The sequence below is a fragment of the Frigoribacterium sp. Leaf164 genome, assembly GCF_001423665.1.
Taxonomy (GTDB): Bacteria; Actinomycetota; Actinomycetes; order Actinomycetales; family Microbacteriaceae; genus Frigoribacterium; species Frigoribacterium endophyticum.
Genome location: NZ_LMOX01000003.1, coordinates 769,783 through 813,881 on the forward strand (window position 1 = coordinate 769,783; position 44,099 = coordinate 813,881).

Consider the following 44,099-nt stretch of genomic DNA (forward strand, 5'->3'; position numbering starts at 1 on the left):
CCCCCCTGCTCATCCCGATCATCATCCGCCAGGTCCAGAAGCGCACCGGCAAGGGCGGCTCGACCGGCAAGGGCGGCAGCACGCGCCGTCGCTGACCGACGCCACGGGCGACCCGTCACCTGAGGGAGGCGCGGTGCCGGCACCGGAGCGGGGTCGCGTCGAGCGCGACCCGCCCTCGGTCCCGGCACCGCGCCTCCGTCGTGTCCGGCCGTGCGTCCGTCGTGTCCGGCACCGCTACTCCGTCGCGTACCGGCATCGCGCCTCCGTCGTCCGGGGTGGACCCGGCGTGCGTCAGTGCGGCGAGCGCCGCATCAGGACGGCGTCGGTGACGAGCACGACGACGAGCATCACCGCGGCGACGACGACGTAGAGCAGCGGGAGCACGTCGAGACCGGCTCCATCGAGCACGAGGGCGCCGATCAGGGCACCGCCGCCGATGCCGGCGTTGAAGCCGGTCGTGTAGAACGCGCTCGCGATGTCGCGGAGGCGTGACGGGGCGACCTGCAGCATCTTCGTCTGGAACAGCGGCGGCAGCGCGCCGAACGTCACGCCCCAGACGACGAACGCGACGAGCGACGGGCCGGGCTGCCCCTCCAGCGCCACCATCGCGAGCACGGCGACGACGACCACGGCCATGCCGACCGGGATGGTGATGCGCGGGCGCTTGCCGAGGAACCAGCCGACGAGCAGCAGGCCGACGCCGCCCGCGATGCCGAACGCGAAGAGCGCGAGGCTGAGCTGCGACTCCTCGATGCCGGTCGAGCGCACCAGGTACGGCGCGATGTAGGTGAAGAACGAGTAGTGACCGACCATGAAGACGGCGGTCACGACGCAGCTGAAGACGATGCCGAGCACCGACGGCGCGGGCATGCGGCGGCGCGCCGTGGTCGTCGCCGACGGCGTGGTCGGGGAGGCGGAGGCTGCGGACGTCGAGTCGGCCGCGTCGACGGTCGGCACGGCCCCGGTGACCGTGCTCGGGTCGGGGGCGGGCACCGGCGGCAGCAGCCGCCAGACGAGCAGCGCACCGAGCGCCATGGCGCCGGCGAGCACGCCGAACGCCGCGCGCCAGCCGAGGGCCTGGCCGAGCGCGGTGCCGAGCGGCACGCCCAGCACGAAGGCGAGGGTGCCGCCGCTCATGGCGACGGCGAGCGCGCGGCCCACCTGCTCACGGGGCACGAGGTGCGCCGCGTAGGCGCCGCCGATCGCCCAGAACATGCCGTGGGCGAGGCCGCCGAGGATGCGCGACGCCACGACCAGCTCGTAGCTCGGTGCGATCGCGGTGAGCGCGGCGCTCACGGCGAGCACGGCGATCAGGCCGACGACGAGCAGGTGCCGCGGCAGGCGGCGCGTGAGGTGCGTGAGGGTCGTGCTGGTGAGCACGACCGTGAACGCGAAGACGCTGACGAGCAGGCCGATGGCCGACTCGGTCACGCCGAGCTCGCTGCTCATCTCGGGCAGCAGGCCGGTCGGCAGCATCTCGCCGGAGATGGAGAGGAAGGTCGCGACGGCGAGCGCGAGCAGGCCGGCGAGGGGGAAGCGGGTGGAGCGTCCGTCACCGGCCGGGAGGCGCGGGGGACGCGGAGGTGCGAGGGTCATGGAGGGTCTCGGTCAGTCGGCGGGCGCCGTTCTCTCGACCCGTGGTGCACGGGGAGGATGGTGATCCCGACTGCGCGCTGTCGTGCACGCCCGGGGCCGCGCGTGACGCACGACCACCGTCGAGGGTACGCGACGCGGCCGCGAGGCGCCAGGGTGTGGGGCGGGGTCGGGGGCTCGGCGCGGAGGCGCGAGTGCGGTGGCGCGGGTGCGGTAGCGCGGGTGCGTTCGCGGAGGTGGGCGGAGGAAGACGCGAGTGATCCGGCGATCGGCCCCGCGCCTCCCGCCTGTTCTCGTCATCGAGCGGCTGATCTCTCTCAAATTTGAGAGGAGAGGAGGAGCGGCGGCACGGAGGAGCGGCGGAGCGGAAGAACTGAGGCGCGGAGGGAGAGGTAGGCACGGGCGCTCGGCGCTCGGGCGGCTCACGGAGGCGGGGAGCAGCATGGAGCCATGCCCGAGCACGACGAGAAGACCTGCCGCTCGTGCGGCCGCCGCATCGAGTGGCGCAAGAAGTGGGCCGCGAACTGGGACGAGGTCGCGTACTGCAGCGACGCGTGCCGCAAGCGCAAGGTGTCGGCGCTCGACCGGGAGCTGGAGGAGCGCATCCGGTCGCTCCTCGCCAGCCGGGCCGCCGCCTCCACCATCTGCCCCTCCGACGTCGCCCGGTCGATCGCTCCCGACGACGAGGCCGCCTGGCGTGACCTGATGGAGCCGGTGCGCCGCGCCGCTCGCCGCCTGGTCGCCGCGGGCGAGGTCGACATCACCCAGGGCGGGTCGGTCGTCGACCCGTCGACGGCGAAGGGGCCGATCCGCATCCGTCGCCACCGCGGCTGACCCGCGCGCGGCCCGGCGAGCCGGCCGCCGCGAGCCGGTCGCCGCGTCGGGCACCACGTCCTCGCACGCGAACCACGCCGCGGCGTGGTTCTGGAGCGAGGAAGTGGTTCGTCGCCCTGCGCGGCCGCCCGCAGTAGCGTGAGGGGGTGACCGCGCGCCGCTTCCCCTCGTCCGTCTACGGCGTGGGCAGCGAGCCCGACGCCCGCTTCACGCTGGCGAACGAACGCACCTTCCTCGCGTGGATCCGCACCGCCCTCGCCCTGCTCGCCGGCGGCGTCGCCCTCGAGGCGCTCGGGCTGGGCCTCGAACCGCACCTCCGGCTGGCCGCCTCGCTCGTGCTCATCGTCGCCGGCGTCGCCACCCCCGTGCAGGCCTGGTTCGGCTGGGCCCAGGCGGAGCGTGCGCTACGGCTCGGCCGCCCGCTGCCCTCGGCTCGGCTGGCGCTGCCGATCGGCGTCGCCGTCGTGGTGGCCGGGGTGCTCGTGCTGCTCGCGGTGGTGCTCGCGTGACCCGGGGGCCGGCCGGGACGTGCCGGGGGGCTGGGCGGCGCACGCGCGCGGCGCCGCGCCGGTCGGCTGCGGGGCGCACGTCCGCTGCGGCTTGCACGCAAGCGGCACCGCGCAGGTCGGCGGCGGCGTGAGCGAGGGAGGCGCGGGTCGGGTCGACCGCTCCGCCCGCCCGTTCGACCCCGGGCTCCAGCCCGAGCGCACCGCGCTCGCGTGGCGGCGGACGGCGCTCGCCCTCACGGTGGGGTCGCTCGTCGGGCTCCGCGTGCTGCCCCTGCTGCTCGGCGACGGCGCCGCGACGTACGCGGTCGCCGGGCTCGGGGTCGCGGCGTCGGTCGCGGTGCTCGTGGGAGCGCACCGGCGGTACCGGCGGGTGCACCGCCTCCTCACCTCCGGGGCGGACGACCGCGCCCCGATCGGCGGCGGGCTGTTGCCGGCGGCGGTCGCGCTGCTGACGGTCGCGGCGGGCGTCGCGGCGCTCGCGCTGGCGCTGGCCGGCGCCGCGGGGGCCGGGCAGGGCTGAGCCGCGGCGGCGGCGCACCGCTGCTGCGGGTCGGCGGGTCGGCGGGTCATCGCGACCCCGGGCGGCAGCCGGGAACGAGCCGGCGGGTCGCCGTCACTGCCGGCGGGTCAGCGCCCGCCCGCCCAGGACGACGCCGACCCGCCGCACCTCAGCGACGCACGTCGTGGAGGTGGTGCACCGGGTCGTGCACGAAGTAGCGCGCGAGCGACTCCACCGTGAAGGCCGAGCCGTCCGACCGGAGGCCGGTGCGACCGAGCTGCTCGTCGGCCACGGCCTCGAAGCGGGCGGCGACGACCTCGGCCGCGGCGACCAGCTCGGCGGCGACCGCGGCCGGCTGCTGCTCGGAGTAGCGGTCGGCCACGGCGGTGGCGTCCTGGTCCCAGTTCGCGAAGGCAGGCACCTCCTCGCGGAGCATCAGCGCGAGCCGCTCGTCGAACACCCGGAAGACGTCGCGCACGTGGGCGCCGTACTCGAGGGCGGACCAGGTGCGGTCGTCGGGGCGGACGGCCGCGTCGGCGGCCGCGAGCACCCCGGGCCACGCCGCCGCGTTCTCGCGGACGAGGCGCGGCACCTCGCGGAACTCCGTCGTCGGCCCGTCGTACCCGCAGTCGCTGCAGGTCTCGTCGAGCACCCAGGTCCAGTTCTTCGTGTCGGGGACGATCGCCATGTCGCGACGCTACCGACGCCCCGGGGAGGCGCGCCACCGACATCCTGCCGACCAGCGACGAGCGCCTGCCGCGGCCATCCGGCCGAGGCTCGTTCGCCTCCTCCGGTGCCGCAATTCCCGACCATCTGCACCCGAGGGCACACCTGGTGCGGGAAAGATCACGTATTGCAGGCTCGGCGGTCGGCATTTGCAACCACCGGCACGCGAGCGGCGGCGGCGCGGGTCAGACGGGCTGGAGCGGCAGCGGCGCGGGTCAGACGGGCTGGAGCGGCAGCGGCTCGCCGGCGGGCAGCTCGACGACGACCTCGTCGCCCGCGCGCACGGTGCCGCCGACGAGCACGACCGACATGACGCCGGCGCGGCGCTCGACCTGGCCGTCGCGGCCCCGGCCGACCATCTGCTTCAGGAGCCCCGGCTCGAAGCCCTCGATCTGCGTGCAGGGGTTGCGCAGCCCGGTCACCTCGACGACGGCCTCCGCCCCGAGCCGCAGACGGGTGCCGGTCGGCAGGCCGAGCAGGTCGACGCCCCGGGTGGTGACGTTCTCGCCCATCTCGCCGGGCGAGACGTCGAGGCCGGCCGAACGCGCCTCCTCGAGGACCTCCTCGTGCATCAGGTGCACCTGCCGCAGGTTCGGCTGGCTCGGGTCGCGCCGCACGCGCGACCGGTGCTGCACCGTCGTGCCGGAGTGCGCGTCGCCCTCCACGCCGAGCCCCGCCACGAGCGTGATCTCGTCGACCACCGGCTTGCTGAAGCGGTGGGCGGAGTCGCGGCTGACGGAGACGACGGAGGCGCGGGTCATGACCACATCCTGCCCCCGGTCGACGGCGGGGTCACCCCCCTCCGCCCGATCTCAGCGCACGGCGGGGGTGACGAGGATCACGACCGACGCCGTGGGCTCCCAGCCGAGCGACCGGTAGAGCAGGGCGCCGTCGACCGAGGCCACGAGCAGCCCCCGGGTCGCACCGCGTCGCCGGGACTCGGCGACGAGGGCGTGCACGACCGCCCCGCCGAGGCCGCGGCGGCGGTGCTCGTCGTCGGTCTCGACGCGGTCGAGCACGGCGGTGCCCGCGGGGGTGAGGGCCGCCCGGCCGGTCGCGGCGTCGTCCCCCTCGCCGGGGTGGCCCTCGCCGACCCAGGCGGTCGCCCGCAGGACGGGGGCGGGGGGCGCCCCGACCTCCTGCACGTCGAGCTCGTACGGCGCCGACACCTCGCGCACGGCCTGCTGGTCGAGGGCGATGCCCATCAGCGACTCCTCGGCGCTCCGCACCTCGAAGCCGGAGCTCCGACCGGCCGCCACGACGGCCTCGGGGTCGTGGCCGACCACGGTCACCCAGACGCGGTCGCCGAGACGCCCGACCTCGGCGGCCTCGGCGAGCACGGCGGCGAGCTGCTCCGTGCGCGCGGCGCGGGACGCGGCCGAGGAGGACGAGGTGGCCGAGGCAGCCGAGGAGGACGAGGAGGACGAGCCCGCTCCGGGGCCGCCGTCGAGCGGCACCACGAACTCGGCCCAGCGGTCGGGGTGCCCGAACGGCACGCGCCACGAGCCGTCGCGCTCGACGGCGACGACGCCGCGCGAGGCCGTCCAGCCCACGACCCAGTCGGCCACGACCTCGCGGAGGGGACGGGCGGAGGCGGGGGGCGGCACGGCGGGGTCGGTCACCCCCCGAGTCTGCCGCAGCCGGGCGCGGGCCCGCGGCAGGCCCGCGCCCGCAGCAGGCCCGGGCCCGGGCGCCGGGTACGATCGGCGGACCCGTCCGCGCGCCCCGCGCGCCCTCCCCCGAGGAGCCCCCGTGTTCGAGATCGCCGACCGCCTGCTCGCCCGCCTCGACGCGGGCGAGCGCGTCGCGGTCGCGACCGCCGTCTCGGTCGTCGGCAGCGCGCCCCGCACGGTCGGCACCTCCATGGTCGTGACGGCCGACGGCACCGTGATCGGCAGCATCTCCGGCGGCTGCGTCGAGGGGGCCCTCTACGAGGCGTGCGAGCGGGTGCTCGCCGACGGCGTGCCCCTGCTCGAGTCGTTCGGCTTCAGCGACGAGGCCGGCTTCGAGGTCGGCCTCAGCTGCGGCGGCACCATCGAGGTCGTCGTGCAGCGGCTCTCCGCCGACGACGACGAGGTCGTCCGCCAGCTGCGGGAGGCGCGGGCCGGCCGCCCAGCGTCGCTCACGCGGGTCGTCGGCGCGGCCGCCACGGCCGACGGGCGCGACGCCGCCGACCGGGAAACCACGGGCGACGCCGCCGCCACGCGAGGCACGGCCGGCACGGCCGGTGGTGCCCCGCGCCTCGGCGACGTCGTCGACCCGGCCGACCTCGACGCGTGCGCGGGGCTCCGCCTGGTGACCGAGCGCTCGGTGCCGGCCCCGCGACTCCTCGTGGTCGGGGCCGTGGAGTTCGCGGTCGCCCTCTGCGCCGCCGGCTCCGCCCTCGGCTACCGCGTCACCGTCTGCGACCCGCGGCCGGTCTTCCTGACCCCCGAGCGCTTCCCCTCGGCCGAGGAGGTCGTCGTCGCCTGGCCGCCGACCTGGCTCGCGAGCACCGAGATCGACGAGCGCACCGTCGTCGCCGTGCTCTCGCACGACGACCGGTTCGACGCCGAGCTGGTCGCGGCGGCGCTCGCCTCCCCCGCCGCGTACGTCGGCGCGATGGGGTCGCGCGGCACGCACGAGCGGCGCGTCCGCCAGCTGCGCGCCCTCGACGTCGACGAGGAGTCGCTGGCCCGCCTGCACTCCCCCATCGGGCTCGACCTCGGGGCGAGCACCCCGGAGGAGACGGCGATCTCGGTGCTCGCCGAGGTGCTCGCGGTGCGCTCGGGAGCGACGGGCGTGCGGCTGCGCGACCGCTCCGACGCCATCCACCGCTGACGGGCGCCCCGTCGCCATCGCCGTCGCCGTCGCCGTCGCCGTCGAACCGACCACCGACTGATCAACGAACCACCTCGTGACGTGGTTCGTTGATCAGTCGGTGGTTCGGGGGCCCCGCTACCCTCGCAGGATGACCGAGCCGAGCCCCGCCGAGAGCACCGCCGAGGGCACCGCCGCGCAGCCCGCCTGGGACCACGTCGTCGTCGGGGCCGGCGTCGTCGGCGCCGCGACGGCCCGGGCCCTGGCCCGGTCGGGCGCCCGCGTGCTCGTGGTCGAGCGCTTCGCCCGCGGCCACGAGGCCGGCTCGTCGCACGGCGCCACCAGGATCTTCCGCCGCGGCTACACGGCCGACGACTACGTCGCGATGACCGGCGCCGCCCTCGCCGAGTGGCGCGAGCTGGAGCGCGAGACCGGCCGCGACCTGCTCGACCTCACCGGCGCCGTCGACCACGGCGACCCCGCCGTGCTCGACGCGATCCAGGCCGCGTTCGAGCGCGCCGGCGTCGCCCACGAGCGCCTGGCCCCCGCCGAGGCCGAGGCCCGCTGGCCCGGGCTCCGCATCGACACGAGCGCGCTCGTCCACGCCGAGGCCGGCCGCCTGCGCTCCGCCGACGCCATCGAGGCGATGCTCGACTCCGCGGTCGCGCACGGCGCCGAGCTCCGCTTCGAGACCCGCCTGCGCGACCTCGACCTGACCGACGAGGGGGCGGTGCTCCGCCTCGAGGGCGCAGGAGGCGCCTCCTCGGTGGTCCGCGTCGCCAGCGTCGTGCTCGCGGTCGGCTCGTGGGCCCACGACCTCGTCGCCGAGCACGCCGCCGCGGCGGGCACCCCGCTGCCCCCGGTGCGCGTGACGCAGGAGCAGCCGGCGCACTTCGCCTCCGCCCTGCCCGACGAGGCGTGGCCGAGCTTCGTGCACTACCCCTCCGACCCGGCCCTGCGCTCCGTGGTGAGCAGCGTCTACGGGCTGCTGACGCCGGGCGAGGGCGTCAAGGTCGGCACCCACGGCACCGGCCGCGAGGTGCACCCCGACGAGCGCGACTTCGCGCCGACCGCCGAGGGCACGGCGGTGCTGCGCGAGTACGTCGAGCGGTGGGTGCCCGGCGTCGACGTCGACAGCCTCGTGCCGATCAGCTGCCTGTACGACACGACCCCGACCGAGGACTTCGTGCTCGACCGGGTCGGCGCGGCGACCGTCGCGACCGGGTTCGCGGGGCACGGCTTCAAGTTCGGGCCCCTGCTCGGCACGCTGCTGGCGGGCGTCGCGACGGGCACGCCGGCGCCCGAGAGGTTCCGGCTCGGGGCGGTCGCGGCGAGCTGAGGCGCCGGGCCGCCCCGCGCGGGCAGTCGGGCGAGCGGCTCAGCTCAGCCCTGTGCCTGGCTCTCGCCGCCGCCCGGCCGCACCTTGGCGGTGTCGGCGACGTCGATGCGCGTGACGCCGTCGGGGCGCTCCTCGGTCGTGATGCGCGGAGCCGCGTCCGTCTCGTCCGACTTCGGCGCCCGGGTGAGCTGGTCGTGGCGCTTCTCGTCGGCGGTCATCCCCGTGCTGTCGGGGGCGTCGTGCTCGCTGTCGTGGCTCATGCTGCGACGCTACGCGACCCGGTCGCCGCTCGGCCGGGGTACACCCTGGGACGACGCCCGGGCGGGCCGGGCGCAGGCTGGGGTCGACCGCGGGGAACGCCGCGGCGCCACCGACGCAGAAGGAGAACACCATGGCAGGCATCGCCGACAAGGCCGGAGACTTACTGAACAGCGACAAGGGCGAGAAGGTCTCGGACGCCGGGCTCGACAAGGCCGGCGACGCGGCCGACAAGGCCACCGGCGGCGGCCACTCGGAGCAGATCGACAAGGCCACCGACGCTGCGGACGAGAAGGTCGGCGACTGATCCACGCTGTCCGTCACGAGACCCGTCGCCCCGCCTCGCGGGGCGACGGGTCTCGTCGTCTCGGCCCCCCCGCACTGCATTGCGCTCAACCGAGTTGTGCGCGATGTGGTAACGTCACGACCATGACGACGACGAGCGCGACCCCGGTGGCGGAGGCGACCACCGCCTCCCCGGCGACCGCTCCCCTGCTCGACGAGCAGATCTGCTTCGCCCTCTACGCGGCGTCGCGCGCCCTGACCGCCCGGTACCGCGAGCTGCTCGAGCCGCTCGGCCTGACCTACCCGCAGTACCTGGTCATGCTCGTGCTCTGGGAGCAGGGCCCGACCGGTGTCTCCGCCCTCGGCGAGCGCCTGCACCTCGACTCGGGCACCCTCTCGCCGCTGCTCCGCCGCCTCGACGCCCAGGGCCTCGTGACCCGGGTGCGCGGCGGCCGCGACGAGCGCGCGGTGACGGTGTCGCTGACCCCGGCGGGCGACGACCTGCGCGGCCTGGCCGCGCGCATCCCCGAGAGCATCTGCGCCGCGACGGGGCTCCGGCCCGCCGACATCGCCGACCTGACCGAGACCCTCGGCACGGTGGCCGACAGCGTGCGCGCGGCGTCCTCGTAGGCCGCGCCGCGACTCCTCGGCCCTCGGCCCCCTGACTCCTCCGACCACCCGCGACACCCGACCCACACCGACGAAAGAGAGACAACATGCCCACTCGCACCGCTCGCACCGCCTGGAACGGAAGCCTCGAGACCGGCGAGGGCCAGGTCGAGATGACCAGCTCCGGCGTCGGCACGTACGACGTGTCGTTCCCGAAGCGCGCCGCTGACGAGGCGAACGGCTCGACCAGCCCCGAGGAGCTGCTCGCCGCGGCCCACTCCGCCTGCTACGCCATGCAGTTCAGCGCCGTGCTCGGCGCGGCCGGCGGCACGGTCGAGGCGCTCGACGTCAAGGCCGACGTCACGCTCGGCCCGGACTCGGCCGGCGGGTTCCGCCTCACGGGCATCGCCCTCACCGTCCGCGGCGAGGTCTCCGGCATCGACGAGGCCGCCTTCCAGGCCGCCGCGCAGGACGCCAAGGAGACCTGCCCGGTCAGCAAGGCCCTCACCGGCGTCGAGATCACGCTCGACGCGACCTTCGAGGGCTAGGCAGCCGCACCGCCTCCCTCCCGGGCGCCCCGTCACGCACGTCGTGGCGGGGCGCCCGTGCGTGGTGGGCGCGAGCGCCGCGCCGGCACCGCCCCGGCACAGTGTCGGCACCGCGCCGGCACCGCCCCGGCACCCGGACTGGGGACGCCGCCGCACCCAACCCGGCGCGGCCGCGCCCCGAAGACTCCTCGACCGCCCGCCCCGACGACACCAGGAGGACACGATGACGCCGCGCGACTCCTCCCTCGACCGCCCCGCCCGCTGTGCCGAGTGCGGCGGCCCGGCCCGTCTCGTGCGGAACCCGTTCTTCGGCTCGGGGCTGTCGGTGCACCCCGAGCTGCTGACCTGCACCTCGTGCCGGTCGGTCACCTTCGTGCCCGCGCCGCCGCGGCGGGCCTGCACGCCGCCGGCCGGCCGACGCCGCGGCCTCCGTCGCGTCGCGCGCTGGTTCTGCCGCCGCTGACGCGCCGCCGCCGAGCCGAGCTGAGACACACCACGTCCTCGCCGGCGAACCACGCCGCGGCCTGGTTCGGGTGCGACGACGTGGTTCGTCGCCGTCCGACCGCCGCGTCGGCGCTCAGGCGCCGAGCCGCCCGATCACGCGCCGAGCCGCCCGATCACGCTGTCGTCGAGGCCGCGCAGCAGAGCGGCCACGTCGTCGACGACCTCGGCCGCGCCGGCCTCGGTGAGCTCGGCGCGCGACATGCCGCCGGTCAGCACGCCGACGCAGGCGACGCCGGCCCGACCGGCCGCCTCGACGTCCCACACCGCGTCGCCGACCATGACGGCGTGGTCGGCGTCGACCCCGGCCTCGTCGAGCGCGGCCTGGACGATGCCGGGGTCGGGTTTGGCCGTCTCGGCGTCCTCCGACGAGGTGACGGCCCAGAGGGCGCCCTCGACGTCGAGCAGGGGGCGCAGCACCTCGAGCTCCTCCTCGGGGGCGCTGGTCGCGAGCACGACGCGGTGCCCGCGGCGGCCGATCTCGGCGAGCAGCTCGGGCACCTGGTCGAAGACGTGCAGGTCGGTGTCGCCGTGGGGCAGGTAGTGCGCGGAGTGGCGCTCCTTCGCCTCCTCGCCCCGCGCCTCCGCGACGTCGTCGCCGAGGAGCGAGCTGAGCAGGAGCGAGCTGTCCTTCCCGATCGCGCGGTGGATCCGCCAGCTGTCGACGGGGTGCCCGATGTCGGCGAAGGCCTTCGACCAGGCGTCGACGTGCGCGTAGTTCGAGTCGACGAGCGTGCCGTCGATGTCGAAGAGGACGGCGGTCGTCGGGGCGTCGGACCCGGCGGAGTCGCGGGTCGGGTCGGAGGAGGGGGAGGCCTGGTCGGAAGCGCGGGTCGAGTCGGTCATGCCCCCAGCCTGCGCCTGCAGACCGTGCACCGTTCGGGGCTGGACACGCGCCTCCCGCGTCCTGTCGGGCCGGGCGACACGGCTGGGCGCCGCCTCCGAGATGGCTGGGAGCGGGAACACGCGGCCGCCCGACGGGCGTTGGCTGACGACATGACCACATACGGAATCATCGGAGCAGGCAACATCGGCAGCCAGGTCGCCCGGGCCCTCATCGCCCAGGGGCACGACGTCGTCATCAGCAACTCGCGCGGGCCCGAGACCCTCGGCGACCTCGTCGCCGACCTGGGCGAGAAGGCGCGCGCCGCGACGTCCGAGGAGGCGGCGGAGGCCGGCGAGGTCGTCGTCGTCACGGTGCCGCTGAAGAACTACGAGCAGGTGCCCGTGGCCCCGCTCGCCGGCAAGGTCGTCATCGACACGAACAACTACTACTTCGAGCGCGACGGGCAGATCCCCGCCCTCGACAACGGCCTCGACACCGTGTCGGGCATGCTGCAGCGCCACCTGCCCGAGAGCAAGGTCGCCAAGGGCTTCAACCACATCATGGCGAAGGACATCACGACCGACGGCAAGCCCGCGGGCGACCCCGACCGTCGTGCGCTCGCCACCTCGAGCGACTTCGAGGAGGCCGCCGAGCTCGTGCAGCGCCTCTACGACGAGATCGGCTTCGACACCGTCAACGTCGGCCCTCTGAGCGAGAGCTGGCGCGTCGAGCGCGACCAGCCCGCCTACGTCGTGTCGCAGACCCGCTCGGAGCTCGTCGAGAACCTCGCGAAGGCCACCCGCGCCACCGCGACCGCCGAGCCGGCGCCGCACCCCTCCGAGGCGTAGCCCCCTCCCCCGCCCGGCGTGAGCTGAGCGGTGCGGTCGGCACCACGCGTCGAGCCCCGGACCGGACGCCGCACCCTGACCACAGGGCGCGGCGACCGGTCCGGGGCTCTCTCGTTCCCGCCGGCCTAGCGCGTCACGACGACGAACCCGCCGGCCTTGACGAGCACCACGCTGCGGCCCGACACGGCCTTCTCCGACACGAGCCGGCCGCGCGAGTCGTAGCTCGACACCGTCGACCGGGTGCCGGATGCCCCGACCGTCGCCGGCAGCGGCAGCCGCGACGTCGACGACACCAGGTCGGTCGCCCGCCCGCCGGCCCCGGTCAGCGACAGCCGCTGCACGAGCGGCCGCACGATCAGCGCGTCGATCGTCACGGGCTGCGAGCCCCGGGCGGTCACGGTGACCGCGGTGGCGCCCGGGCCGACCGGCACGGGCAGGGTCTGCGGCAGCAGGGCCCCGGAGGCGCCGGTCACCCCCTGCGCGCCGACCCGCGTCGACAGCGTGCCGAGCGGCACCTTGCCGGCACGCCAGACCGAGGTCGAGACGACTCCCTCGGCACCGAGCAGCACGGGCTCGACGTGGCGGAGCCCCGACCCGGCGGGCACCGTGATGGTCGCGGTCTGCCCGGGCCGGAGCGTGAGCGCCGAGCCGCCGCTGAGCTGCGACTCCCCCGTCCACGCCGACTCGGGCGTGACGACCGTGCCCGTGGTCGCCGTGGCGGCCTCGGCCTCGACCGTCGTGAGGCCGTCTCGGGCGGCGACCGTCGTCGACGCCTGCGCGAGCGCCGACACGTCGGGCGCACCGTCGAGCGCGATCATCGAGAGCAGGCCGTGGATGGTGCTCTCGGCCCCGCTGTTGCGGTTGACGCTCCCGTCGGCCTGCACGCCGTCGTTGGTCACGCCCGTCGCCCGGTCGTAGACGGGCTGCCCGGAGCGGTTCGTGCCGAAGTACCAGCTGGCGGCCACCGCGGCCACCTTCCGGAACCCGGCGCCGCCCGAGGCGTCGGCCACGGCGAGCGCCGACTGGAGGCGCGAGTCGGCGCCGTAGGCGATCTGCGTCTGGTCGACCGGGGTCGGGTACCAGGCGTTGTCGGGGCCGCTCGCGGTCAGCAGGGTCGTGGTGAACGACGCCGTGTCGACGACGGCGGGCGCGAGCAGGTCGGCGCGACCGAGCACGGTCGAGGCCCGCGCGAGCGCGGCCGGCATCTGCGACGCCCACGAGTGCCACATCGACCGCGAGTTCGTCCAGGGCAGCACGGCCCCGTAGGGCCAGGTCTGCGGGTCGCCCGAGGCCATGCGGGCCACGCCCTCGGCGAGCTGCGTCGTGGCCGTCCGCACGACGGCGTCGTCGGGGGCCGCGGCGACGTACGCGCCCAGGCCGAGCACCGCCTCCGCCGTGGCGTCCGCGCCGTCGACGATCAGCCAGCCGGGCACCTGCACACCGTCGGCGACGTCGTACTGCCCGTACCGCGAGAGGGTGTCGCGCTGCAGCGCCGCGACGCCGAGCTGGAGGCGCTGCTGCAGGAAGGCCGCGAACTCCGGGTCGTCGTCGCGGAAGGCCGCGAAGCCCTCGCCGAACGCCCAGAGGCTGCGGGCCAGCCAGTAGCTGTTGCCGCTGTCGGACGGGTCGGGCAGCTCGACCGGCACCGGGCTGCGGTTGAACGTGCCGTCGGGCTGCATCCACAGCACGACGTTGCCCGCGGCCGGGCCGGTGGTGGTCTGGAAGTACGCGGTCGCGCGCAGCAGTTCGTACGCCTTCTCACGGCTCGCCTCGGCCCCCGTCCGCTGCCAGTCGCGCAGGTAGACGACGGCCGCCCGCGAGACGTCGTCCGAGTTGTACGCCCCCTGGCCCCAGTACCCGGTGGCCGGGTCGAGCGGCCCGCCGCCCACGCGGGCGAAGGCGCCGCCGTCGCGGGCGTCGGCGTACGTCCACGGCAGGGTCAGCGTCGGCTCGGAGTCGAGCCGGTAGGAGGTGTGGCCCTCCTCCGGCACCGGCGTCGCCTGGTCGAGGAGGAAGTCGAGGTGGGCGAGGTTCGTCAGCGGTGCCGGGGCTGCCGCGGGCGCGCCGGCCGCCGGGGCGGGAGCTGCCGGAGCCGCCGGGGCCGCCGGGGCCGCCGGGGCGGGAGCGGCCGGAGGCGCGGCGGAGGCGGGCAGCGCCCCCGTCGCCCCCAGCGCGAGTGCTGTCGTGGCGGCCAGGGCGAGCCCGGCCCATCGTGCGGTGCGTGCGGTCATCGTCGACCGCCTCCTTCTGTCTCGTCGTACGGGGTGGTGGGGGTCAGGCGCGGCGGTGGGGGTCAGGCGCGGTCGAGGCGGGCGACGCCGATCTTGGAGTCGGCCATGCCGTAGAAGACCCACGGCACCCCGTCGACCTCCTCGATCGCGGTCGGGAAGACGACGTTCGGCACGATGCCGGCGCGCTCGTCGTCGGTCTCGGCCTCGAGCAGCGGCTCGGCCGAGCGGGCGAGCACCCGGGAGGGGTCGTCGGCGTCGAGGATCATCCCGCCCGCGGCGTAGTTGACGTTCTGCTGCTGCGCGAAGGCGTCCTCGATGACGCCGGTGACGCCGTGGTGCAGCAGCAACCAGCCCTCGGGCACGCGGCGCGGGGGCGGGCCGCCGCCGATCTTGAGCTCCTCGAACGGGGCCGCGGGCCCGGCGACCGGACGGTGCTGCCCCCAGCGGGCGAGGGCGCGCAGGTCGCGCTCGACGGCCTCGACCGGCACGTAGCTGATCCAGATCGAGTGGCGGCCGTCGGTCACCCCCGCCGGCAGCGGGCTGCCCTCGCCCGGCACGGTCGCGCCGATGTGCCACATCGGCCGGTGCAGCACGGCGAAGCTGCGCACCCCGTCGGGCGCCGTCACCGCCTCGGGGAAGAACGTCGTGTCCTTGTTGTGGAAGAGGCCGAGGTCGGTGTCGAGCTCGTCGACGTAGTCGAACGTCACGGGCCCGAGCCGGCGCCACCCACGCAGGTCGTCGCTGACGGCGACGGCGGTGCGCGGGCCGAGCGGCCCGTACGCGACGTAGGTCATGACGTGCAGGCCGAGCTCGTCGACCCGGGTGACGCGCGGGTCCTCGACGCCGGAGTGCGTGGCGCCGCGCTCCCAGCCGCGGTCGGGGGCGAGCACGACGCCCTGGCGCTCGACGCCGACGGGAACGCCGTCGTCGACGAGCACGCGGGCGAGGCCGACGCGCGAGACGTTGCCCGCGGCGACGAGCCGCGGCAGGAGGTACAGCTCGCCGTCGGGCCCGCGGCCCGAGCCGGGGTTGAGCACGCCCTCGGCCTCGAGCGGGTCGCCCGGGTCGGGGGTCATGACGACCCCGGCGCGGGTCAGCCGGTAGGGGAAGGCGCCCGGCGCGACGGCGGTGGCGGAGCCGCCCGAGGGGCCGATGGAGGCGGTGGAGGCGGTGGTGGGGGATGCGGTGGTCACGGGGATCTCCTGTCAGCCCTTCACGCTCGAGCCGACGTCGGTCGAGATGAAGTAGCGCTGGAACACGATGAACAGCACGACCACGGGCGCCGCGAGCACGACGGCCCCGGCCAGGGTCGCGCCGAAGGGGTTGGCGGCGGTCGCGGCGACGTTCGAGATGTAGTTCGCCAGCGAGACCGCGAGCGGCTGCATCGACGCCTCCTTCGTGATGAGGAACGGCCAGAGGAACTCGTTCCACGGCCCGATGAAGGTGAGCAGCAGCGCCGTGACGAGGGCCGGCCGCACGAGCGGCAGCGCGATGTTCCACAGCAGCCGGAACTCGCCGGTGCCGTCGATGCGGGCCGCCTCGAACAGCTCGCGCGGCAGCTGGAGGAAGTACTGCCGGAAGATGATGACCGCCGTCGAGTTGATGGCGAACGGCAGGATCATGCCCAGGTAGCTGTCGCTGAGGCCGTAGTTGCGGGCGATCAGCACGTAGAGCGGGATGACCAGCAGCTGGAACGGCACGACCTGCACGAGCAGCGCCAGCGCGAACGTCACCCCGCGCCCCCGCCACTGCAGCACGGCCAGCGCGTAGCCGACGAGCACGCCGAAGACGACCGTGCAGACCAGCACGCCCCCGGTGAAGATGCCCGAGTTCACCAGCCCGGTCAGCAGACCGATGCGGCTGTCGATGGCGGCGTAGTTCGCGCCCGTCAGGTTCGACGGGTGCGGGAAGGCCCCGGCGACGGTGGGGTCGGGCTTCGTCTGCAGCGAGCCGATCACCATGTAGTAGAAGGGGAAGAGGAACGCGAGCGCCCCCACGGCGAGGACGACGCCCCGCAGCACGACCTGGAACCTCGACATGTCAGTCCTCCTTCCCGCCGGCGAAGCGGTTCTGGAGCAGCGCGATCACGAGCACGAGCACGACGAGCACGACGCCGATGGCGGCCGCCTGGTCGGGGTTCCCCTGCTCGATGCCCTTCTGGTACATCAGCAGGACGGGCGAGGTCGACGCGCCGTTCGGCCCGCCTCCCCCGGTCAGCAGGTAGGGCTCGGTGAACAGGTTCGCGCCCGTCACGGTCGAGACGAGCAGCACGAGCACCGTCGCGGGCCGGACGCCCGGCACCGTCACGGTGAAGAACGACCTGACCACGCCGGCGCCGTCGCTCGACGCCGCCTCGTAGAGCTCCTTCGGCACGTTCTGCAGCGCCGCGAGGTAGAGCAGGATGTAGAACCCGAGCTGCTTCCAGGTGACGAACAGCGCGATCGAGGGCATCGCCCAGGCCGAGTTGATCAGCCACGACGGCGACGGCGCCAGCGGCCCGAGCACCTGGTTGACGAGCCCGTTGCCGTTGAACAGGAAGAGCCACACCGCGACGACCGCGACGCTCGCGGTGAGGTACGGCACGTAGTAGGCCACCCGCAGGAAGCCCTTGAACCGCACGACCTTGTTGAGCGCCGTCGCGAGCACGATGCTCAGCACGACCGTGAGCGGCACGTTGATGACCAGGAACACGCCGACGTTGGCGAACGACCGCAGCACGGCCGGGTCGGTGAACGCGGTGACGAAGTTCTGCAGCCCGACGAACGGGCGCTCGACCTGGGCGCCGGGGGCCGTGAAGAAGTAGTCGTGGAAGGCGATGTACACCGCGTAGCCGAGCGGGTACGCGAAGACCGCGAGCACGAAGACCAGGTACGGCGCGCTGAAGAGCAGGCCGAGGGGGTTCTTGCCGAGCGGGCCGCCGCGACGGCGACGCACGGGGCCGCGACCACCCGACCGGGCCCCGCCGGGGCGGGGGCGACCCGAGGAGGCGCGGGGCGCCTCCTCGGAGCCGCCGCCGGCTGCCGGCGTGGCCGGCTCGGCGCTGAGGGTCGACACGGCCTAGCCCTGGGCCGCGAGCTCGTCGACCTTCGTGGCCGCGTCGCCGAGGGCCTGGTCGACGTCGCCCTCGCCGAAGATGACGCTCTTCGACCAGGCGTCGCGGAGGGCCTGCAGCTCGGCCACGGTGTTCGGGCCGGACGGGACCTCGATGGTGCGGGCCGCCTGGTCGCCGAAGAGCGCGTAGGCGGGGTTGGCCTCGAAGTAGTCGGCGTACGTCGTCGCGAGGTCGGTGCGGATCGGCATCTGGCCGGTCGTCTCGAGCAGCGCGCGGTCCTGCTCCTCGCTGGTGGAGAACTTCAGGAACTCCCACGCGGTGCCCTGGTTCTCGCACGCCGTGTACATGCCGACGTTCTTCGCGTCGCTGAAGGTGTACGTCTCGTCGGCGGGCGTGCCGTCCTCGGTCGGCACGGGCACGGCGCCCCAGTTCACGTCGGAGTAGACGTTCACGGCCCACGGCCCGACGATCGACATCGCCGCCTCGCCGTCCGCGAACGAGTCGCCGGTGTACTGCTCCTGGCCGGCGAGGCCCTGGTCGTAGAGGTCGCGCCAGAACCCGGCGACGGTCTCGCCCTCGTCGTCGGCGAAGGTGGCCTTCCCGTCCTCGACGAGGCCGGTGCCGCCGGTCGCCGCGGCGTAGAGCGGCATGAAGTCGAACTGCGTCTGGAAGAACTCGCTGGTCGGCGCCGGGTGGATCGCGTAGTCGGAGACTCCCGCGTCGACGAGCGTCTTGCTCGTGGCCAGGAAGTCGTCGTAGGTCGAGAGCGCGGGGGCCTCGGCGTCGAGGCCGGCCTGCGTGAAGAGGTCCTTGTTGTAGAAGATCATCACGGGGTTCGACTTCCAGGGCAGCTGGTAGTACTTCCCGTCGGCGTCCTGGTACTGCTCGGCGAGGTCGCCGCTGCGCTCCTCGACGTAGTCGGCGCCGTCGTCGAAGCTCGACAGGTCGACGAGCCCGCCCTGCTTCTGGAACTGGCCGACGGCGCTGGGGGCCGTGTTGTAGACGAGGCAGGGTGCGTTGCCGGCCGTGATGGCGGCGCCGATGACCTCTTCGCTCGACTTGCCGGCGGGGATCTCCTGCCCCTTCACCTGCTCGTCGGGGTGGTCGGCGTTCCAGGCCTCGACGGCGGCCTTGCCCCAGGCGACCTCCGACTCGTTGTTCGAGTACCAGATCGTGATGGGGCCCTTCGCGGTGAGGGCGTCGCCGCCTCCCCCGCCGCCGCCGGAGCAGGCGGTCAGGCCGAGGCCGGCGAGCAGGACGGTGGCGCCGATGAGTGTGGTGCGTCGTTGCACGGTGTTCTCCTTGATCGGGTGGTGCGCTGTGAGGGGGTGCCGCCACCGGCGAGCCGGCGCGGGCGGGGGTCAGGAGGCGCGGGTCGGGCCCGCGGCCTCGCGGTAGACGTAGAGCTCGCGGCGGCCGGGAGGCGCGTCCCAGCCCTGTGCGAAGGTCCAGCGGCCGTCGACCCGGCTGAGCCCGCCCCAGCTGAGCGAGCCGCCCGGCGTGAGGGCGAGCTGCTCGAACGGGCGAGCGACGTCGTAGAGGGCCTGGCTCGCGGCGAAACGTCCGTCCACGTCGTGGAAGACGTCGAGCACGAGGTGCCCGTCGCCGGTGACGATCGCCGCGGCGACCTCGTGCAGGTGGCCGCCGACGCTCGACAGGTCGAGGTAGTCGACCGGCTCGAAGGCCCAGGTGCGCATGTCGTCGGAGCGGCCGACGTGCAGCACGCCGTCGAAGCCCTCGCTGACGAACATCAGGTACTCGCCGCCGAGGCGGACGGCCTCGCCGTGCTCGTCGCGGGGCACCACGGCGCCCTTCGCCCAGAGCCGCGTCTGCTCGGGCGGGGCGATCGGGCCGAGGCGCTGCCAGGTCACGAGGTCATCGCTGACGGCGAGCATCATCTCGCAGCCGACCGCCCCGACGGGGTAGCCCGTGCTCGGGAACGCGTCCCGCGCCTCCTCGGTGATCGGGTGGACGCCGTTGTAGAACAGCCACCAGCGGCCCTCGGCGCGGTACACCTTCGGGTCCTCGGTGCCGAGCAGCTCGAGGTCGTCGGTCGGGCGGACGACCGGGTTGGCCGGGTCGTCGACCCACGAGGCGCCCGGGGCCGTGAGGTCGAGGGTCGCGTGGCCGATGCGGCTGCCGAGGCTCTCCTTGACGGGCGACGCCCGGTAGAACAGGTGCAGCGTGCCGTCGTGCTCGACCATCGAGGGGTTGTAGAGCGACGAGCTCGTCCAGCCGATGCCGTCGGGGTCGCTCCACTGGCCGTCGAGCGTGAAGGTCAGGGCGGGGTCGGGCTCGAACGGGCCGACGGCCCAGTCGGGGCGGTCGGGGCCGTAGGCGGCCGGGCCGGAGAAGGTCAGCTGCGCGAGGGCGCCGGTCTGCTCGTTCTCGTGCACCAGGGCGTCGTCGAGCACGGCGCGGAGGGCGTCGGGCGTGAGCGGCTCGAGGCGACGGGCTGCGTCGGTGCTGGTGTTGCTGCTGGCGGGGGTCATGGGGCTCCGACTTCGTCGTCGTGGCGGTCTGGCTGGCGTGGCTGATGGTTACCGAAACGTTTCGGTAGACAGGAAGCTAACACGGCCGGGCACCGAGCGGAAGGGGCTCGGCCGACGAGGCGCCGGGCTCAGCGCGCGGCGGGGGCCGTGGAGTCGCGGACGAGCAGGCGGGCCGGCGCCACCGAGGCGTCGGGCCCGGCCTGGCCCTCGACGGCCGCGAGCAGCAGCCGGGCGGCCTCGGCCCCGATCAGCCGAGGCGTCGTCGTGAGGGTCGTCAGCGCGGGGCGCACGTACGAGCCGAGCTCGATGCCGTCGAACCCGGCGACGCTGACGTCGTCGGGCACGCGCACGCCGAGCCGGTCGGCCTCGGCCATGAAGCCGATGGCGGCCAGGTCGTTCGCGCAGAAGACCGCGGTGGGCCGCTCCGGGCGCGACAGCAAGTCGGCCGCGGCCCGACGCCCGCCGTCGTAGGTGAAGTCGGCCTCGACGACGACGCCGGGGTCGTGGCCGGCGGCGACCAGCGACTCCTGCCAGGCCTCGACGCGGTGGACGGCGTGCACGAAGCGGGCGGGCCCGGCGACGTGCGCGAAGCGGCGGTGCCCGAGCCCGACGAGGTGGTCGACGAGCTCGCGCACGCCCGCCGCGACGTCCTGCCGGACCGCCGGCAGGGGGAAGCCGGGGGCGGGGTTGACGCCGACGGCGGGCAGGCCGAGCTGCTGCACGAGCGGCACGCGCGGGTCGTCGACGACGAGCTCGTTGAGGACGACCCCGTCGACGCGCCGCCCGGCGGCGAGGCGGCGGTAGCGGTCGAGGGTCTCGTCGGCCGCGGAGCCCATCTGCAGGATGAGCGCCCAGCCGCGGGGGTCGAGCACCGACTCGAGGCCGCCGATGAAGCTGCCGAAGAACGGGTCGCTCTCGAGCACGAACGGGTCGCGGTGCACGACGAGGCCGACGGTGAACGCGCGACCGGAGCTGAGCGAGCGGCCGCGCACGTTCGGCACGAAGCCGAGGTCGGCGGCGGCCTGCTTGATGCGCGCCCGGGTCTGGTCGGAGACCCCGGGCCGGTCGTTGAGGGCGCTCGACACCGAGCTGATCGCGACCCCGGCGCGGGCGGCGACCTCGACGATGGTGACCCGCTGGGTCATGTCGCGCCTCCTCGCCTCGCCCGTGACGGCTCCGCCGCGGCGAGCGCCGCGGACCGGGTCGATGCTACGGCAGGCGTCGCGGCGCCTCGCGGAGTGGCCGTTCAGCGCGCGTGCACGCGCGGGTCTGCGGACTCACAGCCGTTCCATCGGATCCCGCCAAGAGACTGCACGACATGCACCTTCCCTGGCACCGCGGGCGCGCGGACGACGACGCGGCCACCTCGACGGGCACTGCCGACCTCGACGTGTCGGTCGCGCCTCCCCGGGCTCCTGCCGCGACGGTCGTGCCGGAGGCGGCGGTCGCCTCCGCGGGCGCGGTCGTGCCGGAGGCGCGGGTCGCCTCCGCGGGCGCGGTCGCGCCGCCTGCCCCCTCGCCCCCGGCCGCCTCGGCCGTCCCGCCCGCGATGCAGCTCGCCGGTGCCTGGGGCTGGCGGCTGCTCGTCGTCGCCGGCTGCCTCGCCGTCGCGGGCTGGCTGATCGCGACCCTCGAGGAGATCGTGGTGCCGCTGCTCATCGCGATCCTCATCTGCGCCCTGCTGCAGCCGGTGGTGCGCCTGCTGACGCGCCGCCGCCTCCCCCACTGGCTCGCTATCGTCATCGCGCTGCTGGGCCTCGTCGTCGTGGTCGGCGGCCTGCTCGTGCTCGTCGTCACGCAGGTGCGGGCCGGCGCGGACGACCTGACGGCGAAGGGGGTGGCGTCGTACGACGCGCTGCGGGAGTTCCTCCGCACCTCGCCGCTGCAGCTCACCGACCGGGAGTTCGACCAGTACGTCGGCCAGGCCGGGCAGGCCCTGCAGGACGCGAGCCAGCAGATCCTCAGCGGGGTCGCGGCCCTCGGCTCGGCAGCCGGGCACGTGCTGGCCGGCGGGCTGCTGACGCTGTTCGCGACGATCTTCCTGCTGATCGACGGCCGCGGGGTCTGGCACTGGGTCGTGAGGCTCTTCCCGCGCGCGGCGCGGCCGGCCGTCGACGGCGCGGGCCTCGCCGGGTGGCAGACGCTCGCGTCGTTCGTGCGGGTGCAGGTGGTCGTGGCCGCGGCGAACGCGGTGGGCATCGGGCTGTTCGCGGCGTTCCTCGGGCTGCCGCTGGCCATCCCGATCGCGATCCTCGTCTTCCTCGCGTCGTTCATCCCCGTCATCGGCGCGATCGTGACCGGGGCCCTCGCCGTGCTGCTCGCGCTCGTCGTCGCGGGCCCGGTGCAGGCGCTCGTGATGCTCGGCGGGGTGCTGCTCGTGCACCTGCTCGAGGCGCACGTGCTGCAGCCGCTGGTCATGGGAGGCGCGGTGCGGGTGCACCCGCTCGCCGTCGTCTTCGCGGTGGCGGCGGGGTCGCTCGTCGCGGGCATCCCCGGCGCGCTGTTCGCCGTGCCGACGGCGGCGACGGTGAACGTCATGGTGAAGCACGTCGCCTCAGGCCGGTGGCGGGCGGCGGTCGAGGGGCCGGCCCTGCCCGACGGCACGCCCGCGAAGGGCGCCTAGCGGCGGGCGGGCCCGCGGGCCGGCCAGGGGTCGACGGAGCGCGAGCCCGCGTGGGCGCGCTGCTCGGAGCGGAGCAGCCAGCGGCCGAGACGGCCCCGGAGGGTCGCCTTCTGCGCGGCGTCGCGCGCCCGTCGCTCATCCACCGACGCGAGGATGGCACGAGCCATCTCGATCGTCTCCGGGTGGTCGTGACGATCCCAGGTCATGGCCTTCCTCCGTCTCCGTGGTCGCGGTCAGCGTGCTCGATCTCTGATGAGATCACGGCTGCGATGTCATCATCCTCACTCGTCGCCCAGGGCAGCGCAAGCAGCACCCGCATCATGGCGACCCCGGTCCGCCGATCGTCAGCGTCCGGCCCCAGGCACCTCTCCAGGGTCCACGACCACCTCGTCCACCACTGCTCACGCACGGTCGCGGCGTCGAGGCGGCGTCGTGACCGGCGAGCGTCGGCCACGGTCGCCCCGACGCTGACGACGGAGACGACCGCGGAGACGCAGGCCGCGAGGAACACGGCGGCGGCGCCCGGCGGCCAGGCGGCGAGGTCGAGGAACGGCATGGCTCCAGGCTGACCCACCTCCAGGGGCGGACGGAGACGACACGGCTCCGCCTGTGGACGGCGGGACCTGTGGACATGGAGGGAGCTCGAGGGCCGGGGCCGACCCGTGCGGCTCGTCGGCGTGCTTCGCTGGGCGGATGCGCATCGGAGTGTTCGTCTCGAGCTGGGAGCAGGGCTGCTGCGGCACGGCGGCCGGCATCGGCGACGAGGTGACGTGGGAGCTGACCTGGGGCCGCGAGTGGATCGAGGCGTCGTACGGCCCGGAGGAGGCGGCCGGCGTCGACTTCGCCGAGACGCACCACGGCGGGGACGATGCGCCCCGGGTCGCCGTGGCCGGGCGGATCCTCTCCGTCGACGCCGTCCGACAGCGCTTCCACCGACCGGACCCCGGGGGCCCGTGGACGAACGTCGTCGGCGAGTCGACCAGCGTCGCCGTCGAGCGCCTCCCCGGCCACGGCGAGGACGAGGACGAGGCCGGGGCAGCGGTCGCGGTCTCGGTCGCTCTCTCGGACGAGAACGACGCCTCTCGACCGTTCGGGCCAGGCTTCATCCTGCGGTCAGCGGGGCCCGACGCCCTCGACCTCGCCGGGCAGAGCGGCGTCGCCGGGTGGAGGGTCCGCCTCGACGTCGACGACGGCACCGCCCTGCCGGACGCTCGCTGACGGGCCCTGGCCGACGACGCGGACCAGGCACGGCCCGGACGACGACCGTCGGCGTACTCTCGAGCAGACGACGACACGCGTCGCGCAACTGCGGCGGTCGTCGTGACGTGCAGGACCTACATCGACGGCAAGGGAGCCACGACATGGAACGACTGACAGACAAGATCGCCCTCATCAGCGGAGGCGCGCGGGGCATGGGCGCCTCGCACGCCCGAGCGATCGTGGCGGAGGGGGGCAGGGTCGTCGTGGGCGACCTGCTCGACGACGAGGGCCGAGCCCTCGCGGAGGAGCTGGGCGACGCGGCCCGCTACGTCCACCTCGACGTCACCTCGGAGTCGGACTGGGCCGCGGCGGTGTCGACGGCCGTCGACGAGTTCGGCGGGCTGAACGTGCTCGTCAACAACGCGGGCATCGTCAACTTCGGCCGACTCGGCACGTACACGCTCGACCAGTGGAACCTCATCCTGAGCATCAACGTGACGGGGGCCTTCCTCGGCATCACGGCCGCCCGCGACGCACTCGTGGCGTCGGCACCCTCCTCGATCGTCAACATCTCGTCGACGGCGGGCCTGCAGGGCACCACGGCGCTGCACGGCTACGTCGCGTCGAAGTTCGCGATCCGTGGCCTGACGAAGTCGGTCGCGCTCGAGCTCGGTGCGGAGAACGTGCGCTCGAACTCGGTGCACCCGGGCGTCATCCGCACGCCGATGACCGACGGCCTCGAGCTCGGCGACCAGCTCGGCGCCCTGCACCGCATCGGCGAGCCGGCCGAGGTGTCGAACCTCGTCGTCTACCTCGCCAGCGACGAGTCGAGCTTCCAGACCGGAGCGGAGTTCGTCATCGACGGCGGCGAGCTCGCCGGCGAGAGCGACAGCGTCAGCGAGTGACCCACCCGGGGCCGCGTCGACACGGCGCGGCCCTGGCCCGGCCTCAGCCCCGCCCCTCCCCCACGGGCAGCCACACGCGCATCGTCGACGGCCCGCGGTTGCCCCACGAGGCGTAGGGCACGAGGTCGACGCGGCCGAGCTGCTCGACCGTCGCCGCGACGGACTGGCCGTACGGCCAGGGGGCCGGCCGGGTCCAGCTGCGGGTCAGCGCCACCCGGGCGCCGGTCGGCGTCGTGACGGGGGCGACCCGGGTGTCGACGAGGACGTCGGCGACGCTGCCCGAGGGAAGGTCGACCGACTCGAGCGCCAGCACCAGCGGCCCCCGCTGCACGGCCACCTGGCCGCGCACCGCGTCGATCCGCGGGTCGGGGTGCACCCAGGAGGCGCGGGCCGGCAGGTCGAGGACGACCACGTCGCCCGCCGCGAACGCCTGCCGCACGACCACCGTCGAGGTCGCGTGCCGACTGACCTCGCCGTCGGGCGCGACCAGCGTGACGGCCGCGCCCTCCGTCCACGAGGGCACCCGGAGCGTCAGCTCGACCTCGCGGTCGGTGGCCTCCCGCCAGGTCACCTCGACGCGGCCGTCGAACGGGTACCCGCTCGCGACCGAGAGGGCGACGGCCGTGCCGTCGGGCAGCTCGACGTCGACGTCGTAGCTGCCGTACTGGTGCAGCTGCACGCCGTCGTCGGTGCGGGTCGCGAAGTACTGCTCCACGCTCGCCAGGGTGCGGGCGACGTTCGTCGGGCAGCACGACACCTCGAACCACGGCGCTCGGAGGCTCGACAACGCGCGGGCGTTGACCTCGAGCTCGTCGGGCACGGTGCCCTCGGTGCGCTGGTGCAGCGTGTTCGTGTAGAAGAAGGCGCGCCCGTCCTCGCGGGGCGACGCCAGGACGACGTTGAGCAGCGTGCGCTCGATCAGGTCGGCGTACCGGGCGTCCCCGTCGGCCAGCAGCAGCCGCCACGACAGCATCGTGGAGGCGATGCCGGCACAGGTCTCGGAGTACGCGCGGTCGGGCGGAAGCTCGTGGTCGGCACCGAACGCCTCGTCCTGGTGGTGGGAGCCCATGCCGCCGGTCACGTACGTGCGGTGCGCGACCGTCGCCTCCCACTGTCGGCGGACGGCGTCGGCCAGCTCGTCGTCGCGCGTCTCGACGGCGACGTCGAGGGCTCCCGCCGCGAGGTACAGCGCACGCACGGCGTGGCCGCGCAGCACGTCGGCCTCGCGCACGGGCCGGTCGTCCTGGAAGTACTCGGCGCCGTACTCGATCTCGGCGAGCAGGCCCCGGCCGCGACGGTCGACGAAGAGCCGGGCGAGCTCGACCCAGCGGGGCTCGTCGAGCGCGCGACCGAGCTCGGCCAGGGCCACCTCGATCTCGGGGTGACCGCAGATCGCGACCCGCCCCTCCGGCCCGAACTCGCGCCACAGGTGCTCGGCCAGACGGCGACCGACCTCGACGAGGCGGGGGCCGGTGCCCGTCCGCTCCGCGGCGACGACGGCCTGCAGGAGGTGGCCCATGGAGTACAGCTCGTGGCCCCACTCGAGGTCGCTCCACCGGGCGCGCTGCCAGGGGCGGCCGAAGCTGGTGTGCAGGTAGCCGTCGTCGTCCTGCGCGCCCGAGACGCGCTCGACGAGGTCGTCGTAGCGGCGCTGCAGGTCGGGGTCGTGCTGACGGCCGAGCTCCCACGCCATGCCCTCGAGCAGCTTGTAGACCTCGCTGTCGACGAACTCGATGCCGGAGTGCTGCCACTCCACGTCGACCTGGTCACGGCCCGCGGCGGCGAGGTCGAAGTTGCGGATCCAGCCGATGCGCTCCATCCAGTCCTCACAGTGCCGCAGCACGACGTCGGCGTTGAGCTGCTGCTTCTCGGCCCAGAACCCGCCGGTCAGGCGCACCTGGGTCGCGTCGAGGGGGGTCAGCGTCGACGTGCGGGGGTCGACGGGCCCGGCGAACCGGCGCCGGTCGCCCGCGAGCGTGGTGGGGCGGGGGGAGGTGGTGGTCACGGTGGTGCTCCTGGTCTCGGGGGGTACGGCGACGGGCTGCGCGGCGAGGGGCCGGGTGGTCACGGTCAGTCCTTGACGGCGCCGGCGGTGACGCCGGCGGCGACGTAGCGCTGGGCGACGACCAGCAGCACCGTCGCGGGGATCGAGGCGACGACCGCGGTCGCCATGATCGAGTTCCACTCCTGGTTGTTGTTGCCGATGTAGCGGTAGATGCCGAGGGTGATGGTCTGCGCGTCGCCGCCGCTGTTGAGGGTCGACGAGAAGACGAAGTCCGACCAGGCCCAGAGGAACGCGAAGAGACCGACGGTCACGGCCGAGTTGCGGCTGACCGGCAGCACGATCGAGACGAAGGTGCGCCAGGTGCCGGCCCCGTCGAGCTTCGCGGCCGAGAGGAGCTCGTCGGGGATGCCCTGCATGAACGCCGTGAAGATCAGCACGCCGAAGGGCACCGCGAGGGTCGAGTCGGCGATGACGAGGCCCCACCACTCGTTGAGGATCCCGAGGTTGAGGTAGATGGCGTAGAAGCCCATCGCCATGATCACCTGCGGGATCATCTGCGCGACGATCATCACGAAGCTCATGGCTCCGCCGCCGACGGGCCGCAGCTTGGCGAGCGAGTAGGCCGCGGGGGCCGACAGCGCGATCGTCACCACGACGGTGCCGAGCCCGACGAGCAGGCTCGTGCCGAGGTACGGCAGCTGCTCGCTGACGACGGCGCGGTAGCCGTCGAGGGTCGGCTGCGCCGGGAACCACGACGGCGGGCTCTGACGCATCTGCGCCGTCGGCGTCAGCGACACGTTGATCATCCAGTAGATCGGGAACAGCATCACGGCGGTCAGCGCGACGCCGACGACGGTGGTGCCGAGGCTGCGCCGGCCGAGGCGCCTCGAGGAGGCGCGGCGTGCGTCGCTGGGCGGGCTCGCTGCCCCGGTGGGCCGGGTGGTGGTGACGGCGGTCACGAGTTCGCCTGCTTCCTCTGCACGCGCAGGTAGACGAGGCCACAGATGAGGGCCATGACGATGAGGAGGTTGCCCACGGCGGCCGCGGGCCCGAAGGTGGGCAGCGTCGAGCCGAAGCCGAGCTGGTACGACCAGATGGCGAACGTGGTCGAGGCGTCGCCCGGCCCGCCGCGCGACATGATCCAGATGATGTCGAAGACCTTCAGCGTGTAGACGAGGCCGAGCAGGATCGTGATCGCCGAGACCGGCCCGAGCAGCGGGAAGGTGATCCGCCAGAAGGCCTGCCACGCGTTCGCGCCGTCGAGCGAGGCGGCCTCGTAGACGTCTGCGGAGATGTTCTGCAGCCCGCTGTAGAGGATGACGAGGTTGAACGGGATGCCGATCCAGATGTTGGCGATGATCACGCTCGTCAGCGCCCACTGCGGCGAGGTCAGCCAGTTGACCTGCTCGCCGCCGACGGCACGGATGACCGAGTTGACCACGCCGCTCTCGCTGTTGAGCATCCACGACCAGGTCGAGGCGCTGACGATGAGCGGCAGCAGCCACGGCACGAGGAAGAGCGCCCGGAGCGTCGACGAGAGCGGGAACTTCTGGAAGAAGAAGACCGCGAGGGCCATGCCGATCGAGAACTGGAACGCGATCGAGATCGACGTGAAGAGGAGGGTGTTGACGAGAGCCGGGCCGAAGGTGGGGCTCTGGAAGACCTCGACGAAGTTCTGAAGGCCGATGAACGGCGCGGTGCCGTCGATGAACGACCGCACCGTGTAGTCCCGCACGGAGAGGTCGACGTTCCGCAGCAGCGGGTAGACGTAGAAGACGGCGAGGTAGGCGACCACGGGGGCGAGGAACGCCCAGGCCGCGGCCTGGCCCGGCTCGACGCGTCGACGGCGGCGCGCCGCGGAGGGGTCCGGCGGAGCGCCGGGGGCCGGCGGGGAGGCCGGCCGTGCTGCTCGGGTCGCCTCCGGGCGGGGGACGGTGTCGGTGGTCATCTGCTGCTGCTCCTCGTCGGGGGACGGTGCGGGGGTGCCGCGGGGGCCGGGGCGCCGTGCGCGCCCCGGCCGGGTGGCCAGGCCGGGGCCTCGCTACTTCGTGGCGGACTCGGCGGCCTGCTGCGCCTCCTGCAGGGCCTCCTCCGGGGTCGACGACCCGCTCAGGCTTTTCTGCACGGCCTTCCAGAGCTGCTCCGAGATCTTCGGGTAGTCCGTGCCGAGGTCGTCGCTGGTGCGGCCCTTCGCGTCGGCGACCGCGTCGACCCAGGGCTGGAGGTCGGGGTCGGCGGCGACCTGCGCCTCCTGCGCCTCCGTCGTCGGGGCGACGTACGAGAGCGTCGTGTCGGTCGCGACGAGGTTGTCGGTGCTCGTCAGGCAGGCCTGGATCTTCTCGGAGACCGCGTAGCGCGCGTCGTCGGACTGCACGGGCACCGTCAGGAACTCGCCGCCGGTCGGGGCCGGGGCGGCGCCGCCGTCCTTCGAGGGGATGGAGATGATGCCGTAGTCGATGCCCGACTCCTTGACACCGGCCAGCTGCCAGGTGCCGTTCTCGCCGAAGGCGTAGTCGCCGGTGAGGAACTCCTGCCAGCTGGTCGTCTGCGTGTTGCCGATCACCGAGTTGGGGGCGTAGCCGGCGTCGACCCAGTCGGTCCACAGGGCGAGGGCCGACTGCCCGTCGTCGGAGTCGAGCGTGGTCAGGTCGGCGCCCGAGCCCCAGAACCAGGGCAGGAACTGGAAGCTGCCCTCCTCGGTGCCGATGGCCGAGAAGGTGATGCCCTTCTTCCCCGCCGCGGTGACCGCCTCGAGGGCGGTGGTCAGGCTGTCCCAGTCGGTGATCGAGGCCGGGTCGACGCCGGCGGCGTCGAGGACGCTCTTGTTGTAGTAGAGAGCGAGCGTGTTGGCGCCGATCGGGACGCCGTAGGTCTTCCCGTCGAGCTGGCCGGCGGCGAGCAGGTTCGCCTCGACGGCGGAGGTGTCGGCGCCGGTCTCGTCGGTGTCGGTGAGCAGGCCTGCCTCGGCGAGCGTGGAGACGACGGGGTTGTCGACGAGCAGCAGGTCGGGGCTGTTGCCCTGCTGGCCGGCGAGGAGCGCCTTGCTGGTCAGGTCGGAGGTGTCGTAGCCCGTGCGCTCGATCGTGACGCCGGCGTCGGTGCCGCACGACTCGACGAGCTTCGCCCAGTCGCTGGAGTCGTCGAACTGGGGGTACGGGTCCCAGAAGGTGTAGGTGCCGGACGCGGCGTCGGACGAGCCTCCGCCCGATCCGCCGGCGCAGCCGGTGAGCGCGGCCGCGGTGGCGAGCCCGACGACGGTGACGATGGCGGCCTTGCGGCGAGTGTTCGTGTTCACGGTGATCCTCTCTGGTGCTGCAGGGATCTCGCAGAGAGGCCGCGCGGTCCGCGCATCTCACCGTCGAGAAAGTAGGGGGTGTCGGCTCCGGTGCGGGGTGGACACCGAAACTGGTTTCGGGCATGAAGCTATGCCTGCTCGGCTTGCTTGTCAACACAGACATGAACTAATTTCGGTACATGGCCACGACAGGGGACAGGGCGGGGTCGACGACGGTCACCCTCGCCGACGTGGCGCGGGTCGCGGGGGTCTCGGTGGCGACGGCGTCGAAGGCCCTGAACGGCCGGGCCCAGGTCGCGGCCGGCACGCGGCTCAAGGTCGAGGAGGCCGCGGCGGCCCTCTCGTTCACCCCGAACTTCTTCGCGAGGGCCCTCAACTCGGCTCGCACCGGCACCATCGGCATGGTGACGAGCGACCTCGACAACCGCTTCGTGCTGCCGATCCTCCTCGGGGCGGAGGACGCCTTCGGCTCCGGCTCGCTCTCCGTGCTGCTGGCCGACGCCCGCGACGACGCCCTCCGCGAGCAGCTGCAGATCGACTCCCTCCTGACCCGACGGGTCGACGGCCTCCTCATCGTCGGCCGGACGACGAACCCGCGGCCGCCCGCCGCCGTGCCCGCCGACGTGCCGGTGGTCTACGTGTACGCGCCCTCGACCGGCGACGGCGACGTGTCGTTCACGCCCGACAACGTCCAGGCCGGCACCGCCGCGGCCGAGCACCTGCTCGGCCTGGGCCGCCGGCACATCGCCCTCGTCAACGGCGAGGCGTCGTACGCCGCCGCCCGCGACCGCGCCGCCGGGGTCGCCGGGGCCCTGCGCGCGGCCGGGCTCGGCCTCGTCGGCGGCGACTCGCTCTACGGACAGTGGGGCGAGGCCTGGGGCCGCGACTGCGCGCGCCTGCTCGTGCGCGGCAGCGACCCCCTCGACGCCGTCGTCGCGGGCAGCGACCACATCGCCCGGGGCGTGCTCGACACGCTCCGCGACGAGGGCCTGCGGGTGCCCGACGACGTCGCGGTCGTCGGCTTCGACAACTGGGACCTCCTCGTGCGGGAGTCCCGCCCCCCGCTGACGAGCGTCGACATGGAGCTCGAGGTGCTCGGGCGCACCGCGGCGCAGCACCTGGTCGACATCATCGAGGGGACCGTCTCCGCCGGCGTGTTCCCGCAGCCGGTGCGCGTGCAGGCGCGGGCGTCGACGATCCCGCGCACCGACGCCGGGGCGTGACGCCCGACGTGAGGCGCTGAGCCCGCGCCTGCGCCGTGGCCCTCGTCGTCGGCCGAGGGCGAACTCCCTCGCCCTCGTCCGAGGGCGAGCTCGCCCGAGCTACGGCCGGGCGACCCTTGACCTCGCGTCCTCGAAACCACTTCAGGGCACCTTCTTGCTTAATCCGTAGGCCTCTGTCAGTCTCAGCGAAAGCGGTTTCGGACAATGCCGTCCCACGCGGCGCCGCTCGTCCACGCGAAGGAGCACAGGATGAGAAAGACCAAGAAGACCATGGGGGCCGTCCTCGCCCTCGGCCTGAGCGCAGCCGTCGTCGCGGCGCTCGTCACCCCGGGCGCGACGGCCAGCGCCGCCGGGAACACGCTCGTCGTCGACGCGTCGAGCAGCATCCGGCCGGTCACCCACGTCGGGGCCGGCGGCCTGTACGCCGTCTCGAGCACCACGGAGCCGGCGCCGGGCCTGCTGACCCCGCTGCGGCTCAAGCAGCACACCCAGCCGGCACCCGGGGTCCAGCAGCTCGGCAACGGAGCCACCGTCCCCTCCGGCGACGTCCTCGTGACGGCGCCGGCGTTCACGCGCGACGGTGCGCAGTCGTACGCCCGCATGCCCGACGTGTACCCGGACTTCCCGTACCGCTGGATCAGCTGGGCCGACTGGACCCAGAAGATCGACACGATGGTGAAGGCGCGCGTCGACGCCACCGGCACGACGAACATCAACGGCTGGGAGCTCTGGAACGAGCCCGACGGCACCTGGGACACCGCGAAGGCCGGCCCCTTCCTCGACGGCTGGACCCGCACCTACCGCCAGGTGAAGCTGCAGGACACGACGACGCCCATCGTCGGCCCGAGCTACAGCCGCTACTACCCCGACCTGATGCGCGACTTCATGGCCCGCGCCAAGGCCGACGGCACGCTGCCCGACGTCGTGGTCTGGCACGAGCTGGAGGACGAGACCTACAACACGGTCGACGAGCACGTCGCCGACTACCGGGCCATCGAGCGCTCGCTCGGCATCAGCCCGCGCCCCATCTCGATCAACGAGTACGGCTCGCCGTCGCAGGTCGACACCCCCAGCGTCGCGGCGCACTACATCGCCCAGTTCGAGCGCACGGGCATCAACGACGCCGAGCGGGCGTACTGGTACGAGTCGGGCACCGTCGGCGGGCTCGTCTGGAACGGCGCCCCCACCGGCTCGTACTGGCTCTACAAGTGGTACGGCGAGATGGCCGGGAACATGCTCGCCGTCACGCCCTCGGGCGACCTCGACGGCTTCGCGTCGTACGACTCGACCCGCAAGATCGTCAACGTCGCCCTGGGCGGCACCTTCGGCGACAACGCCGTCCAGGTCAGAGGCCTCGCGAGCTTCGGCGCACAGGCCAAGGTGACGGTCAACTACACGCCCCGATCCGGGCGCATGACCAACGTCTCGGCACCCACCCAGATCTCGAGCACGACCGTCTCGATCGTGGACGGAGCCGTCACGGTGCCGATCACGAACCAGGACTACCTGGGCGCCTACCAGGTGGTCGTCACGCCGGCCGCCGGGCCGACGACGTCGTATCAGCAGGTGTACGAGGCCGAGAACGCCACGGTCGTGAACGCGCAGCGCCTGTCGTCGACCACGGCCTCGAACGGCGGCTACGTCGGGCGCATCGACGGCCTCGGCGACGGCCGCTCGAACAGCTTCGTCGACTTCGTCGTCGAGGTGCCGACCGCGGGCGCCTACTCGCTGACCACCCGGTACGCCAACGGAGGCGCGGCCACGTCCACCCAGGGCCTCGCCTACAACGGGGGCGCGTTCTCGACGGTCTCGTACCCGACCACGGGCGGATGGGGCCGGTTCGCCGACTCCGCCGCCGCCCCCCTCACCCTGAAGGCCGGCTACAACGTCATCAGGCTCGCGAAGGGCTCGCCGAACTACGCCGGCGGCAGCGGCTTCGCGGAGATCGACTCGATCACGGTCCGGCCCCGCTGACCCGGGCCGGGCAGAGCCGACGGCCACGTCACGGGAGCCCCGTGACGTGGCCGTCGGCCTGTGCGGTCGCCACCGTCGCGGCTGGTGCCCGGAAGGGGGCGTGAGCCCCGTCGAGGTCGTCGCCCGAGGGGCGTCCCCGACGCCTCGATTGGTCCTTCTGCCTCAAAAGTCAGAGAATTGCTCCTCATGTCAGGAAACCAGCAGGCCCCCCGACCTACCGATCCGCCCGGCGACCACCGCCACGACCGCACCGCCGGAGGCGCGCGACGCCTCGTCCGCGACTTCACCGAGCCGCCGCCGAGCGGGGTGCACCCCGCCCTGATCCCGGGCCTCGGCGTCGAGCAGACCGGCCGCGTGTTCCGCACCGACCGCACCGTCTTCGGCGTCGCGATCCTCTTCGCGGTCGCCTTCCTGGCGTGGGGCGTCCTCGGCGGCGGGAGCCTCGCCTCCACCGCCTCGGCCGTCCTGGCCTGGGTGATCGAGTACACCGGCTGGTTCTTCACGTCGATCGCGACCGTGATCATGGTCTTCATGCTCTGGGTCGGGTTCGGCCGCTTCGGGCGCATCCGCCTGGGGCGTGACGACGAGGCGCCCGAGTTCTCGATGTTCTCGTGGATCTCGATGCTCTTCGCCGCCGGCATGGGCATCGGCCTCGTGTTCTGGGGCGCGGCCGAGCCGCTGACCTTCTTCGAGACGCCTCCCCCCGGCACCGACGAGGCCGAGACGGTGGAGGCGATGCACACGGCCCTGACGCAGGTCCTGTACCACTGGGGCCCGCAGGCGTGGTCGTTCTACGCCCTCATCGGCGGCGCGATCGCCTACGGCGCCTACCGCCGCGGCCGCACCCCGCTGATCTCGTCGATCTTCGCGTCGCTGCTGGGCGAGGGCCGCACCCAGGGCCCCCTCGGCAAGACCATCGACATCTTCGCCATCATCGTGACGCTCTTCGGCACGGCGGCCTCGCTCGGCCTCGGCGCCCTGCAGATCGGCCACGGCGTCGAGCTGATCAGCGGCATCGGCCAGGCCGGCAACACGCTGCTGGTCGGCGTCATCACGGTGCTGACCATCGCCTTCATCATCTCCGCCGTGTCGGGGGTCTCGCGCGGCATCCAGGCCCTCTCGAACATCAACACGGTCGTGGCGCTCCTGCTGGCGCTCTTCGTGTTCTTCGTCGGCCCGTCCATGCTGATCCTCAACGTGATCCCGTCGGTCGCCGCCCAGTTCGTCGGCGACCTGCCGATGATGATCGGGCGCTCCGGCTCGCAGGGCGAGGAGGCCCAGGCCTTCCTGTCGAGCTGGACGATCTTCTACTGGGCGTGGTGGATCTCGTGGTCCCCCTTCGTCGGCATGTTCATCGCCAAGATCTCGCGCGGCCGCACGCTGCGCCAGTTCGTCTCCGTCGTCGTGGTCGTGCCGTCGATCGTGTCGTTCATCTGGTTCGCGATCTTCGGCGTCACCGCCATCGACCAGCGCATGAAGGACGCTCCGCTGCCCAGCAGCCCGCCCGAGGAGGTGCTGTTCGGCATGCTCGGCGGCCTCCCGCTGGCGGGCGTCACGACGGTCATCGCCGCGATCCTCGTCGCGATCTTCTTCGTCACCGGCGCCGACTCGGCGTCGCTCGTGATGGGCACGCTGTCGCAGCAGGGCCGCCCCGAGCCGTCGCGCTGGGTCACCGTGACCTGGGGCGTGCTCGTCGGCGCGATCGCCGCGGTGCTGCTCGTCGCCGGCGGGGAGGACGGCGCGGGGCTGAGCGCGCTGCAGAACGTGACGATCATCGCGGCGCTGCCGTTCGCCATCATCATGGCGTTCATCATGATCGCGTTCCTCAAGGACCTCCGCCGCGATCCGCTCATCCTCCGCGACCAGTACGCCGAGCGTGTCGTGCGCCACAGCGTGCGCAACGGCCTCGAGGAGTTCGGCGACGACTTCGCGCTGGTGCCCGCCGCGTACGACCACTCGAAGGACGACCTCGCCTGGGTCGAGCACGACGCCGACGAGGGGCTGAGCGCCTCCTACGCGGCGGTCGAGGCCGACGCGGCCGCCGAGGCCGAGGCGTCGGAGGCCTCCGAGGCCTCCGCTGCGGACGAGACCCGGGGAGGCGCGGACGACGCCTCCGTCGCCGAGGGAGCCGTCCCCGGCAGCGGCGAGCAGCACCGCTCCTAGCCGCCCACCACCCCGAGGGCGCCCCGCACGACAGCCGTGCGGGGCGCCCTCCGTGCGCCCGGCGGCGCCGAGCGAGGTCGTGCCGACTCGACGGGGCCCCTTGCGGTCACCGGGGATGTCGCTAGCGTGTCGTGATGAACACCGCCACGGTCGTCGTCACCCTCATCGTCCTGGGCATCGTCGCGGCCACGGCTGTCGTCGTCGTCCGCGAGCGCCGGTCGCGCGCCCTCGCCGCGCGGCTCGACGCGCAGGAGCACGAGTCGGGCCTGCGCGCCCAGGCCGACGCCGAGCGACAGCAGGAGGGCCCGCGCGGCGAGGCCGGCGGCATGTCGTGGTCGGCCGGCGGGCACAACTCGGCCTGAGGGCGGGGGCGGCCGTCGGGCCCTGCCTCGACGATGTCCGCCCCCGCGAACTCGTCGCCTGATGTCGACAGTGGCCTAGCCTGACCAGATGTCGAAGAAGAACGAGGGGGCGGCCGCACTCGCCGTGCTGACCGTCGTCGGGGGCCTGCTCCTGACCGGCTGTGCGTCGGGGAACGCGGGGGCCGGGCCTCCGTCGCGGACGTCGTCGCCGCAGGCCGCCGCCGGCACGGGCGCCGGCGGCGACGACTGGCCCGACGGCGCCGACGCGAGCACGCCGGCGTGCCAGGACGCGTCGGCCGCGACCCTGGCCGTCGTGAACACGTCGCTGCACGAGGCGTCCGTCGCGAACGGCACGGTCGAGTCCGTCCTGCCGTGGCTCAGCGCCCGACCCGACACCGACCTCGGCACGTGGACGCTGACCGGCCTCGTCGAGAACACGCAGACCACACAGGGCACGGAGGGCGGCTACTTCGTCGTCTTCGCGACCGACTCGGACCCCACCTCACCGACGTTCGACGGTCAGGTCTCGGCGGTCGGCGGCGCCAGCGCCGCCGTGACGACGCTGCCTCCCCTCCAGCCGGCCTACGTCGGGCCGACCGACATGGACGACGTCCCGGCGGGCGCGCTCGCCTGCGGCACGCAGCGGTCGCGGGAGTCCTGACCGCGCGACCCCCACGACGAACGACGTGCCGCACACCCCGAGGGGCGTGCGGCACGTCGTGTCGGCGGCTGCGACCTAGCGCGGGTCGCGCACCGCCTCGTCGGCGGCGTCCTGCGTCGCCGTCAGGGGCTCGAGACCACGGCGCCGGGCGACGACCGCTGCCGAGCCGAGGCCGAGCAGGGCGAGCGCCAGCATCGCCAGGACTCCGGTCGCGACGCCGGGGCCGGTGTACGCGAGGTCGGAGGCACCGGCACCGGAGCCCGGGCGGGCCGTGATCGGCGTGGCACCGGAGGCGGCGGGCACGACCGGCACCGCGCCTCCTGCACCCGCACCCGCACCGGGCGCACCCGGGGCCGGCGCACCGGGCGTGCCCGGGTCGGCCGGAGCCGGGTCGACGGGCGTCGGCACGACGGCCTCGGCACCCACGCGGTAGCTCGCCGTCGCGGTCAGGCCGGAGCCCGCCCCGAGCGCGCTCACCGTGCGGACCCCGTCGGGGGCGTCGGCCGCGATCGTGCTGACCAGCGCGAAGGAGCCGGCCGAGTCGGCGATCACGGTCTCGACGAGGGGCTCGCCCTCGTCGACCACCGCGACGGTCGGCGCACCGGGGGCCGTGGCGGCCTCGGGGGCGATCGTCACCGCGACGGCCTCGCCGACCCGGAAGCCCGAGCCCGAGATCGTCAGCGACTGGCCCTGCTGCACGACGTCGTCCGACACCGTGAGGGTGCCGGCCTCGGCCTGCGCCTCGGCGCACGCGTCGCCCTGCACCCCGACGGCCGGGGCCATCGGCAGCACCGTCGCGGGCACGGTCGCCGTCGGCACCGTCACCACCGCGTCGTCCTCACGCACCGTCACCCAGCCGAAGCTGTCGCCGATGGTCGAGCCCTCCTGCGTGTTCGAGATCGTCGCGCGGAACCGCGTCGTCGCCGTCGGGCTCGAGAGGTCGTCGCCCGTCGTCGGCACCGTGACCACCTTGCAGGTCTCGCCGGGGGCGAAGGTCAGGGGCCGCATCGCGACGTCGACCTTGCCGCTCGGCGTGCCGATCGCGCTGAACCACGCGGTGGTCGGAGCGTCGGAGGCGCGGCTGAGCAGCACCGGGACGTCCACCGACCCGAGGCCGTCGCCCTCCTCGATCGCCACGTCGGGCACCGAGACGAACGGACGGGTCGAGATCGCGGCCGTGCCGACGCTCGGCGCCGCGAGGAACGACAGGTCGCTGAGCAGCGCACCGCCGGCGATGCGGGGAGCTGTGAAGCGCACCTCGCGCACGTCGGCCAGGTCGACGCCGGTGAACGACGCGACCGGGATCTCCAGCTGCCGCAGCAGCAGCTTGCGGAGCGGCGCCTTCGTGCCGGGCAGCACCTGCAGGGCGTCGCCGAACTCCGAGGCGGGCAGGCTCGCCGAGCCGCCCTTCCCGTCGACGAGCGTGACGACCAGGTCGGTGCGGGCCGCGACGGTCTCGTCGGGGCTCACACGGAACGACAGCCGCTCGTAGCCGGAGACGTTGGTCGAGCCGCCGGGCATCGGGACGCGCAGCTCGGCCGGGGCGGCGGTCGCCGACGCGGGCTCGGTCCAGGTGAACCGCAGCGACGGCGTGGTCGGCACCGACGGCGCGAAGTTCGCCGGGGTGAAGTCGGGCACCTGGGCCGACAGCAGCGAGGTCGCGCAGTAGGGCTGCGTGCCGGGCACCGGGCGACCGGCGAGGCTGGCGCACCAGGCGTACGTGCCGGCGCCGACCACGCGCACGGCGGGGTCGGGCACGGCGAACGTCTGCACGTCGAGGCGGGTCGAGGCGGGCTGCGAGGCGGTGACGCGCACGTCGGCGCGGCCGGCCGAGGCGGGCACCTCGTCGGAGCCGTCGAACATCGGCAGGAACTGCTGCTCGCCGCCCATGGTCAGGCGGAAGAAGCCCGTGAGGTACGCGGTGCCGACGTCGTACTGCTCGTCGTCGGTGAGGCGGGCGGGCGCCGTGCCGTAGCCGCAGTCGGGGTCGACCTGCTGGCGGTCCTGCGCGGCCCAGTCGTCGCTGGCCGAGTAGGCGTACTTGCTCGGCGTCCACGTCGTGTTGTAGAAGTTGTGGTTCGTGCCCATCACGAGCACCGACGAGCGCAGCACGTCGTCGCCGTAGGCGAGGCGCGAGTCGTCGAAGAAGTGCTGGCCCTGCAGGTTCGACACGTCGCCGTCGCAGTACGGCAGCACGACGGCCATCGGCACGTCGGGCAGCGTCATGCGGCCGAAGTCGGTCGGCGCGAGCGGCAGCACGGCCTCGATGCCGAAGGGCTCGGGCAGCTCGGCGTTCAGCAGCGCGGCGCGCACGGCGCCGTCACCGCCGCGCGAGTGGCCCATCAGCCCGACGTGGTCGAGGTCGAGGCGCCCCGCGAGGGCGGGGCTGAGGCCGACGGCCGTGCCGGAGTTCGCCTGCTCGAGCAGCGCGAGGTGGTCGAGGATCAGCTGGGCCCGGGCCACCGCGCCGTTGTCGTCGGAGAGCGTGCCGTCGAGGGCGTTGATCGCGTTGGCCGAGATCGAGACGACGGCGTAGCCCTGGCTGGCGAGCACGTCGGCCGACTCCTGGTACCCCAGGTAGCTCTCGACGTCGACCTGGTCGGGGCTGCAGGGCCAGGCGAGCGGGTTGCGGGTGCCGCCCGAGCACGAGGTGTGGCGCCCGTGCAGGAACATAACGACCGGACGCTCGCCGGTCGCCCCGACGGGCATCGTGACCGACGCGCGCATCTCGCCGAGCCGCCCGAAGCCGCGGATCTCCTCCGCCTCGTCGCCGAGGTCGTAGTCGAGCCGCTCGGTGCCGTAGGCACCGAGCGTCGCGGGGTCGGCCGCGAGCAGGCGCTGCGCGTCGGCGACGCCGTCGTCGGGCACGGCGTCGGTGGTGGGCGTCGGCGCGGCCTGGCGCCGCTGGGCCTGGCCGCCGGGGGCGCGGGCCGGGTCGCCCTCGCCCGTCCAGCCCGCCTGCACCGAGGAGGCGGTGGCCGCGACGGGCAGGGTGGTCACGACGGTGAGGGTGAGACCGTCGAGGCTCTCGGTCGCGACGCCGAGCTCGACGCCGTCGGCCCACAGGGTCGGGGCGGCGCTGCGCTGCTCGACGGGGGCGTCGAGGGTCTTGGTGACGACGTACCCACCGGCGGCGGGCGTGACCGACCAGTCCGAGCCCTGGGCGAGGGTCGTGACCGTGGGAGGCGCGGCGGAGGCCGGGCCCCCGAGCGCGAGCGTGCCGGCGGCGACGCAGAGGGTGGTGGCGACGGCGACGCGTCGCCAGAGGCGGTCGAGCGGACGCGACGGGGCGCGACCGGCGGAGGGCCTGGGGGCAGGCCGAGGGGCAGACGAGGGCACGGGTCTCCTGGGTGAGGGGGCGATGACGGACGGTCGTCCGCCCCCGGGCTCCGTCGGCGGCGTGCTCTCCGACGCCCCGGCTCTGGGCGGATCCAGGGGAACCATAGAGCCGTTCCACAGGCCCCCAGGTCGTTTCGTATACGTTCTTCACACAGCCGAAACGGGGCCGTAACACCGGGTGCCAGAAGGCGAACGGAGCCCCGCCCGCGAGGGAGGGGCCCTAGAGTCGGCCCCATGCTCATCGCCCTGATCGCCGGCGCCCTCGCCGCGCTGCTGCACGTCTACATCTTCGTCATGGAGTCCGTGCTCTGGACGACCCCGCGGGTCCGGGCCACGTTCGGCATCTCGAGCGACGCCCAGGCCGAGCACACGAAGCCGCTCGCCTACAACCAGGGCTTCTACAACCTCTTCCTCGCGATCGTCACGGTGGTGGGCATCGTGCTGATCGCGTCCGACGACTCGGCGGGCGCCTCCCCCGCGGGCGTGTCCCTGCTCGTCGCGGGCACCGGCTCGATGCTCGCCGCCGCCCTCGTGCTCGTGCTGAGCGACCGCACGAAGGCGCGCGCGGCGACGCTGCAGGGCGTGTTCCCGCTGGTCTCGCTCGTGGCGCTGCTGATCGCCACGGTCGCGTAGCACGCCCGCCTCCCGCACTACCCTGGGCTGGTGACCGACCCGACCAGCGACTCCCCCGCCACCACGCACTGGACCTTGACGCTGGTCTGCGAAGACCAGCCCGGCATCGTGCACGCCGTCAGCGGGGCCGTGGTGGAGGCGGGGGGCAACATCACGGAGTCGGCCCAGTTCTCGAGCCACGACACCGGCACCTTCTTCATGCGCCTGCAGGTCGAGGCCCCCGGCGAGCGCGCCGCCTTCGAGGCGCAGCTCGCCCCGGTCGTCGAGCGCTACGGCATGCAGCACGCCCTCGACGTGGTCGGGCGCCCGACGCGCACGCTGGTGCTCGCGAGCAAGGCCGCGCACTGCGTCAACGACCTGCTCTTCCGGCAGCGCGCCGGGCAGCTGCCGATCGAGGTGCCGCTCATCCTCGCCAACCACGACGACCTGTCGGGCCTCGCCGAGTTCTACGGCAAGCGGTTCGAGCACCACCCGGTCACCGACGCGGAGTCGAAGGCCGCCTTCGAGGCCCGCGTGCTGCAGGTCGTCGACCGCTACGACATCGAGCTCGTCGTGCTCGCCCGCTACATGCAGATCCTCAGCCCCGAGCTCTGCGCGGCGCTCGAGGGGCGGGCGATCAACATCCACCACTCGTTCCTGCCCGGGTTCAAGGGCGCGAACCCGTACCGCCAGGCCCACGCCCGCGGGGTCAAGCTGATCGGCGCGACGGCGCACTTCGTCACGAGCGACCTCGACGAGGGCCCGATCATCGAGCAGAACGTCGTGCGCGTCGACCACACCCGCAGCGCTCCCGAGCTGATGGCGATCGGCCAGGACGAGGAGAGCCGCACGCTCACCCAGGCGGTGCGCTGGTTCGCGGAGGACCGCGTGCTGCTCGACGGGGCCCGCACGATCGTCTTCCGCTAGGAGCGGCGGGGGTCGGGCGCCGGGGCGGGGGCGGCGCCGACGCTCGGGCCGTCCCGCCCGCGGTGCCGGGGCGGGCGCCGAGCCGCCGGACGTACGCTGGCCCGGTGACACCGACCTCCTCCGCGCCTCCCCCCGGCCCCTCGCGCACCGGGCCCGTCACGCCGCTCGGCGTGCTGCGCGTCGCGACGATGGCCTTCGGCCTGCTGAGCCTCGCGGCGTGGGGCTACCTGGCGTGGCCGTTCCCGTGGCCGGCGGTGCTGGCCATGGTCGCCGCGCCGCTGTTCGCCGTCGCCGTGTGGCTGCTGTTCCGGTCGCCCCGCTCGGTGGTGCGGACCGACCGGGTCGGCAAGACCCTGGTCGAGACGGCCGTCGTCGGCGCGGTCGTCGTCGTCTGGGTGCAGCTCGGCTACCCCGTGGTCGCGGTCGTCGTCGCGGTCGTCGCGCTCGTGACCGGCGTGCTGGTCGCGAGGCGGGAGGGCGGCTCCTGACCGTCCTGTTCCGCGGAGCCCACGCGGTCGACGCCTCGGGCGAGCGGCCCGGCACGTGGCTGCTCGTCGACGGCGACCGCATCGTGGCGACCGGTCGCGAGGGCGACCTCGACGTCGCCGTCGACGCGGACCCCCGGGCCTCGGCGCCCGGGCAGCCTGCAGGAGGCGCGGTGCCGGTCGCCGACGCCACCGTCGACCTCGCGGGGGCCCGCCTGACGCCGGGGATGGTCGACCTGCACTCCCACGGGGCCGGAGGCGCCTCCTGGGACGACGACCTCGCCGACGTCGAGGGCGGCCTGGCCGTGCACCGCGCGCACGGCACCACGCGCTCCGTCCTGAGCCTGGTCGCGGCGCCGCTGCCGCGCCTCCGGCGGTCGCTGGAGCGGGTCGCCGCGCTGCGGGAGCGCGACCCGCTCGTGCTCGGGGCGCACCTCGAGGGGCCGTTCCTCGCCCCGGGGAGACGGGGCGCCCACGACCCGCGGCACCTCGTCGCGCCCTCGTCGGAGGCGGTCGACGCCCTGCTCGCCGCCGCGCCCGGCGTGCTGCGGCAGGTGACCGTCGCGCCCGAGCTGCCGGGCGGCCTCGAGGCGATCGAGCGGTTCGTGTCGGCGGGCGTCGTGGTCGCCGTGGGCCACACGGAGGCCGACCACGCGCTGACGGCCGCGGCGTTCGAGCGCGGGGCGACGGTGCTCACGCACGCGCTCAACGCGATGCCCGGGCTGCACCACCGGGAGCCCGGGCCCGTCGGGGCGGCCGTCGGCGACGAGCGCGTGACGCTGGAGCTCGTGCTCGACGGGCGGCACGTGCACCCGCAGGTGGCGGCGATGCTCTTCGCCGCCGCGCCCGGTCGGGTCGCGCTGGTGACCGACGCCATGGCCGCGACGGGTGCGGGCGACGGAGACCACCGGCTGGGCGGGCTCGCCGTCACCGTGGCGGACGGGCGCGCCGTGCTGGTGGGCACCGACACGCTCGCGGGCTCGACCCTCACGCAGGACGCGGCCCTCCGCCTCGCCCTCGGCCCCGCGCGGCAGTCGCCGGTCGCGGCCGTGACGGCGCTGACGCTGACGCCGGCGAGGGCGCTCGGCCTCGCCGCGGCGCCTGCCGGATCGGCCGGTGCGGGAGCGGGCACGGGGGCGGGGTTGGGGGCGGAGGCGGGGGCGGTGGCACCTGCACCCGCGGTCGCCGCGGCGCCTGCCGCGGGGGCAGCCCCTCTCGGGCTGTTGGCGCCCGGCCACGCCGCCGACCTGGTCGTCTGGACCGACGACTGGCACGTCGCCCGGGTCTGGGCCGCGGGGGTCGAGCTCGACGTCGGTCGCGCCCCCGGGGGCCCGTGACGGCGTCTCGGCGCAGCGGGCCGTGCCGCCGGGGGTGCGTGAGCGCATCCCGACGCCGTCCGACCGGCTGATGCCCGTCGGGCTGGCGGTCGCCCGACGGGGCGGCGGTCGCCCGGCGGGGCGGCGGTCGCCCGACGGGGCGGCGGTCGCCCGGCGGGGCGGAAGCGACGGTCCAGGACGCTCGATCCACTCCAGAGTGGAGCAGCCGCCCGCCCGGTCCGCCCGCCTAGATCCGCTGTTCCACTCCAGAGTGGAACGGCGAACCGCCCGCGCCCCCCTCCGCGCCGGCACTCGCACTGCACGACCGCCGTTCCACTCCGGAGTGGAACGGCGAACCGCCCGCGCCCCCGCCGCTCCGGCACTCGCACTGCACGACCGCTGTTCCACTCCGGAGTAGAGCATCCGCCCGCCCGGTCCGCCCGCCTAGATCCGCTCCTCCACTCCAGAGCGGAACGGCGAACCGCCCGCGCCCCCGCCGCTCCGGCACTCGCACTGCACGACCGCTGTTCCACTCCAGAGTGGAGCAGCCGCCCGCCCGGTCCGCCCGCCCGGTCCGCCCGCCTAGATCCGCTCTTCCACTCCAGAGTGGAACGGCGATCCGCCCGCGCCCCCGCCGCGCTGGCACTCGCACTGCACGACCGCTGTTCCACTCCAGAGTGGAGCATCCGCCCGCCCGGTCCGCCCGCCTAGTTCCGCTCCTCCACTCCAGAGTGGAAGAGGGATGCCAGGGGGTCGCTCCGGCGCGGGACGCAGCCGTGGCGACGGGGACGCACCACGTTCTCGCACGGGAACCACGCCGCGGCGTGGTTCGGAGGCGAAGACGTGGTGCGTCGTCGCCGGGCTGGTGCGACGGGACGCGGGCCGAGGGGGAGACGAGGTTCCCGCGCGGAGCGTGCGGTGACGCACCCTGTCCTCGCAGGCGAACCCCGCCGCGGCGGGGTTCGGGTGCGAAGACGGGGTGCCTCACCGGGCCCGGCCCGGCCCGGCGCAGCCCGGCCCGAGCGGGCCCGGCCCGGCCCGGCCCGGCCCAGCCCGGCCC

42 protein-coding genes are annotated in these 44,099 nt (G+C 74.3%); 22 read left to right on the top strand and 20 right to left on the bottom strand.

All coding sequences use genetic code 11. The annotated features are described in order from the left end of the window. Positions 1–291: 291 nt before the first annotated feature. Positions 292–1,596: an MFS transporter gene (locus tag ASF82_RS11525; RefSeq protein WP_056057136.1), complete on the bottom strand. Its 1,305-nt coding sequence runs from the start codon at positions 1,594–1,596 to the stop codon at positions 292–294. Positions 1,597–2,043: 447 nt separating this feature from the next. On the opposite strand from ASF82_RS11525, the gene ASF82_RS11530 reads away from it, so the two are divergent. The 3 genes from ASF82_RS11530 to ASF82_RS11540 all read left to right on the top strand — a co-directional run bounded on the left by ASF82_RS11530 (position 2,044) and on the right by ASF82_RS11540 (position 3,456). After that, positions 2,044–2,427: a DUF2256 and DUF3253 domain-containing protein gene (locus ASF82_RS11530; protein ID WP_056057139.1), complete on the top strand. Its 384-nt coding sequence runs from the start codon at positions 2,044–2,046 to the stop codon at positions 2,425–2,427. A 146-nt stretch (positions 2,428–2,573) separates the two neighbouring features. Continuing rightward, positions 2,574–2,936 carry a YidH family protein gene (locus ASF82_RS11535; RefSeq protein ID WP_056057140.1) on the top strand — a complete coding sequence of 121 codons (363 nt, stop codon included), beginning with the start codon at positions 2,574–2,576 and terminating at the stop codon, positions 2,934–2,936. 91 nt (positions 2,937–3,027) lie between these two features. After that, positions 3,028–3,456: a DUF202 domain-containing protein gene (locus tag ASF82_RS11540; RefSeq protein ID WP_369814275.1), complete on the top strand. Its 429-nt coding sequence runs from the start codon at positions 3,028–3,030 to the stop codon at positions 3,454–3,456. 148 nt (positions 3,457–3,604) lie between these two features. On the opposite strand, the gene ASF82_RS11545 is transcribed toward ASF82_RS11540, so the two are convergent. The 3 genes from ASF82_RS11545 to ASF82_RS11555 all read right to left on the bottom strand — a co-directional run bounded on the left by ASF82_RS11545 (position 3,605) and on the right by ASF82_RS11555 (position 5,783). Next, positions 3,605–4,123: a DinB family protein gene (locus tag ASF82_RS11545; protein WP_056057141.1), complete on the bottom strand. Its 519-nt coding sequence runs from the start codon at positions 4,121–4,123 to the stop codon at positions 3,605–3,607. 253 nt (positions 4,124–4,376) lie between these two features. Then, on the bottom strand, positions 4,377–4,922 hold the full coding sequence (locus ASF82_RS11550) for an MOSC domain-containing protein (protein WP_056059040.1): 546 nt from the start codon (positions 4,920–4,922) through the stop codon (positions 4,377–4,379). A gap of 51 nt (positions 4,923–4,973) precedes the next feature. Further along, on the bottom strand, positions 4,974–5,783 hold the full coding sequence (locus ASF82_RS11555) for a GNAT family N-acetyltransferase (RefSeq protein WP_056057142.1): 810 nt from the start codon (positions 5,781–5,783) through the stop codon (positions 4,974–4,976). Positions 5,784–5,913: 130 nt separating this feature from the next. On the opposite strand from ASF82_RS11555, the gene ASF82_RS11560 reads away from it, so the two are divergent. Together ASF82_RS11560 and ASF82_RS11565 are read left to right on the top strand one after the other, a co-directional pair. Further along, a complete protein-coding gene (locus ASF82_RS11560) occupies positions 5,914–6,981 on the top strand; it encodes an XdhC family protein (RefSeq protein WP_056057144.1) in 1,068 nt (355 codons plus the stop codon). Positions 6,982–7,111: 130 nt separating this feature from the next. Next, positions 7,112–8,299, top strand: a complete 1,188-nt coding sequence (locus ASF82_RS11565) for an FAD-dependent oxidoreductase (RefSeq protein WP_082514594.1) — start codon at positions 7,112–7,114, stop codon at positions 8,297–8,299. A 44-nt stretch (positions 8,300–8,343) separates the two neighbouring features. Here ASF82_RS11565 and ASF82_RS11570 read toward each other — a convergent pair whose 3' ends face one another. After that, positions 8,344–8,559 (bottom strand): hypothetical protein, encoded by a 216-nt coding sequence (locus ASF82_RS11570; protein WP_056057146.1) that lies wholly within the window; start codon positions 8,557–8,559, stop codon positions 8,344–8,346. A gap of 131 nt (positions 8,560–8,690) precedes the next feature. On the opposite strand from ASF82_RS11570, the gene ASF82_RS11575 reads away from it, so the two are divergent. The 4 genes from ASF82_RS11575 to ASF82_RS11590 all read left to right on the top strand — a co-directional run bounded on the left by ASF82_RS11575 (position 8,691) and on the right by ASF82_RS11590 (position 10,462). Then, a complete protein-coding gene (locus tag ASF82_RS11575) occupies positions 8,691–8,864 on the top strand; it encodes an antitoxin (RefSeq protein ID WP_056057148.1) in 174 nt (57 codons plus the stop codon). Between the two features lie 122 nt (positions 8,865–8,986). Beyond that, entirely contained in the window at positions 8,987–9,472 is a 486-nt protein-coding gene (locus ASF82_RS11580; RefSeq protein ID WP_056057150.1) for a MarR family winged helix-turn-helix transcriptional regulator, read from the top strand. A gap of 86 nt (positions 9,473–9,558) precedes the next feature. Further along, positions 9,559–9,999 (top strand): OsmC family peroxiredoxin, encoded by a 441-nt coding sequence (locus tag ASF82_RS11585; RefSeq protein ID WP_056057151.1) that lies wholly within the window; start codon positions 9,559–9,561, stop codon positions 9,997–9,999. Between the two features lie 223 nt (positions 10,000–10,222). Further along, on the top strand, positions 10,223–10,462 hold the full coding sequence (locus ASF82_RS11590) for a hypothetical protein (protein ID WP_056057152.1): 240 nt from the start codon (positions 10,223–10,225) through the stop codon (positions 10,460–10,462). Between the two features lie 134 nt (positions 10,463–10,596). On the opposite strand, the gene ASF82_RS11595 is transcribed toward ASF82_RS11590, so the two are convergent. Next, positions 10,597–11,346, bottom strand: a complete 750-nt coding sequence (locus ASF82_RS11595; protein WP_082514595.1) for an HAD family hydrolase — start codon at positions 11,344–11,346, stop codon at positions 10,597–10,599. 150 nt (positions 11,347–11,496) lie between these two features. On the opposite strand from ASF82_RS11595, the gene ASF82_RS11600 reads away from it, so the two are divergent. Next, the gene (locus ASF82_RS11600) at positions 11,497–12,174 is read left to right on the top strand and encodes an NADPH-dependent F420 reductase (RefSeq protein ID WP_056057153.1); all 678 of its coding nucleotides are present in this window, start codon (positions 11,497–11,499) and stop codon (positions 12,172–12,174) included. A gap of 125 nt (positions 12,175–12,299) precedes the next feature. On the opposite strand, the gene ASF82_RS11605 is transcribed toward ASF82_RS11600, so the two are convergent. The 7 genes from ASF82_RS11605 to ASF82_RS11635 form a co-directional block, all read right to left on the bottom strand. Next, positions 12,300–14,405, bottom strand: a complete 2,106-nt coding sequence (locus ASF82_RS11605; protein ID WP_056057156.1) for a hypothetical protein — start codon at positions 14,403–14,405, stop codon at positions 12,300–12,302. Positions 14,406–14,467: 62 nt separating this feature from the next. Further along, the gene (locus ASF82_RS11610; protein ID WP_056059052.1) at positions 14,468–15,481 is read right to left on the bottom strand and encodes a glycosidase; all 1,014 of its coding nucleotides are present in this window, start codon (positions 15,479–15,481) and stop codon (positions 14,468–14,470) included. A 129-nt stretch (positions 15,482–15,610) separates the two neighbouring features. After that, on the bottom strand, positions 15,611–16,444 hold the full coding sequence (locus tag ASF82_RS11615) for a carbohydrate ABC transporter permease (RefSeq protein ID WP_056057158.1): 834 nt from the start codon (positions 16,442–16,444) through the stop codon (positions 15,611–15,613). A 1-nt stretch (position 16,445) separates the two neighbouring features. Beyond that, the gene (locus ASF82_RS11620) at positions 16,446–17,459 is read right to left on the bottom strand and encodes a carbohydrate ABC transporter permease (protein WP_082514596.1); all 1,014 of its coding nucleotides are present in this window, start codon (positions 17,457–17,459) and stop codon (positions 16,446–16,448) included. 3 nt (positions 17,460–17,462) lie between these two features. Then, a complete protein-coding gene (locus ASF82_RS11625) occupies positions 17,463–18,749 on the bottom strand; it encodes a sugar ABC transporter substrate-binding protein (protein ID WP_082514597.1) in 1,287 nt (428 codons plus the stop codon). A 69-nt stretch (positions 18,750–18,818) separates the two neighbouring features. Next, positions 18,819–19,949 carry a hypothetical protein gene (locus tag ASF82_RS11630; RefSeq protein WP_156370110.1) on the bottom strand — a complete coding sequence of 377 codons (1,131 nt, stop codon included), beginning with the start codon at positions 19,947–19,949 and terminating at the stop codon, positions 18,819–18,821. A gap of 128 nt (positions 19,950–20,077) precedes the next feature. Further along, a complete protein-coding gene (locus ASF82_RS11635) occupies positions 20,078–21,094 on the bottom strand; it encodes a LacI family DNA-binding transcriptional regulator (protein ID WP_056057160.1) in 1,017 nt (338 codons plus the stop codon). A 173-nt stretch (positions 21,095–21,267) separates the two neighbouring features. On the opposite strand from ASF82_RS11635, the gene ASF82_RS11640 reads away from it, so the two are divergent. Next, entirely contained in the window at positions 21,268–22,572 is a 1,305-nt protein-coding gene (locus ASF82_RS11640; RefSeq protein WP_235491269.1) for an AI-2E family transporter, read from the top strand. On the opposite strand, the gene ASF82_RS11645 is transcribed toward ASF82_RS11640, so the two are convergent. Both ASF82_RS11645 and ASF82_RS11650 read right to left on the bottom strand, forming a co-directional pair. Continuing rightward, the gene (locus tag ASF82_RS11645; protein WP_056057162.1) at positions 22,569–22,778 is read right to left on the bottom strand and encodes a hypothetical protein; all 210 of its coding nucleotides are present in this window, start codon (positions 22,776–22,778) and stop codon (positions 22,569–22,571) included. The two genes, ASF82_RS11640 and ASF82_RS11645, sit on opposite strands and share 4 nt — an antisense overlap. Further along, positions 22,775–23,128, bottom strand: a complete 354-nt coding sequence (locus tag ASF82_RS11650; protein WP_056057164.1) for a hypothetical protein — start codon at positions 23,126–23,128, stop codon at positions 22,775–22,777. The genes ASF82_RS11645 and ASF82_RS11650 overlap by 4 nt, the downstream gene beginning before the upstream one ends. A gap of 137 nt (positions 23,129–23,265) precedes the next feature. Here ASF82_RS11650 and ASF82_RS11655 point away from each other — a divergent pair, with 137 nt between their 5' ends. Next, positions 23,266–23,790 (top strand): DUF6578 domain-containing protein, encoded by a 525-nt coding sequence (locus tag ASF82_RS11655; protein WP_056057166.1) that lies wholly within the window; start codon positions 23,266–23,268, stop codon positions 23,788–23,790. A gap of 143 nt (positions 23,791–23,933) precedes the next feature. Beyond that, positions 23,934–24,677, top strand: a complete 744-nt coding sequence (locus ASF82_RS11660) for an SDR family oxidoreductase (protein ID WP_056057168.1) — start codon at positions 23,934–23,936, stop codon at positions 24,675–24,677. Between the two features lie 43 nt (positions 24,678–24,720). Here ASF82_RS11660 and ASF82_RS11665 read toward each other — a convergent pair whose 3' ends face one another. From ASF82_RS11665 to ASF82_RS11680, 4 genes are all read right to left on the bottom strand, one after another. Further along, entirely contained in the window at positions 24,721–26,682 is a 1,962-nt protein-coding gene (locus ASF82_RS11665; protein ID WP_056059062.1) for a glycoside hydrolase family 127 protein, read from the bottom strand. A gap of 65 nt (positions 26,683–26,747) precedes the next feature. After that, entirely contained in the window at positions 26,748–27,509 is a 762-nt protein-coding gene (locus tag ASF82_RS11670; RefSeq protein ID WP_056059064.1) for a carbohydrate ABC transporter permease, read from the bottom strand. A 128-nt stretch (positions 27,510–27,637) separates the two neighbouring features. Next, positions 27,638–28,630 carry a carbohydrate ABC transporter permease gene (locus ASF82_RS11675; RefSeq protein ID WP_056057170.1) on the bottom strand — a complete coding sequence of 331 codons (993 nt, stop codon included), beginning with the start codon at positions 28,628–28,630 and terminating at the stop codon, positions 27,638–27,640. Positions 28,631–28,723: 93 nt separating this feature from the next. After that, the gene (locus ASF82_RS11680; protein ID WP_082514598.1) at positions 28,724–29,977 is read right to left on the bottom strand and encodes an extracellular solute-binding protein; all 1,254 of its coding nucleotides are present in this window, start codon (positions 29,975–29,977) and stop codon (positions 28,724–28,726) included. A gap of 179 nt (positions 29,978–30,156) precedes the next feature. Between ASF82_RS11680 and ASF82_RS11685 the strand changes: the two genes are divergently transcribed. The 5 genes from ASF82_RS11685 to ASF82_RS11705 all read left to right on the top strand — a co-directional run bounded on the left by ASF82_RS11685 (position 30,157) and on the right by ASF82_RS11705 (position 36,360). Then, positions 30,157–31,200 carry a LacI family DNA-binding transcriptional regulator gene (locus ASF82_RS11685; protein ID WP_056057174.1) on the top strand — a complete coding sequence of 348 codons (1,044 nt, stop codon included), beginning with the start codon at positions 30,157–30,159 and terminating at the stop codon, positions 31,198–31,200. Positions 31,201–31,449: 249 nt separating this feature from the next. Then, positions 31,450–33,174 (top strand): CBM35 domain-containing protein, encoded by a 1,725-nt coding sequence (locus ASF82_RS11690; protein ID WP_056057176.1) that lies wholly within the window; start codon positions 31,450–31,452, stop codon positions 33,172–33,174. 186 nt (positions 33,175–33,360) lie between these two features. Further along, entirely contained in the window at positions 33,361–35,337 is a 1,977-nt protein-coding gene (locus ASF82_RS11695; RefSeq protein ID WP_056057178.1) for a BCCT family transporter, read from the top strand. 134 nt (positions 35,338–35,471) lie between these two features. Then, positions 35,472–35,699 carry a hypothetical protein gene (locus ASF82_RS11700; protein WP_056057180.1) on the top strand — a complete coding sequence of 76 codons (228 nt, stop codon included), beginning with the start codon at positions 35,472–35,474 and terminating at the stop codon, positions 35,697–35,699. Between the two features lie 88 nt (positions 35,700–35,787). Next, entirely contained in the window at positions 35,788–36,360 is a 573-nt protein-coding gene (locus tag ASF82_RS11705) for a hypothetical protein (protein ID WP_056057181.1), read from the top strand. A 75-nt stretch (positions 36,361–36,435) separates the two neighbouring features. On the opposite strand, the gene ASF82_RS11710 is transcribed toward ASF82_RS11705, so the two are convergent. Then, positions 36,436–39,699 (bottom strand): hypothetical protein, encoded by a 3,264-nt coding sequence (locus tag ASF82_RS11710; protein ID WP_056057183.1) that lies wholly within the window; start codon positions 39,697–39,699, stop codon positions 36,436–36,438. Positions 39,700–39,933: 234 nt separating this feature from the next. Between ASF82_RS11710 and ASF82_RS11715 the strand changes: the two genes are divergently transcribed. The 4 genes from ASF82_RS11715 to ASF82_RS11730 all read left to right on the top strand — a co-directional run bounded on the left by ASF82_RS11715 (position 39,934) and on the right by ASF82_RS11730 (position 43,060). Beyond that, entirely contained in the window at positions 39,934–40,332 is a 399-nt protein-coding gene (locus ASF82_RS11715; protein ID WP_056057186.1) for a DUF1304 domain-containing protein, read from the top strand. A gap of 30 nt (positions 40,333–40,362) precedes the next feature. Then, positions 40,363–41,238, top strand: coding sequence for a formyltetrahydrofolate deformylase (gene purU, locus ASF82_RS11720; RefSeq protein ID WP_056057188.1), 876 nt, complete (start codon positions 40,363–40,365; stop codon positions 41,236–41,238). Positions 41,239–41,342: 104 nt separating this feature from the next. After that, positions 41,343–41,726: a DUF2568 domain-containing protein gene (locus ASF82_RS11725; protein ID WP_056057190.1), complete on the top strand. Its 384-nt coding sequence runs from the start codon at positions 41,343–41,345 to the stop codon at positions 41,724–41,726. A gap of 83 nt (positions 41,727–41,809) precedes the next feature. Beyond that, on the top strand, positions 41,810–43,060 hold the full coding sequence (locus ASF82_RS11730; protein ID WP_235491271.1) for an N-acetylglucosamine-6-phosphate deacetylase: 1,251 nt from the start codon (positions 41,810–41,812) through the stop codon (positions 43,058–43,060). Positions 43,061–44,099: the final 1,039 nt, after the last annotated feature.

Bases quoted from the DNA above. Each gene is read 5' to 3' on its own strand.
- ASF82_RS11635 (WP_056057160.1), bottom strand. From the start codon at position 21,094: ATGACCCAGCGGGTCACCATCGTCGAGGTCGCCGCCCGCGCCGGGGTC.
- ASF82_RS11690 (WP_056057176.1), top strand. From the start codon at position 31,450: ATGAGAAAGACCAAGAAGACCATGGGGGCCGTCCTCGCCCTCGGCCTG.
- ASF82_RS11705 (WP_056057181.1), top strand. From the start codon at position 35,788: ATGTCGAAGAAGAACGAGGGGGCGGCCGCACTCGCCGTGCTGACCGTC.
- ASF82_RS11670 (WP_056059064.1), bottom strand. From the start codon at position 27,509: ATGCTGTTCCCGATCTACTGGATGATCAACGTGTCGCTGACGCCGACG.
- ASF82_RS11575 (WP_056057148.1), top strand. From the start codon at position 8,691: ATGGCAGGCATCGCCGACAAGGCCGGAGACTTACTGAACAGCGACAAG.
- ASF82_RS11660 (WP_056057168.1), top strand. From the start codon at position 23,934: ATGGAACGACTGACAGACAAGATCGCCCTCATCAGCGGAGGCGCGCGG.
- ASF82_RS11550 (WP_056059040.1), bottom strand. From the start codon at position 4,922: ATGACCCGCGCCTCCGTCGTCTCCGTCAGCCGCGACTCCGCCCACCGC.
- ASF82_RS11640 (WP_235491269.1), top strand. From the start codon at position 21,268: ATGCACCTTCCCTGGCACCGCGGGCGCGCGGACGACGACGCGGCCACC.
- ASF82_RS11580 (WP_056057150.1), top strand. From the start codon at position 8,987: ATGACGACGACGAGCGCGACCCCGGTGGCGGAGGCGACCACCGCCTCC.
- ASF82_RS11695 (WP_056057178.1), top strand. From the start codon at position 33,361: ATGTCAGGAAACCAGCAGGCCCCCCGACCTACCGATCCGCCCGGCGAC.
- ASF82_RS11570 (WP_056057146.1), bottom strand. From the start codon at position 8,559: ATGAGCCACGACAGCGAGCACGACGCCCCCGACAGCACGGGGATGACC.
- ASF82_RS11525 (WP_056057136.1), bottom strand. From the start codon at position 1,596: ATGACCCTCGCACCTCCGCGTCCCCCGCGCCTCCCGGCCGGTGACGGA.
- ASF82_RS11610 (WP_056059052.1), bottom strand. From the start codon at position 15,481: ATGACCCCCGACCCGGGCGACCCGCTCGAGGCCGAGGGCGTGCTCAAC.
- ASF82_RS11590 (WP_056057152.1), top strand. From the start codon at position 10,223: ATGACGCCGCGCGACTCCTCCCTCGACCGCCCCGCCCGCTGTGCCGAG.
- ASF82_RS11700 (WP_056057180.1), top strand. From the start codon at position 35,472: ATGAACACCGCCACGGTCGTCGTCACCCTCATCGTCCTGGGCATCGTC.
- ASF82_RS11565 (WP_082514594.1), top strand. From the start codon at position 7,112: ATGACCGAGCCGAGCCCCGCCGAGAGCACCGCCGAGGGCACCGCCGCG.
- ASF82_RS11715 (WP_056057186.1), top strand. From the start codon at position 39,934: ATGCTCATCGCCCTGATCGCCGGCGCCCTCGCCGCGCTGCTGCACGTC.
- ASF82_RS11545 (WP_056057141.1), bottom strand. From the start codon at position 4,123: ATGGCGATCGTCCCCGACACGAAGAACTGGACCTGGGTGCTCGACGAG.
- ASF82_RS11630 (WP_156370110.1), bottom strand. From the start codon at position 19,949: ATGACCCCCGCCAGCAGCAACACCAGCACCGACGCAGCCCGTCGCCTC.
- ASF82_RS11650 (WP_056057164.1), bottom strand. From the start codon at position 23,128: ATGCCGTTCCTCGACCTCGCCGCCTGGCCGCCGGGCGCCGCCGCCGTG.
- ASF82_RS11675 (WP_056057170.1), bottom strand. From the start codon at position 28,630: ATGACCACCGACACCGTCCCCCGCCCGGAGGCGACCCGAGCAGCACGG.
- ASF82_RS11595 (WP_082514595.1), bottom strand. From the start codon at position 11,346: ATGACCGACTCGACCCGCGCTTCCGACCAGGCCTCCCCCTCCTCCGAC.
- ASF82_RS11605 (WP_056057156.1), bottom strand. From the start codon at position 14,405: ATGACCGCACGCACCGCACGATGGGCCGGGCTCGCCCTGGCCGCCACG.
- ASF82_RS11530 (WP_056057139.1), top strand. From the start codon at position 2,044: ATGCCCGAGCACGACGAGAAGACCTGCCGCTCGTGCGGCCGCCGCATC.
- ASF82_RS11600 (WP_056057153.1), top strand. From the start codon at position 11,497: ATGACCACATACGGAATCATCGGAGCAGGCAACATCGGCAGCCAGGTC.
- ASF82_RS11615 (WP_056057158.1), bottom strand. From the start codon at position 16,444: ATGTCGAGGTTCCAGGTCGTGCTGCGGGGCGTCGTCCTCGCCGTGGGG.
- ASF82_RS11655 (WP_056057166.1), top strand. From the start codon at position 23,266: ATGCGCATCGGAGTGTTCGTCTCGAGCTGGGAGCAGGGCTGCTGCGGC.
- ASF82_RS11685 (WP_056057174.1), top strand. From the start codon at position 30,157: ATGGCCACGACAGGGGACAGGGCGGGGTCGACGACGGTCACCCTCGCC.
- ASF82_RS11585 (WP_056057151.1), top strand. From the start codon at position 9,559: ATGCCCACTCGCACCGCTCGCACCGCCTGGAACGGAAGCCTCGAGACC.
- ASF82_RS11645 (WP_056057162.1), bottom strand. From the start codon at position 22,778: ATGACCTGGGATCGTCACGACCACCCGGAGACGATCGAGATGGCTCGT.